Source organism: Xanthobacter oligotrophicus (assembly GCF_008364685.1).
Taxonomy (GTDB): domain Bacteria; phylum Pseudomonadota; class Alphaproteobacteria; order Rhizobiales; family Xanthobacteraceae; genus Xanthobacter; species Xanthobacter oligotrophicus.
The window spans coordinates 171,460-228,659 of sequence record NZ_VTTL01000003.1; the positions used below are offsets into that span (position 1 = coordinate 171,460).

At 67.8% G+C, this 57,200-nt stretch carries 46 protein-coding genes and 1 riboswitch (2 of these 47 only partly in view); of the genes, 18 read left to right on the forward strand and 28 right to left on the reverse strand.

The genetic code is table 11. The features are described 5' to 3' along the window. The 6 genes from oxc to FZ033_RS05830 form a co-directional block, all read right to left on the reverse strand. Window positions 1–1,574, reverse strand: partial view of an oxalyl-CoA decarboxylase gene (gene oxc / locus FZ033_RS05805; protein ID WP_149575203.1) — the 5' portion only. It extends 181 nt beyond the left edge of the window; only the first 1,574 of its 1,755 coding nucleotides appear in the window; its start codon is at window positions 1,572–1,574; its stop codon lies beyond the left edge, outside the window. 46 nt (window positions 1,575–1,620) lie between these two features. After that, a complete protein-coding gene (locus FZ033_RS05810; protein WP_149575426.1) occupies window positions 1,621–2,256 on the reverse strand; it encodes a GntR family transcriptional regulator in 636 nt (211 codons plus the stop codon). Between the two features lie 341 nt (window positions 2,257–2,597). Beyond that, on the reverse strand, window positions 2,598–4,064 hold the full coding sequence (locus FZ033_RS05815) for a tripartite tricarboxylate transporter permease (protein WP_269152295.1): 1,467 nt from the start codon (window positions 4,062–4,064) through the stop codon (window positions 2,598–2,600). 371 nt (window positions 4,065–4,435) lie between these two features. After that, window positions 4,436–4,951, reverse strand: coding sequence for a tripartite tricarboxylate transporter TctB family protein (locus FZ033_RS05820; RefSeq protein ID WP_149575205.1), 516 nt, complete (start codon window positions 4,949–4,951; stop codon window positions 4,436–4,438). Window positions 4,952–5,029: 78 nt separating this feature from the next. Further along, window positions 5,030–6,043: a Bug family tripartite tricarboxylate transporter substrate binding protein gene (locus FZ033_RS05825; protein WP_149575206.1), complete on the reverse strand. Its 1,014-nt coding sequence runs from the start codon at window positions 6,041–6,043 to the stop codon at window positions 5,030–5,032. Window positions 6,044–6,408: 365 nt separating this feature from the next. Continuing rightward, the gene (locus FZ033_RS05830; protein WP_149575207.1) at window positions 6,409–7,263 is read right to left on the reverse strand and encodes an IclR family transcriptional regulator; all 855 of its coding nucleotides are present in this window, start codon (window positions 7,261–7,263) and stop codon (window positions 6,409–6,411) included. Between the two features lie 206 nt (window positions 7,264–7,469). Here FZ033_RS05830 and FZ033_RS05835 point away from each other — a divergent pair, with 206 nt between their 5' ends. Then, entirely contained in the window at window positions 7,470–8,510 is a 1,041-nt protein-coding gene (locus tag FZ033_RS05835; protein WP_149575208.1) for a 2-dehydropantoate 2-reductase, read from the forward strand. Window positions 8,511–8,700: 190 nt separating this feature from the next. Here FZ033_RS05835 and FZ033_RS24505 read toward each other — a convergent pair whose 3' ends face one another. Beyond that, the gene (locus FZ033_RS24505; protein ID WP_269149852.1) at window positions 8,701–8,826 is read right to left on the reverse strand and encodes a hypothetical protein; all 126 of its coding nucleotides are present in this window, start codon (window positions 8,824–8,826) and stop codon (window positions 8,701–8,703) included. A 443-nt stretch (window positions 8,827–9,269) separates the two neighbouring features. Here FZ033_RS24505 and FZ033_RS05840 point away from each other — a divergent pair, with 443 nt between their 5' ends. Beyond that, complete coding sequence (locus FZ033_RS05840) at window positions 9,270–9,851, forward strand: YqaA family protein (protein WP_149575209.1); 582 nt, start codon at window positions 9,270–9,272, stop codon at window positions 9,849–9,851. Between the two features lie 97 nt (window positions 9,852–9,948). On the opposite strand, the gene FZ033_RS05845 is transcribed toward FZ033_RS05840, so the two are convergent. After that, on the reverse strand, window positions 9,949–10,719 hold the full coding sequence (locus FZ033_RS05845) for a hypothetical protein (RefSeq protein WP_149575210.1): 771 nt from the start codon (window positions 10,717–10,719) through the stop codon (window positions 9,949–9,951). Between the two features lie 652 nt (window positions 10,720–11,371). On the opposite strand from FZ033_RS05845, the gene gltB reads away from it, so the two are divergent. Together gltB and FZ033_RS05855 are read left to right on the forward strand one after the other, a co-directional pair. Beyond that, window positions 11,372–16,075, forward strand: coding sequence for a glutamate synthase large subunit (gene gltB, locus FZ033_RS05850; protein ID WP_149575211.1), 4,704 nt, complete (start codon window positions 11,372–11,374; stop codon window positions 16,073–16,075). 223 nt (window positions 16,076–16,298) lie between these two features. Next, window positions 16,299–17,720, forward strand: coding sequence for a glutamate synthase subunit beta (locus FZ033_RS05855; protein WP_149575212.1), 1,422 nt, complete (start codon window positions 16,299–16,301; stop codon window positions 17,718–17,720). A gap of 187 nt (window positions 17,721–17,907) precedes the next feature. Here FZ033_RS05855 and zapE read toward each other — a convergent pair whose 3' ends face one another. Continuing rightward, window positions 17,908–19,095, reverse strand: a complete 1,188-nt coding sequence (zapE, locus tag FZ033_RS05860; RefSeq protein ID WP_149575213.1) for a cell division protein ZapE — start codon at window positions 19,093–19,095, stop codon at window positions 17,908–17,910. A gap of 189 nt (window positions 19,096–19,284) precedes the next feature. Between zapE and FZ033_RS05865 the strand changes: the two genes are divergently transcribed. Then, window positions 19,285–21,543 carry an FUSC family protein gene (locus FZ033_RS05865; RefSeq protein WP_188079327.1) on the forward strand — a complete coding sequence of 753 codons (2,259 nt, stop codon included), beginning with the start codon at window positions 19,285–19,287 and terminating at the stop codon, window positions 21,541–21,543. Window positions 21,544–21,559: 16 nt separating this feature from the next. Here the strand turns inward: FZ033_RS05865 and FZ033_RS05870 are convergent, their stop codons facing one another. Continuing rightward, window positions 21,560–22,687 (reverse strand): 2'-deoxycytidine 5'-triphosphate deaminase, encoded by a 1,128-nt coding sequence (locus FZ033_RS05870; protein WP_138398248.1) that lies wholly within the window; start codon window positions 22,685–22,687, stop codon window positions 21,560–21,562. A 75-nt stretch (window positions 22,688–22,762) separates the two neighbouring features. Continuing rightward, a riboswitch (SAM riboswitch) is annotated at window positions 22,763–22,843 on the forward strand. 80 nt (window positions 22,844–22,923) lie between these two features. Between FZ033_RS05870 and FZ033_RS05875 the strand changes: the two genes are divergently transcribed. The 3 genes from FZ033_RS05875 to FZ033_RS05885 all read left to right on the forward strand — a co-directional run bounded on the left by FZ033_RS05875 (window position 22,924) and on the right by FZ033_RS05885 (window position 26,344). Further along, window positions 22,924–24,144 carry an O-succinylhomoserine sulfhydrylase gene (locus FZ033_RS05875; RefSeq protein ID WP_149575215.1) on the forward strand — a complete coding sequence of 407 codons (1,221 nt, stop codon included), beginning with the start codon at window positions 22,924–22,926 and terminating at the stop codon, window positions 24,142–24,144. 112 nt (window positions 24,145–24,256) lie between these two features. Beyond that, on the forward strand, window positions 24,257–24,649 hold the full coding sequence (gene apaG / locus FZ033_RS05880) for a Co2+/Mg2+ efflux protein ApaG (RefSeq protein ID WP_011996128.1): 393 nt from the start codon (window positions 24,257–24,259) through the stop codon (window positions 24,647–24,649). Between the two features lie 198 nt (window positions 24,650–24,847). After that, entirely contained in the window at window positions 24,848–26,344 is a 1,497-nt protein-coding gene (locus tag FZ033_RS05885; RefSeq protein ID WP_188079328.1) for a TrkH family potassium uptake protein, read from the forward strand. Between the two features lie 79 nt (window positions 26,345–26,423). Here the strand turns inward: FZ033_RS05885 and FZ033_RS05890 are convergent, their stop codons facing one another. From FZ033_RS05890 to FZ033_RS05955, 14 genes are all read right to left on the reverse strand, one after another. After that, on the reverse strand, window positions 26,424–27,179 hold the full coding sequence (locus FZ033_RS05890) for an SDR family oxidoreductase (protein ID WP_149575216.1): 756 nt from the start codon (window positions 27,177–27,179) through the stop codon (window positions 26,424–26,426). Window positions 27,180–27,245: 66 nt separating this feature from the next. Next, on the reverse strand, window positions 27,246–28,370 hold the full coding sequence (locus FZ033_RS05895; RefSeq protein WP_149575217.1) for a hypothetical protein: 1,125 nt from the start codon (window positions 28,368–28,370) through the stop codon (window positions 27,246–27,248). Continuing rightward, window positions 28,367–28,594, reverse strand: coding sequence for a cbb3-type cytochrome oxidase assembly protein CcoS (gene ccoS / locus FZ033_RS05900; protein ID WP_149575218.1), 228 nt, complete (start codon window positions 28,592–28,594; stop codon window positions 28,367–28,369). Before ccoS ends, FZ033_RS05895 begins: the two co-directional genes overlap by 4 nt. Further along, the gene (locus FZ033_RS05905; protein ID WP_149575219.1) at window positions 28,591–30,822 is read right to left on the reverse strand and encodes a heavy metal translocating P-type ATPase; all 2,232 of its coding nucleotides are present in this window, start codon (window positions 30,820–30,822) and stop codon (window positions 28,591–28,593) included. The genes ccoS and FZ033_RS05905 overlap by 4 nt, the downstream gene beginning before the upstream one ends. 211 nt (window positions 30,823–31,033) lie before the next feature. Next, window positions 31,034–31,537: a FixH family protein gene (locus tag FZ033_RS05910; protein WP_149575220.1), complete on the reverse strand. Its 504-nt coding sequence runs from the start codon at window positions 31,535–31,537 to the stop codon at window positions 31,034–31,036. 32 nt (window positions 31,538–31,569) lie between these two features. Further along, on the reverse strand, window positions 31,570–33,027 hold the full coding sequence (gene ccoG / locus FZ033_RS05915) for a cytochrome c oxidase accessory protein CcoG (protein ID WP_232847347.1): 1,458 nt from the start codon (window positions 33,025–33,027) through the stop codon (window positions 31,570–31,572). 425 nt (window positions 33,028–33,452) lie between these two features. After that, window positions 33,453–34,337 (reverse strand): cytochrome-c oxidase, cbb3-type subunit III, encoded by an 885-nt coding sequence (gene ccoP / locus FZ033_RS05920; protein WP_149575221.1) that lies wholly within the window; start codon window positions 34,335–34,337, stop codon window positions 33,453–33,455. 4 nt (window positions 34,338–34,341) lie between these two features. Next, window positions 34,342–34,503, reverse strand: a complete 162-nt coding sequence (locus FZ033_RS05925) for a cbb3-type cytochrome c oxidase subunit 3 (RefSeq protein WP_149575222.1) — start codon at window positions 34,501–34,503, stop codon at window positions 34,342–34,344. A 4-nt stretch (window positions 34,504–34,507) separates the two neighbouring features. Beyond that, on the reverse strand, window positions 34,508–35,254 hold the full coding sequence (gene ccoO, locus FZ033_RS05930; protein WP_149575223.1) for a cytochrome-c oxidase, cbb3-type subunit II: 747 nt from the start codon (window positions 35,252–35,254) through the stop codon (window positions 34,508–34,510). A gap of 10 nt (window positions 35,255–35,264) precedes the next feature. Beyond that, window positions 35,265–36,890, reverse strand: a complete 1,626-nt coding sequence (ccoN, locus tag FZ033_RS05935) for a cytochrome-c oxidase, cbb3-type subunit I (protein WP_210247865.1) — start codon at window positions 36,888–36,890, stop codon at window positions 35,265–35,267. Between the two features lie 356 nt (window positions 36,891–37,246). Continuing rightward, entirely contained in the window at window positions 37,247–38,383 is a 1,137-nt protein-coding gene (locus tag FZ033_RS05940; RefSeq protein WP_149575225.1) for an ABC transporter permease, read from the reverse strand. Continuing rightward, complete coding sequence (locus FZ033_RS05945; RefSeq protein WP_149575226.1) at window positions 38,380–39,375, reverse strand: ABC transporter ATP-binding protein; 996 nt, start codon at window positions 39,373–39,375, stop codon at window positions 38,380–38,382. Before FZ033_RS05945 ends, FZ033_RS05940 begins: the two co-directional genes overlap by 4 nt. After that, window positions 39,372–40,346, reverse strand: coding sequence for an HlyD family secretion protein (locus FZ033_RS05950; protein WP_232847348.1), 975 nt, complete (start codon window positions 40,344–40,346; stop codon window positions 39,372–39,374). The genes FZ033_RS05945 and FZ033_RS05950 overlap by 4 nt, the downstream gene beginning before the upstream one ends. Continuing rightward, window positions 40,343–40,942 (reverse strand): TetR/AcrR family transcriptional regulator, encoded by a 600-nt coding sequence (locus tag FZ033_RS05955; protein ID WP_232847349.1) that lies wholly within the window; start codon window positions 40,940–40,942, stop codon window positions 40,343–40,345. The genes FZ033_RS05950 and FZ033_RS05955 overlap by 4 nt, the downstream gene beginning before the upstream one ends. A gap of 459 nt (window positions 40,943–41,401) precedes the next feature. Between FZ033_RS05955 and FZ033_RS05960 the strand changes: the two genes are divergently transcribed. Beyond that, the gene (locus FZ033_RS05960) at window positions 41,402–42,070 is read left to right on the forward strand and encodes a transglutaminase-like cysteine peptidase (protein ID WP_149575228.1); all 669 of its coding nucleotides are present in this window, start codon (window positions 41,402–41,404) and stop codon (window positions 42,068–42,070) included. Between the two features lie 129 nt (window positions 42,071–42,199). Here the strand turns inward: FZ033_RS05960 and FZ033_RS05965 are convergent, their stop codons facing one another. Next, window positions 42,200–42,730 carry a gamma carbonic anhydrase family protein gene (locus FZ033_RS05965; RefSeq protein ID WP_149575229.1) on the reverse strand — a complete coding sequence of 177 codons (531 nt, stop codon included), beginning with the start codon at window positions 42,728–42,730 and terminating at the stop codon, window positions 42,200–42,202. Between the two features lie 135 nt (window positions 42,731–42,865). Between FZ033_RS05965 and FZ033_RS05970 the strand changes: the two genes are divergently transcribed. Both FZ033_RS05970 and FZ033_RS05975 read left to right on the forward strand, forming a co-directional pair. Then, window positions 42,866–44,575, forward strand: coding sequence for an O-linked N-acetylglucosamine transferase, SPINDLY family protein (locus FZ033_RS05970; RefSeq protein ID WP_149575230.1), 1,710 nt, complete (start codon window positions 42,866–42,868; stop codon window positions 44,573–44,575). Between the two features lie 142 nt (window positions 44,576–44,717). Beyond that, on the forward strand, window positions 44,718–46,442 hold the full coding sequence (locus tag FZ033_RS05975) for an O-linked N-acetylglucosamine transferase, SPINDLY family protein (protein WP_149575231.1): 1,725 nt from the start codon (window positions 44,718–44,720) through the stop codon (window positions 46,440–46,442). A gap of 13 nt (window positions 46,443–46,455) precedes the next feature. On the opposite strand, the gene FZ033_RS05980 is transcribed toward FZ033_RS05975, so the two are convergent. After that, window positions 46,456–46,944, reverse strand: coding sequence for a low affinity iron permease family protein (locus FZ033_RS05980; RefSeq protein WP_149575232.1), 489 nt, complete (start codon window positions 46,942–46,944; stop codon window positions 46,456–46,458). Between the two features lie 97 nt (window positions 46,945–47,041). Here FZ033_RS05980 and FZ033_RS05985 point away from each other — a divergent pair, with 97 nt between their 5' ends. The 6 genes from FZ033_RS05985 to FZ033_RS06010 all read left to right on the forward strand — a co-directional run bounded on the left by FZ033_RS05985 (window position 47,042) and on the right by FZ033_RS06010 (window position 53,540). Further along, a complete protein-coding gene (locus FZ033_RS05985; protein ID WP_149575233.1) occupies window positions 47,042–47,398 on the forward strand; it encodes a hypothetical protein in 357 nt (118 codons plus the stop codon). 80 nt (window positions 47,399–47,478) lie between these two features. Next, window positions 47,479–48,141 (forward strand): 5'-methylthioadenosine/S-adenosylhomocysteine nucleosidase, encoded by a 663-nt coding sequence (locus FZ033_RS05990; protein ID WP_149575234.1) that lies wholly within the window; start codon window positions 47,479–47,481, stop codon window positions 48,139–48,141. A gap of 10 nt (window positions 48,142–48,151) precedes the next feature. Beyond that, entirely contained in the window at window positions 48,152–49,453 is a 1,302-nt protein-coding gene (locus FZ033_RS05995) for an RsmB/NOP family class I SAM-dependent RNA methyltransferase (RefSeq protein WP_149575235.1), read from the forward strand. A 603-nt stretch (window positions 49,454–50,056) separates the two neighbouring features. Then, entirely contained in the window at window positions 50,057–50,281 is a 225-nt protein-coding gene (locus FZ033_RS06000) for a hypothetical protein (RefSeq protein ID WP_149575236.1), read from the forward strand. 113 nt (window positions 50,282–50,394) lie between these two features. Then, complete coding sequence (gene guaA / locus FZ033_RS06005) at window positions 50,395–51,969, forward strand: glutamine-hydrolyzing GMP synthase (RefSeq protein WP_149575237.1); 1,575 nt, start codon at window positions 50,395–50,397, stop codon at window positions 51,967–51,969. 221 nt (window positions 51,970–52,190) lie between these two features. Beyond that, window positions 52,191–53,540, forward strand: coding sequence for a tyrosine-type recombinase/integrase (locus FZ033_RS06010; protein WP_188079329.1), 1,350 nt, complete (start codon window positions 52,191–52,193; stop codon window positions 53,538–53,540). Window positions 53,541–53,563: 23 nt separating this feature from the next. Here FZ033_RS06010 and FZ033_RS06015 read toward each other — a convergent pair whose 3' ends face one another. Together FZ033_RS06015 and traA are read right to left on the reverse strand one after the other, a co-directional pair. Beyond that, window positions 53,564–53,764 carry a helix-turn-helix transcriptional regulator gene (locus FZ033_RS06015; RefSeq protein WP_149575238.1) on the reverse strand — a complete coding sequence of 67 codons (201 nt, stop codon included), beginning with the start codon at window positions 53,762–53,764 and terminating at the stop codon, window positions 53,564–53,566. Window positions 53,765–53,893: 129 nt separating this feature from the next. Next, entirely contained in the window at window positions 53,894–56,851 is a 2,958-nt protein-coding gene (traA, locus tag FZ033_RS06020) for a Ti-type conjugative transfer relaxase TraA (RefSeq protein WP_149575239.1), read from the reverse strand. 171 nt (window positions 56,852–57,022) lie between these two features. Here traA and FZ033_RS06025 point away from each other — a divergent pair, with 171 nt between their 5' ends. After that, window positions 57,023–57,200, forward strand: partial view of a conjugal transfer protein TraD gene (locus FZ033_RS06025; protein ID WP_188079330.1) — the 5' portion only. The gene runs 149 nt beyond the window's last position; the window shows 178 of its 327 coding nt (coding positions 1–178); the start codon lies at window positions 57,023–57,025; its stop codon lies off the right edge, out of view.

Consider the following 57,200-nt stretch of genomic DNA (forward strand, 5'->3'; position numbering starts at 1 on the left):
TCCATCATCTTGTCGTAACGGGCGCCGGGCACGAACACCGTGGTGCCGGGATCACGCCCGGTGGGATCGGTGTCGGTGCCGCGATAGATGCCGTTGTTGTTGAAGATCACGATGGTGACCGGCAGCTCGTAGCGGCAGATGGTCTCCACCTCCATGCCGGAGAAGCCGAAGGCGCTGTCACCTTCCACCGCGAGCACCGGCTTGCCGGTCTCCACGGCCGCGCCCACCGCGAAGCCCATGCCGATGCCCATCACGCCCCAGGTGCCCACGTCCAGGCGCTTGCGCGGCTGGTGCATGTCGATGATGCCGCGGGCGAGATCGAGCGTGTTGGCGCCCTCGTTGACGAGGATGGCGTCGGGCCGCTCCTTGATGACGTTCTTCAGCGCGCCGAGCGCCGAATGGAAGTCCATGGGCACCGAATTCTTGAGCAGCTTCGGCGCCATCTTGGCGATGTTGGCTTCCTTCTTGGAGCGGATGGCCTCCACCCACTCAGCGGGCGGGGCCTGCCAGCTGCCGTCGATGCGGGCGTTCAGCGCCGCGATGACGGAGCCGATATCGCCCACCAGAGGGGCCTTGATCTCCACGTTGGAGTCCATCTCGCGGGGCTCGATGTCCACCTGGATGAACTGCTTGGGCTTGTCGCCCCAGGTCTTGCCCTTGCCGTGGGACAACAGCCAGTTGAGGCGGGCGCCGACCAGCAGCACCACGTCGGCATCCTTCAGCGCGGTCGAGCGCGCGGCGCCGGCGGACTGGGGATGGGTGTCGGGCAGGAGGCCCTTGGCCATGCTCATGGGCAGGAAGGGGATGCCGCTGTTCTCGACGAACGCGCGGATCTCTTCATCCGCCTGGGCATAGGCGGCGCCCTTGCCGAGGATGATGAGGGGCTTCTTGGCGCCCTTCAACAGGTCGATGGCGCGGTCCACGGCGGCGGGCGAGGGAATCTGCGCCGGGGCCGCGTCGATCACCTTCACCAGCGATTTCGCGCCGGCTTCGGCGTCCATCGCCTGCGAGAACAGCTTGGCCGGCAGGTCGAGATAGACGCCGCCGGGACGACCCGACACCGCCGCGCGGATGGCCCGCGCCACACCGATGCCGATGTCGGCCGCGTGCAGCACGCGGAAGGCCGCCTTGCACAGGGGCTTGGCGATGGCGAGCTGGTCCATCTCCTCGTAGTCGCCCTGCTGGAGGTCGACGATCTCGCGCTCGGACGAGCCGGAGATGAGGATCATCGGGAAGCAGTTGGTGGTGGCGTTGGCCAGCGCGGTCAGGCCGTTGAGGAAGCCCGGCGCGGAGACGGTGAGGCACACGCCCGGCTTCTTGGTGAGGAAGCCGGCGATGGCCGCCGCGTTGCCGGCATTCTGCTCATGACGGAAGGAAATGACGCGGATCCCCTCCTCCTGGGCCATGCGGCCGAGGTCGGTGATCGGGATGCCGGGGACGCCGTAGATGGTCTCGATGCCGTTCAGCTTCAGGGCATCAATGACGAGGTGGAAGCCGTCGGTGAGCTCCTGCTCGGCCGCGGGGTCGAGATGCACCACGTTGTCTTCGATCTTGGTCTTTTCCGCCGTTGCCATGAGGCGTCTCCTTCAGCGCGTCGTCCCGGTTTGGCTTGTTCTCGGCCTATTCGGGAAAGACACCGTGCCGCTCCACATGGGCCGCAAGGCCCATGGTGTGTTCCCGCACCAGGCGCTCGGCGAGATCTGGGTCCCTGTGCTCGAGCGCGTCGATGATCGCCATGTGTTCCCGCATGGAGATTTCAAACCGGTTCTCCTGCCGCACCGACACCGCGCGGATGGCGCGCATGTGCAGGAACAGGTTCCCGGTCATGTCCACGATCAGGCGGCAGCCTCCCATGCGGATGACCGCCTGGTGGAAGGCGATGTTCGCCTGCGAATATTCGTGCATGGGGCTCGCCGGCGGCGAGGCCTCGAATTCGTTGAACAGCCGCCGCAGGCTGGCGATCTCGTCGTCGGAGGCCTGGGTCGCGGCAAGCCGCGCCGCCATGCCTTCCAGCGCCGCCCAGACCACGATGAGGTCGAGGATCTCGCGCTTGGTCTTGCGCACCACGAAGATGCCCCGGCGCGGCACCGAACGCACGAAACCTTCCTGCTCCAGGACCGTCATGGCCTCGCGGATCGGCGTGCGCGACACCCCGAGCGTCTCGGAGAGCTGGCGCTCGTCGAGCCGGAACTCGGCGGCACTGCCGTAGATATCCATTTGGGTGATGGCTCGCTTGAGCGCATCGTAAGCAAGCATGCGCAGGCTCGAGGCAGCCTCCAGCGGCTCGACGTTGAGCTTCGGAGGGTCCGTGACCGGCGCGGGGGTCTGATGCACTGGCAGTTGATGCACGACCTTGGCTTCCTCTCCCTGGAACGGCCACCTTCTGGCGAGGCGGTCCAACTCCGTGAAATACTGTATACGGTCTTCATAACGCCAACGCAATCCCGCCGCCCGGAGATTCGATTGCGCACCGCAGCATTGCTGGGCTTGCGCGGGGTCGGGAGGGGGCGTCGGGCGGCTTTGCGAGGGCTGCCCGGTCACGCCGCAGGCGGGGCGACGACCCATCGCCGCCCCGCCGTCTTTCGCTCAGGTCCGTGTCATTCGGCAGCGGCGGGCTTTGAGCCGTCCGCCTTGAACCGGGCAAGGAGCATGGAGATCAGTGGCCAGATCAGCATGACCAGGGCCAGCGTCACGATGGAGCCCACCAGCGGGTTGGACCAGAAGATGGAGAGATGGCCCTGGGACACCAGCATGGCCTGCCGGAACGACGATTCCGCCATGTCGCCCAGCACCAGGGCCAGCACCAGCGGCGCCAGCGGATATTGCAGCTTCTTGAACAGGTAGCCGATGACGCCGAACACCAGCATCACGGCGATGTCCAGCCCCGCGTTGTGCACCGTGTAGGCGCCCACCGCGCAGATCACGAGGATGATGGGCGCGATGACGCTGAACGGAATGCGCAGGATGGCCGCGAAGATCGGCACTGTGGTCAGCACCACGATCAGCCCGGCGATGTTGCCGAGATAGATGGAGGCGATGAGGCCCCACACGAAGTCCTTCTGCTCCACGAACAGCAGCGGTCCCGGCTGGAGACCCCAGATGAGCAGGCCGCCCAAAAGCACCGCCGCCGTGGGCGAGCCGGGGATGCCCAGCGTCAGCATGGGCAGCAGCGCCGAGGTGCCGGCGGCGTGGGCCGCCACTTCCGGCATCACCACGCCCTCCAGTTCGCCCTTGCCGAAGTTGCGTCCGTTCTTGGAGAACTTCTTGGCGAGGCCATAGCTCATGAAGGAGGCGGGCGTGGCGCCGCCGGGGGTGACGCCCATCCAGCAGCCGACGATGGCCGAGCGCAGGCAGCCCACCCAGTATTTCGGCAGCTTCTTCCAAGTCTCCCACACCACCTTGGCGTTGATGGCGGCGCTCTTGCCCTTGAAGGCGAGGCCCTCTTCCATGGTGAGCAGGATTTCACCCACGCCGAACAGGCCGATGACCGCCACCAGGAAGTCGAAGCCACGCAGCAGCTCCACCGAGCCGAAGGTCATGCGCAACTGGCCGGTCACCGTATCGATGCCCACCGCCGCGAGCGCAAAGCCCAGCATCATGGCCGCGATGACCTTCGCCGCCGGCTCCCGCCCCATGCCCACGAAGGCGCAGAAGGTGAGGAGATAGACCGCGAAGAATTCCGCCGGCCCGAACTGCAGCGCGAACTTCGCGATGACAGGCGCGAGGAAGGTGATGAGCAGCACCGCGAAGAAGGCGCCGATGAAGGAGCCGGTGAAGGCCCCGGTCAGGGCCTCGCCGGCTTTCCCCTTCTGGGCCATGGGATGCCCGTCGAAGGTGGTGGCGACGCTCCACGGCTCGCCGGGAATATTGAACAGGATCGAGGTGATGGCACCGCCGAACAAGGCCCCCCAATAGATGGAGGACAGCATGATGATGGCGGAGACCGGCGTCATGGAGAAGGTGAGCGGCAACAGGATGGCGACGCCGTTCGCGCCCCCCAGCCCCGGCAGCACGCCGATGAGCACGCCGAGCGTGATGCCGACGAACATGTAGACGATGTTCATGGGGTCGGCGAGGACACCGAACCCTCCGATGAGTGAGGTGAGCGCTTCCACGGGGGCCTCCGTTGCACCGCCTCACGCCGCGTCTGGCGGCGGCCTTGAGGGGCGGGCGCGTTGTCTTTTCAGGGTTGGGCCGTGTTCTGGCATGGCGGCTGAGCCGGCGCGCCGGGCTTGTCTCTCGCGGGGCGCCCGCCGGCCCGTCCAGCGGACGAGGGATGCGGATGCAGCGCACGGTGCGCGGGACCTGGCCTCGCGGGACCTGGCCTCGCGCTCCTCGATGCTTTTCACGTTTCGTCGAACGGTTAAGACGAACGTGTACTTGGTCGGCGTGTGACTTGACCAAGCGCGCCTTTTCCTGCGCGCCGGCGAGCGCCTCAGTAGCCGAGCGCGGTTTCGAGCGGCCCCTTGGGCAGGGGCACCAGGAACCAGATCTCGAACATCACGAACAGCGCGAGGGGCACGCCCACCGCGACCGGGATGATCTTCGCCGGCGAATACTTGCCCAGCCACCCCATGAAGAAGGCGATGAAGACGGCAGAGGCCAGATAGATCCCCAAAAGGAAGATCAGGCCCACATAGATCGTCGTCGGGATCAGCACCTGCATCACCGAAACGAGCTGGGTGCGATCGACGAAATTGGTGAGGTCGGGATGGCGCGTGACGATGTTCTGCACCAGCGTGACCGTGCTGGCGACGAACATGATCAGCCCCACATAGAACGGGAAATAGCCCGCCTGCGGCCCGTCCGCCGCCCAGCTCGCACCCACGCGCCAGCTGTCGCTCATCACCAGCGCCGAGACGCCCATGAAGATCAGGGCCACCACCATGTCCATGGTGCGGTTGGTGACGGTCTTCTCACTGCGGCCGGTATGGCCGGTTTCGCTGCTCATGACCCATTCTCCCGTTGCCGAAGACCTGCCTGCCGCGTCGGACAAGGCCCCGCCGGATATCCGGCGGAGCCTTGCCCCCTACTTCGCGACGAAGCCAGCCTTCTCCATCAGGTCCTTGTGGGTCCCGGCGGCCTTGTCGAGCCAGGCGGCATAGTCCGTGCCGGTGAGGGCGGTGGTGTTGAAGGCGCCCTTCTGCATGAAGTCCTGCCATTCGGGCGTGGCGCGCACCCGCTTGAACAGGTCGACGAAATAGTCGACCTGTTCCTTCGAGGCGCCCGGCGGCATGAAGATGCCGCGCAACATCAAATATTCGATGTCGAGCCCGGCTTCCTTGCAGGTGGGAATGTCGGCCCACGCCTTGCCGCTGGCGATGGGCTCCTTGTAGGGCAGGCGCTTGTCGTCGAACACGCAAAGCGGCTTCAGCTCGCCTGCGCGCCACTGGGACACCGCCTCGATGGGATTGTTCACCGACGAGGTGACATGGCCGCCCACAAGCTGCGCCGCCACGTCGCCGCCGCCCTTGTAGGGCACATAGATGAACTTGGCGCCGGTCTTCTGCTCGATGGCGGCGGTGATGATCTGGTCTTCCTGCTTGGAGCCGGTGCCGCCCATCTTGAAGATCTGGTCGCCCGACGCCGCCTTCAGCGCATCGAGATAACCTTTCACGTCGCTATAGGGTGCCTTCGCATTCACCCACAGGATGAATTCGTCGAGGGCGAGCATGGAAACCGGCGTCATGTCCTTCCAGGAGAAGGGCACGCCGGTGGCGAGCGGCGTGGTGAAGAGGTTGGACAGGGAAATGATGATCTTGTGCGGGTTCCGGTTGGAGCCCTTCACGTCGAGAAAGCCTTCGGCGCCGGCGCCGCCGGACTTGTTGATGACGACCAGGGGCTGGGTCATCAGGTTGTTCTTCTGAACAATGCCCTGAATCATGCGCGCCATCTGGTCGGCACCTCCGCCCGTACCCGCCGGCACGATGAATTCCACGGTCTTGGTCGGTTCCCAGGCGTGCGCCGCCAGGGGGGAAAAAGCTGCGGCCACGGCGAGCGCGGCTACACCTCGCCGGATGGTTCTGGCGATTGCCGAATGCATGATGGTCTTCCTCCCGGATCGTCCGCGTTTTTGTTTTGCGGATCGAGACGTGTGCCGAATCGAGACTTGTGCCGATCGAGATGGGAGCCGCATGCATACGGGCCGGCCGGCCCGCGCACAGGATCCGTCCCTCGATTTCAGGAGAGACACCGCTTTACCGGCCGGATGACGATGTGATCAGGCCGAAGCAGGCTCTCACGTCTTGTTCGAGCTGGCGCTCTATTTGGCGTTACCACCGCTTACGTTAGGGCGGCTCCGGAAGAGTATAATGAGCTTCCCTTGTGTCAATTGGAATTTTCAATTCCGAATTTGGTACTCCGTATCCCAATATTTGGAATACTGTATGCCAATTCAGTCAACAGACCTTACCGATACGCCGCATAATCCTGCGAAACGCTTTCATCGACGCCGGAATAAAGCCGCGTCATCTGCTCGGCGGCGGCGGCGACGCGGCGGCCGAGGCGCAGGATGCGGTCCTCGCTCATGCGCACGGCGGGCGCGGAGACCGAGACGGCGCCGATGGGATCGCGCCATTCGTTGAGAATAGCGGCCGCCACCGCCCGCATGCCCGGCGCATGCTCCTCCCGGTCCACGGCGAAGCCGCGCTCCAGGATCTCGCTCACGTCGTCCATCAGCGCCCGCTCCTCGCGGTGGGTGGCGGTGGTGAAGGGCTCGTAGCGGATCTGGCCGAGGCAGGCGCCGCGGAAGGCGGGCGTGGCGGCGGCCAGCACCGCCTTGCCGGCGGCGGTGGCATGCAGCGGCAGCCGCGCCCCGAGCCGGAAGAAGGCGCGCACCGGCGCATGGGCCTCCGCCTGGGCCACCACCACCAGCTCCATGGCATCGAACATGGCGAGGTTCACGGTCTCGTCGGTCTCATGCAGCAGCCGGCGGATCACCGGGCGGCCGATGTCCGGCAGCTTGCGGATGCGCAGGTAGGCCGAGCCGATGCGGAACAGGCCGAGCCCCACGGTCCACAGGCCGGTGGACAGATCGTGATTCACCAGCTGGCGCTTCTCCAGCGTCGTCAGCAGGCGGTGCACCGTGGACACCGGCAGCTCCGCCCGACGGGCGATCTCGGCCAGCGCCATGCCGTCCTGGTCCGCCACCACCCGCAGCAGGGCGATGGCGCGATCCAGCGACTGGACCTCGGCCCCACCCTCGGCGGCGGTGCCCGAGGCGGGGCGACCCCTGCGGCGTGGTGCGACCTCGGTCTCCGGCATCCCAATACTCCCTACCTGTTCGGCTGCGGCTCTGTGCGTCGGCCCCCAAAGTAGCTGGACGGCGGCCGACGTCCACCCTGTGACAAATTTTCCATCTTCCGGAATTAATTTCCACTGCTATCGTGGAGACCATGGTTGCCAAGGGCGGAGCGTGCGCTCTAGTCTGGCATACATAATACGTAATGAACCATCAGGAGGGATCTGCCATGAAGGTGTGCATCTACGGAGCCGGAGCCATCGGCGGATATCTGGGCGCCCAGCTCGCCAGCGCCGGAGCCGAGGTGAGCCTGGTGGCCCGCGGCGGCCATCTGGAAGCCATGCAGACCAACGGCCTGAAGCTGCTGATCAACGGCGAGGAGCGCGTGAGCCATGTCCGCGCCACCGACGATCCCCGCGAGCTGGGCCCGCAGGATTACGTCATCATCGCCCTCAAGGGCCATTCGGTGCCGGGCGTGGTGGAGCGGCTGCGCCCCCTCATGGGCAACGACACCGCCATCGTCACCGCCGTAAATGGCGTGCCCTACTGGTATTTCTACAAGCATGGCGGCGCGCTGGAGAACCGGACCCTGTCGACCATCGATCCCGGCGCCCGCCAGTGGGAGGTGCTGGGACCCGAGCGCGCGCTCGGCTGCATCGTCTATCCGGCCACCGAGGTGGTGGCGCCGGGCGTGATCCAGCACATCTACGGCGACAAGTTCCCCCTCGGCGAGCCCTCGGGCGAGATCACGCCGCGGGTGACCGCGCTCAGCCAGATGATGGAGAAGGGCGGCCTTCGCGCGCCGGTGCTGACCAACATCCGCGACGAGCTGTGGCTGAAGCTGTGGGGCAACCTCTGCTTCAATCCCATCAGCGCCCTCACCCACGCCACCCTCGACATCATCGCCGCCGATCCCGGCACCCGCGCCGTGGCCCGCTCCATGATGCTGGAAGCCAAGGCCGTCGCCGAGAAGCTGGGCATCAACTTCCGCGTGGACGTGGAGCGGCGCATCAATGGCGCAGGCGCGGTGGGCGCCCACAAGACATCCATGCTGCAGGACCTGGAGCGCGATCGCCCCATGGAGATCGACCCGCTGGTGAGCGTGGTCCAGGAAATGGCGCAGATGCTCGAACTGCCCACCCCCACCCTCGACGTGGTTCTGGCCCTGGTGCGCCAGCGCGCGGCCATGGCCGGCCTCGGCGACATCCTCGCCGTGCCGCCGGTCACCGCTGCCGATCTCGTGCCCGCTAAGAAGGCGGCCGCGCACTGAGCCGGGCGAGGCTCCGGCTGGCGGCAGCGCCCCGGAGCCCCCCTGCCCTTGGGTCATGATGCAAGCAAAAGAAAAGGCCGGGTCTCGCCCGGCCTTTTTCGTTTCAGTGGTAGAATGTCCGGATCAGGCCCGGCCTCGCACGCTGCGCCGGCACGGGGCCAGCGCGGCGGGTGCGATCACTCGCTCTCCGTCACTCGCTCTCCGTCATGGGGGCGGCGAGGGGCGTGCCCGGGTTCGGCTGGCTGGCGTTCAGCGCCATTCCCGTCAGGACATAGCCGAGCACGAGAGCGGCAAACACGGCGATTCGCTTGAACATCCTCATCCCTCAACTTGGTCGCGGCCAGACCGAGCCGAATTGTGCATCGCCCCGACGTCGCATGCTTTAGTCGCCATGCGCCGCACAAGAGCTGAACACGTACTTCAGCAGCGGTTCATAAAGCCTGAACAGGCTGGCCCCACCTGGGTTCCGGGATTTCTCCCGAACAGCGGCACCATGCCCATCGGCACCGAAACCGGGGCTCGCCCCGCGCGACTCAGGTTTCGGTGCCTGTGGTCTTACACCGCACGAAACGCCCTGTCTGTGTCCGGCCGGTCACAGCCCGCCGTCGCGTGGAGATCACGGTAAAGCAATGGTTTACGTGTCGTGAGGGGGGTCTGGCGGGATGTCGCGGGGGCCTTTCACAGCCTCCTGGCGCTTTACTCGACCGGTGGGACGCTCTAAGCCGAGGGACCTTTTATACCGCACCGCACAAGGCGCCCATGCTCCGCAAGCTCTACGACTGGATCATCGCCTATTCCGCGAAGCCGTCGGCGCCCTGGGCGCTCGCTTTGGTTGCATTTGCGGAAAGCTCCGTCTTCCCGGTGCCGCCGGACGTGCTGCAGGTGCCCATGACCCTGGCGCGCCCGGATCGCGCCTGGCGCTATGCGCTCATCGCCACCGTCGCGTCGGTGCTCGGGGGGCTGGTGGGCTACGCCATCGGCGCGCTGCTCTATGACAGCGTCGGCAAGTTCCTGATCGACCTTTACGGCTACGGCTCGAAGGTGGACCAGTTCCGCGCCGCCTACGCCCATTACGGCCATTGGGTGATCCTGCTGAAGGGGCTGACGCCCATCCCCTTCAAGCTCGTGACCATCACCTCGGGTTTCGCCGACTACAACCTGTTCTGGTTCGTGGTGCTGTCGATCATCACCCGCGGCGCGCGCTTCTTCATTCTCGCGGCGATCCTGCATTATTTCGGACCGTCGGCGCGGGAGTTCATCGAGAAGCGGCTCGGGCTCGTCACCCTCGGCTTCCTCGGCGTCCTGGTGGTCGGCCTGGTGGCGGCCGCCTATTTCGCCTGACGCGTTTCCGGCCGCCTGCGGCCGGGGCTGGATCGCGGGCGACGCCCGGACACATTCTAAACCCACGGCCGGTGAGCAAGCTCACCGGCCGTTTTCTTTATTGCGCCTTCGGTCGCGACAGCACTGAGGCTGATCCGGCGGTGGCCGTGTCCGTGGTCGCGGTGCCCGCCCCGGCCTTGCGCTTTTGCGGCGCGGCCGACGCCGATTGCGCCGCGGACCGTCCAGCCTCCGGGCTCGCGGGGGTTGCCCCCGGATTGGCCGGCGCGGCCTGCGGAGCGGCGGATTGCGCCGGCGGTGACGGCGGCGCGGCGGCCGGCTGAGGCGAAGCAGGAGTTTGCGGCGTGGCGGCCTTGGCCGCATCCGGCGCCGGAGCGACCTGGGGCACAGCTTGGGGCACGGCCGGGGCCGGCGTCACCGTAGCCACGGCCGGCTCAGGCGGACGCGACGGCGGCAGGGGCTTGGCGGGCGATGACGGAGCCGCAGCCACCGGCGGCTGGGACCGCGGTGGGGCCGGGGGCGGCGGGGGGCGGCGGGGTCCAGGCCCGGGCGGCGTCGGCACGGCGATGGTCGGACCGCCATAGACGCTGCGCGCGCTCACCACACGGCCGGTGAAGGCATCGAGCCGGAGCACGGCCGGCCCGTCCTCGTCCACCGCCGTCACCACATAGGTGCGGCCGGCCAGACGCGGCCGCGACACCTGCCGGTAGCCCATGCCGACCACGATGGCGCGCACCTCGCCCGGCGGCAGCATGCCATAGCCGCGCGGCGGCGCGGGCACATAGCCACGGGGCGGCGGCCCGTAGGGTCGCTCATAGCCATAGGGCCCCTCATAGATCAGCACCTGTGCCGCTATGGGGGCAGATGGCATAATCGCAGCGCTCAAAATTAAGGCACCGATCCCGAAGCGCAGGGGACCTGTGAGGGTTCGCGGCATGGCGCACCTCTCCATTCTTGAACCTCATTTGTCCCGACACGCCAGCCGGCGCGTCGAAGCCTGAACACCAGCCCCGCCGACGGACGGTCCGGGCACATGAATCCCATGGAACTTAAGGCGCCCAATGCGGCAGCCTTTGGACGCGCCCGCGGTGTCACGGCGACAGCCATTGAGGGGCCGCCCGAAACTCCGTTGCGTCGCGGCGCCGCGCGCCGTACCGTTCTTTCGTCCTGACGGTATTGAACGCAACTTTTCGCCGATCCGGCTGCTTTTGCGCCATTGAGGCGCTTGTAGGCGTGCCGCTTTTCTGGCATGTTCCACGAGATAGGGAAACCATGCTTCCCTATCTCCCGTGTCGATGGCTCAGATTGTCTCAAGCTCGCGTTCATACGAACGGGGGGCCTTCTGTGCGGCGCGGCAGTGGTGCAAAAGTTGCAGCGTAGCCGTAGGACATCATCGGGCAGGCCCGGACCGATGAGGGCTGCAGCCCGATCCGCGGGGAACCCGGATCGCGGCGCAAGGGCAAGAGATGGGGAAGGACGGCGGGGCGCATCTGCCCGGCCGCCAGCACAGAAGGAACGACGAGATGGCAGCGATGGATCGCACAGATGGCTTGAACGGAAGCGTGGCTCGGCCGGCCGCCGCCGTGAAAGACACGGCGATCGTCGGCCGTCCGGAACCCTTCGGCCTGTTCGACCCCGCCCATGAGAAGGATGCCTGCGGCGTCGGCTTCATCGCCGACATCAAGGGCCGCAAGTCCCACCGCATCATCCAGGACGGCATCAACATCCTGCTCAACCTGGAGCACCGCGGCGCCGTGGGCGCCGACCCGCGCGCCGGCGACGGCGCGGGCATGCTGGTGCAGATCCCCCACAAGTTCTTCCTGAAGGAAGCGGCGCGGCTCGGCTTCTCCCTGCCGGAGCCCGGCCTCTATGCGGTGGGCCACATCTTCCTGCCCCGCGATCCCGAGGGCGAGCAGATCGTGCGCGCCACCTATGAGCGGGCGGTGGCGGAGGAAGGCCTCGTCATCCTTGGCTGGCGCGACGTGCCCACCGACAATTCCTCCCTCGGCTGGAGCGTGCTGCCCACCGAGCCCAAGCACGCCCAGGTGTTCATCGGCCGCGGCGAGTTCGCCGGCGACGAGGACGGCTTCGAGCGCCGCCTGTTCGTGCTGCGCAAGGTGATCTCCAACACCGTCTATGGCTCCAAGGACCCGCGCACCGCCGGCTATTACCCGGTGTCGCTGTCGTGTCGCACGCTGGTCTACAAGGGCATGTTCCTGGCCGACCAGCTGGGCGCCTATTATGCCGACCTGCACGATCCGGACTTCGAGAGCGCGCTCGCCCTGGTGCACCAGCGCTTCTCCACCAACACCTTCCCGGCCTGGCCGCTGGCCCACCCCTACCGGATGGTGGCGCACAACGGCGAGATCAACACCCTGCGCGGCAACGTCAACTGGATGGCGGCGCGCCAGGCCTCCGTGGACACCGAGCTGTTCGGCGCCGACATCTCCAAGCTGTGGCCCATCTCCTATGAGGGCCAGTCGGACACCGCCTGCTTCGACAACGCGCTCGAATTCCTGACCCAGGGCGGCTATTCCCTGCCCCACGCGGCCATGATGCTGGTGCCCGAGGCCTGGGCGGGCAATCCGCTCATGGACGAGGAACGCCGCGCCTTCTACGAATACCACGCCGCCCTCATGGAGCCGTGGGACGGTCCGGCCGCCATTGTCGCCACCGACGGCCGCCAGATCGTCGCGACCCTCGACCGCAACGGCCTGCGCCCCGCCCGCTACATGGTGACGAGCGACGACACCATCGTGCTCGCCTCCGAAATGGGCGTGCTGACCCTGCCCGAGGAGAAGATCGTCACCAAGTGGCGCCTCCAGCCCGGCAAGATGCTGCTGGTGGACCTCGTGGAAGGCCGCCTCGTTCCCGACGAGGAGATCAAGACCCAGCTCGCCCGCGCCAATCCATACAAGGAGTGGCTGAAGCACACCCAGCTGGTGCTGGAGGACCTGCGCCCCGTGGAGGCGCGCGAGGTGCGCACCGACGTGGCCCTGCTCGATCGCCAGCAGGCGTTCGGCTACACCCAGGAGGATCTCAAGCTCCTCATGGCGCCCATGGCCATCACCGGCCAGGAAGCGGTGGGCTCCATGGGCACGGACACGCCCATCTCCGTGCTCTCCAACAAGTCGAAGCTGCTCTACACCTACTTCCAGCAGAACTTCGCCCAGGTGACGAACCCGCCCATCGACCCGATCCGCGAGGAGCTGGTGATGAGCCTTGTCTCCTTCATCGGGCCGCGGCCGAACATCTTCGACCTGGAAGGCACCGCCCGCCGCAAGCGGCTGGAAGTGCGCCAGCCCATCCTCACCAATGAGGACCTGGAGAAGATCCGTTCCATCGGCTTCATGGAAGAGCGGTTCGACACCCGCACCCTCGACATCACCTACCCGTCCGACAAGGGCGCGGCGGGCATGAGCGACGCGGTCGAGCGGCTGTGCGAGCGCGCCGAGGCGGCGGTTCACGGCGGCTACAACATCATCATCCTGTCCGACCGCCTGGTCGGCCCGGACCGCATCCCGATCCCGGCGCTGCTCGCCACCGCCGCCGTGCACCACCACCTGATCCGCAAGGGCCTGCGCACCTCCGTGGGCCTGGTGGTGGAGACGGGCGAGGCGCGCGAGGTGCACCATTTCGCCTGCCTCGCCGGCTACGGCGCCGAGGCCATCAACCCCTATCTCGCCTTCGAGACCCTGCTCTCCATGAAGGACGAGATCCCGGAGGAGGTGGACGACAAGGAGATCGTCAAGCGCTTCATCAAGTCCATCGACAAGGGGCTGCTGAAGGTGATGTCCAAGATGGGCATCTCCACCTACCAGTCCTATTGCGGCGCGCAGATCTTCGACGCGGTGGGCATCTCCTCCGAGCTGGTGAACAAGTATTTCTTCGGCACCGCCACCACCATCGAGGGCGTGGGCCTCGCCGAGATCGCCGAGGAAAGCGAGCGCCGCCACACCCTCGCCTTCTCCGACGCCCCGATCTTCCGCATGGCGCTGGATGTGGGCGGCGAATATGCCTACCGCATCCGCGGCGAGGACCATGCCTGGTCGCCGGAATCGGTGGCCGAGCTGCAGCACGCCGTGCGCGGCAATGCGCGGGACAAGTTCCGCGCCTTCTCCACCATGATCAACGACCATGACTCCCGCCTGCTCACGGTGCGCTCCCTGTTCCGCATCAAGAGCGCGGAAGAACTGGGCCAGGCGCCGGTGGACCTGTCGGAGGTGGAGCCCGCCGCCGACATCGTGAAGCGCTTCGTCACCGGGGCCATGTCGTTCGGCTCCATCTCCCGCGAGGCGCACACCACGCTCGCCATCGCCATGAACCGGATCGGCGGCAAGTCGAACACCGGCGAGGGCGGCGAGGAGCCCGAGCGCTTCAAGCCCCTGCCCAATGGCGACAGCATGCGCTCCGCCATCAAGCAGGTGGCCTCCGGCCGCTTCGGCGTGACGGCGGAATATCTCGTCAATTCTGACGTGATGCAGATCAAGGTGGCCCAAGGCGCCAAGCCTGGCGAGGGCGGCCAGCTCCCCGGCCACAAGGTGGACGCGGTGATCGCCAAGGTGCGCCACTCCACCCCCGGCGTCGGCCTCATCTCGCCGCCGCCGCACCACGACATCTATTCCATCGAGGACCTCGCCCAGCTCATCTATGACCTCAAGAACGTGAATCCCGACGCGGACGTGTCGGTGAAGCTCGTGTCCGAGGTGGGCGTGGGCACGGTGGCGGCCGGCGTCGCCAAGGCGCGCGCCGATCACATCACCATTTCCGGCTTCGAGGGTGGCACGGGTGCGTCGCCTCTCACCTCCATCAAGCATGCCGGCTCGCCGTGGGAGATGGGCCTCGCCGAGACCCAGCAGACCCTGGTGGCCAACCGCCTGCGCTCGCGCGTCGCGCTGCAGGTGGACGGCGGCCTGCGCACCGGCCGCGACGTGATCATCGGCGCCCTGCTCGGCGCCGACGAGTTCGCCTTCTCCACCGCCCCGCTCATCGCGGCGGGCTGCATCATGATGCGCAAGTGCCACCTGAACACCTGCCCGGTGGGCGTGGCCACCCAGGACCCCGTGCTGCGCAAGCGCTTCAAGGGCACGCCCGAGCACGTGATCAACTACTTCTTCTTCGTCGCCGAGGAAGTGCGGGAGATCATGGCCTCCCTCGGCTTCCGCAAGATCGACGAGATGGTGGGCCGCTCCGAGGTGCTCGACCAGAATGAGGCCATCAACCACTGGAAGGCGAAGGGCCTCGACTTCTCGCGCATCTTCGCCAAGCCCGACATGCCGCCCGAGGTGGGCATCCGCCACACCGAGCGCCAGCACCATCCCATCGAGAAGGTGCTGGACCGCACCCTCATCGCCAAGGCCGCTCCGGCGCTGGAAAAGGGCGAGCGCGTCGAGATCAAGACGCCGATCCGCTCGGTGGACCGCTCGGCCGGCGCCATGCTGTCCGGTGCCGTGGCCAAGGCCTACGGCGGCCAGGGCCTGCCGGACGACACCATCCATGTGGAGCTGAGCGGCACCGCGGGCCAGGCATTCGCAGCGTTTCTCGCCGCCGGCGTCACCTTCGACCTCATCGGCGAGGCCAACGACTATGTGGGCAAGGGCCTGTCGGGCGGGCGCATCATCGTCCGGCCTCCGGCCAATGCGGCCATCGTGGCGGAACACTCCATCATCGTCGGCAACACGGTGATGTACGGCGCCACCGAGGGCGAATGCTACTTCCGCGGCATCGCCGGCGAGCGCTTCGCGGTGCGCAATTCCGGTGCAATCGCCGTTGTTGAAGGCACTGGCGACCACGGCTGCGAGTATATGACCGGCGGCATCGTGGTGGTGATCGGCCAGACCGGGCGCAACTTCGCGGCCGGCATGTCCGGCGGCGTCGCCTATGTGCTGGACGAGGACAAGAGCTTCGCCAAGCGCTGCAACCTCTCCATGGTGGACCTCGAGCCGGTGGAGGAGGAGGAGGACCTGCTGGAACGCCTCCACCACCACGGCGGCGACCTGGAGTTCAAGGGCCGCATCGACGTGCAGGGCGACATGTCCCGCCACGACGAGGAACGCCTGCACCAGCTCATCGCCAAGCACCTGCATTACACCGGCTCGGCGCGAGCGCAGGCGATCCTCGACAACTGGGCCGATTACCGCTCCAAGTTCGTCAAGGTGATGCCGGTGGAATACCGACGCGCCCTGCGCGACATGGAAAAGCGCCGCGGCCTGGCGGCGGCGGAATAGCGCAAAGCCCGCGCTCTTCTCGTCCTCTCCCGCAAGCGGGAGAGGACGTTCGGCCGGTGTGCTGGACGCCGGTGTGCTGGACCTGGACGGGCGCGCGGATCAGGCGCGCGAATTCCGAGTCCTCAAGCTGGAACAATTCTTGTATTTGGACACGTGGTGCGGCACCCGGACTGATGCGGTGCGCGCGGCGGTTCCCTCAACGAGGTTCGCCTAAGGGGTTCTGATGGGCAAGGTCACGGGTTTTCTGGAGATCGACCGGCGGGAGCAGAAGTATCAGCCCGCCTCCGACCGCATCCGCCATTTCCGCGAGTTCACGCTGCCATTGCCCGACGCCGAGGTGACGAACCAGGCGGCGCGCTGCATGGATTGCGGCATCCCCTTCTGCCACGGGCCCAACGGCTGCCCGGTGCACAACCAGATTCCGGACTGGAACGACCTCGTCTATCGCGACGAGTGGGAGGAAGCCGCGCGCAACCTCCATACCACCAACAATTTCCCCGAGTTCACCGGCCGCGTCTGCCCCGCCCCGTGCGAGGAAGCCTGCACGCTGAACCTCGAGGACATGCCCGTCACCATCAAGACGGTGGAGCAGGCCATCGCCGACAAGGCGTGGAAGAAGGGCTGGATCAAGCCCGAGCCGGCTCTGGTCAAGACCGGCAAGACCGTCGCCATCGTCGGCTCCGGCCCGGCGGGCCTTGCCGCCGCCCAGCAGCTCGCCCGCGCCGGCCACGACGTGCATGTCTATGAGCGCGAGCCCAAGGCCGGAGGCCTGCTGCGCTACGGCATCCCCGACTTCAAGATGGAAAAGCACCACATCGACCGCCGCGTGAAGCAGATGGAAGCGGAAGGCGTGACGTTCCACTACAACGAGAACATCGGCATCGTCCGGCCGTTCCAGGAACTGCTCGACAGCCACGACGCCGTTCTGCTGGCCGGCGGCTCGGAAGCCCCGCGCGATCCCAAGCTGCCGGGCCAGGAGATGGAGGGCGTGCACTTCGCCATGCCCTATCTCGTGCAGTCGAACCGCCGCGAGGGCGACGAGCCGGTCAACGAGATCCCGATCCTCGCCGGAGGCAAGCACGTGGTGGTGGTGGGCGGCGGCGACACCGCTTCGGACTGCGTGGGCACCGCCTTCCGGCAGGGTGCGCTCTCGGTCACCCAGCTCGACATCCGCGCCGTGCCTCCCATGAAGGAGGACAAGCTGGCGGTGTGGCCCTATTGGCCCACCAAGTTCCGCACCTCCTCCTCCCAGGCCGAGGGCGCCGAGCGTGAGTTCGCCTGCGCCACCCTGGGCATCGAGGGACGCAACGGCCGCGTTACCGGCGTGAAGTGCGCCCGCGTGGACCAGAAGCGCCAGCCCATCCCCGGCACCGAGTTCGTGCTGCGCGCGGACCTCGTGTTCCTCGCCATCGGCTTCGCCCATGCGGCCCATCCCGGCCTCATCGAGCAGTCCGGCGCGGCGCTGGACAAGCGCGGCAACGTGGAGGCCGACGACCTCGCCTACGCCACGTCCGTGCCCAAGCTGTACGCGGCGGGCGACATGCGGCGCGGCCAGTCGCTGGTGGTGTGGGCCATCCGCGAGGGGCGCCAGGCCGCCCACGCCATCGACAAGGAACTCATGGGCGCGACCACACTGCCGCGCTGAGGCGGAATGCGTCGTTCATTGGAATGCCGTCATGGCCGGGCCTGTCCCGGCCATGATTGTTTTTGACCACCCATCGTCGCGCACGAGCACGGCATGAGCCCATGCCCCGGGCGGGAACGATCTGCCGATGTTTGAACCCTCCGGAGCGGACCATCGCGTCCGCCCCCTGGGTCGGGCCTTCGAGCTCTTACGTCTCCACCAGGCCCGTCGTATCCCCGGACGCTGCCGAATCCGGACGGCCGTGAGGCTTTGCCAGATATTCGCCCGAGCGCATCTCGTGGATGCGCGACACCGTGCGCGCGAACTCGAACGCCTCCGCCCCCTCGGTGCCGAGATAAAGCGCATCCGGCGCCGCCGCCGCGGAGGCGATGAGCTTCACGTTGGAATCGTAGAGCGTGTCGATCAGCGAGATGAAGCGCTTGGCCTCGTTGCGCTGGTCCGGCCCCAGGATCGGGATGTGCTCCAGCACGAGGGTGTGGAACATGCGCGCGAGCCGCAGGTAGTCGGGGTTGGGACCAAGCGCCGCCTCGCACAGGTCGGCGAAGGTGAAGCGCGCCGCGCCGTTGGCCATGGCCGGGATCGCGACGCGCCGGCCCTTCAGCAGCACCTCTCCGGGCACGCCGCCGCCGGGACCGGCGAGCCGGCGCCACGCCTGCGCCACCGCCGCATCCGCCTCGGGGCCGAGGGGCGTGTGCCAGGTGGACACCCCTTCCAGCTTCTCCATGCGGTAATCGGTGCGCGAATCCAGCGTCATCACCTGCATGCGCTCCTCGATCATGCCGATGAACGGCAGGAACAGCGCGCGGTTGAGGCCGCCGGAATACAGGTCCTTCGGCGCCACGTTGGAGGTGGCCACCACCACCACGCCGTCGGCGAACAGCTTCTCGAACAGCCGTCCGAGGATCATGGCGTCGGCGATGTCGGTGACGTGGAATTCGTCGAAGCACAGGATCTTCGCCTCGTCGGCCAACGCCGCCGCCACCGCGATGATGGGGTCTGAGGCCTTGCGGTCGCCCTGCTTCTGGGCCTGGCGTTCGCGGAAGATGCGCTCGTGCACGTCGCCCATGAATTCGTGGAAATGGGCCCGCCGCTTGGCCCGGGACGGCAGGGCGTCGAAGAAGAGGTCCATGAGCATGGTCTTGCCGCGGCCGACCTTGCCGTAGACATACATGCCCTTGGGGGTCACCGGGGCGCGGCGCTGGAACAGCCAGCCCAGCGCCGAGGACTTCTGCGCCATGGCCCGCTCGCGCAGCTCCAGCTCCAGGCGGGCGAACTCCTGCACCACCATGGCCTGCGCCGGATCGTCCGAAATATCGCCCGCGGCCAGCTTCGCCGCATACAATTCCCGTACCCGCGCCTTCGTTTCCGCTGTCATTGAGCCCATTCCCGTTCGCCGCAAGGAAGTCTCGGCGCCGTGCTTCGCCGAAGGCAGGGCTGGCTATAGAGCAGATGCGGGAAAAGTTGAATGCATGCCGGCGCAGCTCTTGCCGCACTGGACAGGCCCGGCGAAGCATGAATTCCTCCGCCCATGCCCGAGACGTCGCGCCGCCCCGGACCCGTCCCCATGTCGCCCCCACTGTCGTCGCCGATTCCTTCGCCATCGCCCCGCCCCCGCAAGCCGCTCCTCGACCGGCTGAAGGGGTGGCTTGCCGACCATGATCCCGGCGGGGTCGATCTTACGCGGGCGTTCCATCTCGGCGTTTCGTTCGTGATCGTCATCCTGGTGGGCTACGCGACCTCGAGCGCGTTCCGGCTGGGCATGAACGTGACCTTTCCCATGATGGCCGGCTGTGCCGCGCTGGTGATGATCAGCTTCAATCCGGCGGCGAGCGTCGCCGCCGAGGCGCGCACCATGGGGCGCCTGTTCGGCATCGGCTTCGCCTTCCTGCTGGCGCTGACGCTGGTGGGCCCCGGCGAGGGGCCGGGCAACGACATCGTCCAGAAGCTGCTGCTCATCCCCCTCGCCTTCTTGGCCCTGGCGCTGCGGCGCTATGGCATGGACGGGCAGAGGCTCGGCCTCGCGCTCATCGTCGTCGCCACGGTGGGCACCATCCTCCAGCCGACGCGGATCCAAGCAGCGCTGCTGCTCGCCGCCTTCTGCCAGGGCGCCCTGGTGGCGGCGGCGGTGCGCCTGTCCCCCTGGCGGCCCTCCGCCGTCAATGCCTTCGTCGAGACGACGCTCGACATGCAGGGCGCGGTGGCGAGCTATCTGCGCGAACTGTCGGAAGCCGTGCGCCACGGCCGGCATTTCCCGGAAGAGGCGAACGACGCGCTTGAGAACCTGCGCGGCCGGGTGTGGAACGCGCTCGCGTCGGCGATCGCCGAGGATCCCACCGCGCAGCCGGACTTCGAGCGCCTGAGGGTGCACTTCTATCGGCTGCGGGTGGCGGTTCAGCTGCTCGCCAGCTGCGTGCCGCAGAAGGCGCCGAACACGCCGGACTGGCGCCACCCCTTCGCCGCCGCCGCCGATCACATCGCCCGAAGGCTCGAGGCGGTGGACATCTCCGACGTGCACGCGGAGGAGCGTTACGAGCGTGCGGTGGCGTCCCTGCGCCGCCTCGCCTTCGCGTCGGAGCTGCCGCCGGACGCCCGCTTCGCGCTGCTGCGGGCGCTGACCGCGTTCGACCGGCTCTCCCTTGTGGTCACCGGCATCGCCGCCGCCGAGACCGCGCCGTTTCCGCCGCCCCACGATGAAACAGCGCCCACCCCGCCGGTGTTGCGCGTCATCCCCACACTGGTGAAGGGGCCGGACGGCCGGCGCACCCTGTCCGCGCCCATGCGCGTCGCCTGCCAGGGGGCCATCGCCACCGCCGTCACCACCGCCCTCGACCTCGGGGTGCACCTCGACCACGCCTATTGGGCGACCATGACGGTCATGTTCGTCATCGGCAACAGCGTGGGCGAGACCTACATGCGGGTGCGCTACCGCACCATCGGTACGCTCATCGGCGTGGTGCTTGGCATGGCCCTGTTCCTCGGCCTTGGCCCGCACATCTGGATTCTCGCCGCCTTGTGCATGGCGGCCCAGATGATCGCCCTCGTCACCCAGAAGGACCGCTACGACGTGGCCTCCGCCGCCGTGGGCCTGTCGGTGGTGCTGGGATTGCACATCATTTCCGGGCTCGGCACCGAGGGCATGCTGGCGCGCATCTACGAGACCGCCATCGGCGCCGCCATCGCCTTGGTGGTGTCCTACCTGGTGTTGCCGGTGTATCTCGCCGAGCAGTTGCGACCCGAGGTGAAGACGCTGGTGCGCCGCTCCCGCGTCGCCTTCGCCTCCTGGTGGCCCCACCAGGGGGAGAAGGCGAGCGTTTCCGCCCTCGCCCAGGACGTGCGGGCCATGGGCACGCGCCTGCCCAATCTCGGCGCCGAGCAGGTGTTCGGCCATTCGGCGGGGGACGCGGCCAACATCGTCTCCACCCTCGACGTGCTCATCACCTATCTCGCCCTGATGGAGGACGTGGCCCTGCGCCTGTCCGCCATGGGCGCCGATGCGCGCGAGGAGGTGGTGGCCGTGGTGGAGGCGGCACGCTCGCGCATCCTCACCGGCTTCGAGGTGGTGCTGGGCGAGGCCGGCAGCGGCAGCGCCGATGCGGCGACGCCGGCGGTGGACGCCGCGGTCTCCACCGTGCTGGGCATGGCGGACGACCCTGCCGTGATGGAGGTGCTGCCCCTGGTGGCGGATTATCTCGCCTATTCCGATGCGGTGCTGCGCCCGCTGCGCGAACTCAACGCCGCGCTGAACGACGCCGTGCCCTGGCGCAAGGAGGAGATGATCGCCGCCGGGCGCGCGGCCGCAACCGCGACCGTCGGCAAGGGGTGAGGGGCCGCGTTGGCTCTCACGTCCCCACGGGCTTGAAATGCTTGGAGAGCTTCAGGCCCTGACCCTGGTAATGGGAGCGCATGTCGGCGCCGTAGAGGGTGCCGGGGCGGCCCGCCATGCGCTCGTAGACGAGGCGGCCCACCGTCTGGCCGTGTTCCAGGATGAAGGGCACCTCCCGCGAGCGCACCTCCAGCACCGCGCGGGCGCCGCGCCCACCCGCCGCCGGATTGCCGAAGCCGGGATCGAAGAAGCCGGCATAATGCACCCGGAACTCGCCCACCAGGGGATCGAACGGCACCATCTCCGCCGCGTAGTCCGGCGGCACGTGCACCGCCTCCCGCGAGGCGAGGATGTAGAAGGCGTCGGGGTCGAGCACCAGCCCCGCCGTGCGGCCGGGCCGCACCCGGATGGGCTCCCAGAAATCCTCCACGTCGAGCACGCCGGCCTCGTCCACGTCGATGACGCCCGTGTGCTTCTTGGCGCGGAAGCCCTGCAGGCCGGGGATCACTTCGCCGGCGAGATCGACCCCCAGCGCGATGCCACCCGCCGCCACGTCCGGCTGGGCGGCGTCCACCAGGCATTCGGCGGACTGGAGGCTCAGCAGTTCGAGGTCCGACAGCCGCGACACCCCGCGGCGGAACCGCACCTGCGACAGGCGCGATCCGGTGCGCACCAGGATGGGAAAGGTGCGCGGGGAGATTTCCAGATAGAGCGGGCCGTTGTAGCCGGCCGGAATGGTATCGAAGGCGCGCGCGCCATCGGTGATGACGCGCACGAACACGTCGAGCCGGCCGGTGGAGCTCTTGGGGTTCGCCGCCGCCGCCAGATCAAACGGCAGCTTCAGGCGCTCGAACAGCTCCACCAGATAGACGCAGCCGGTCTCCAGCACCGCGCCCTTGGCCAGGTCGAAATCATGCAGGGCGAGATCGGCCAGGCGCTCCTTCACCGAGACGCCCGCCCCCGGCAGGAAGCTCGCGCGCACCCGCCACGCCGTGCGGCCGAGCCGCAGGTCCAGGCTCGCCGGCTGGATCTGGTCCACATCGAGCGGCCGGCGGCAGGAGATGGCACCCGTCGCCTTCAGCGCCGAAATGGCCTCGGCGGGCAGGATGCCGGGCTTCTGATGCTCCGTCGCTCGCACGGTCATATCCGCTTTCCCGTCCTTTTTGTTCGCTTTACCGGACGAAACCCTTGACGCCAAGGGGAGGCCGGGCGTTTACTGCCGCTCACTCGTGGTGAATTTGAGCCGGCCCGCTTGCAGCCACGTTAAACAACCTTGCTAAAAGGCCGGGGACGAACAGACGGGCAAGCCGCGCGCGCCGCACACCGGCCACCGCGGCGGCGAACCGCGCCTGATCCCCTCGGCCTCCCCCGGAGACCGTCATGTCCGTGGCGCAAAAGCCAACCCCCAAATTCATCCCCAAAGATCCCCTTACACTCCACCCGGAGACGCGCCTAGTCCATGGCGGTACCACCCGCTCGCCTTATGGGGAGACCTCAGAGGCGCTGTTCCTGACCCAGGGCTTCGTCTACGACAACGCCGAGTCCTGCGAGGCCCGCTTCAAGGGCGAGGATCCGGGCTTCGTCTATTCCCGCTACGGCAATCCCACCACCGCCATGTTCGAGGAGCGCATGGCGCTGCTGGAAGGCGCGGAGGCGGCGCGGGCCACGGCTTCCGGCATGGCGGCGGTGAACGCGGCGCTGCTGTGCCAGCTCTCCGCCGGCGACCATGTGGTGGCGGCGCGCGCCCTGTTCGGCTCCTGTCGCTGGATCCTGGAGGATTTCCTGCCGCGCTTCGGCGTGGAAACCACGCTGGTGGACGGCACGGACCTCGCCGCCTGGCGGGCGGCGGTGCGGCCGAGCACCAAGGTGTTCTTCCTGGAGAGCCCCACCAATCCCACCCTGGAGCTGATCGACATCGCGGCGGTGGCTGAGATCGCCCACGCCGCCGGCGCCCGCCTGGTGGTGGACAATGTGTTCGCCACCCCCCTGCTCCAGCATCCGTTCGAGCTGGGCGCGGACATCGTGGTCTATTCCACCACCAAGCATGTGGACGGCCAGGGTCGCTGCCTGGGCGGGGTCATCCTCTCCTCCCAGCAGTTCGTGACCGACCACCTCCAGACCTTCCTGCGCCAGACCGGCCCCTCCATCTCGCCCTTCAACGCCTGGATCATGCTGAAGGGCCTGGAGACGCTGGCGCTGCGGGTGGAGCGCATGCAGGCGAGTGCGGGCCGCATCGCCGATGCGCTGGCCGGCCTGCCCAAGATCGAGACGGTGCTCTATCCCGGCCGCGCCGACCATCCGCAGGCGGAGCTGGCCCGCCGGCAGATGAAGGGTGGCGGCACCCTCGTGACCTTCGTGGTGGAGGGCGGCAAGGAGGGCGCCTTCCGCTTCGCCAACGCCCTCGGGCTGATCCGCATCTCCAACAACCTCGGCGATGCCAAGAGCCTCATCACCCATCCAGCCACCACCACCCACCAGCGCTTCACGCCGGAGGCCCGCGCCGAGATGGGGATTTCCGACGGCCTGCTTCGCCTGTCCGTGGGGCTTGAGCATCCCGACGACCTGATCGCCGATCTCACCACCGCCGCCGGAGCCTTGTAACGGCTCCATTCCGGCCACGGGGCGGAGCAGACTGTTGCGCCCGGACGGCAACGCGGGTTCACTGTGGCCCGCGGGGGCATTTTCTCCCGCGGTGAGGGGAGCTCGAGCGGGTATGTACCGCGCCATCACTCGAAATATTCAGGTGACCGCGACGCCGCGTTATGTGGCGGAGCGATCGGAGCCCGACCAGGGCCGTCATTTTTGGGCTTATACCGTCGAGGTGGCCAATTTGGGCCAGGAGACCGTGCAACTGAAGGGCCGCCACTGGGTCATCACCGACGCCAACGGGCACACCGAGGAGGTCCATGGAGCCGGCGTCGTGGGCGAGGAGCCCACCCTGCCGCCCGGTGGCCGATTCGAATATACCAGCGGCGTGCCGCTCAACACCTCCACCGGGATCATGAGCGGGCACTATGAGATGCTGGCCGACAACGGCGAGACCTTCTCCATCGAGATCCCGGCCTTCTCGCTCGACGTGCCGGACGTGCGCCGGGTCCTGAACTGAGAAACGCCGCGGGCGAGAGCATTTTCCGTGCACGCCCGTTCGCGGGAAATGCTCTATCTCGTTTGCGTATCGCATTTTCTTAAACTAACCCGGCATCCACTCCGCTCGAGGGCGCTTTAGAATCTCGCGTTGGCGCGTTTTCTTCACGCGAACCGGTAGCCACTTCGCTTGAAAACGCTTTAGGGGAAGGGGGACGTCATGCACGCCGCGCGCATCCCAACGGTGGAGGCCGAGGCCGTTTCGGTGCTCAGCCTGCGTCCGGTGGCGGCGACGCTCGGCGTCCTCCTCGCCATCCTCGGCGTCGCCATGCTGGTGCCGGCGATGGTGGATTTTGCCACGCGGTCCGGCGGACAGGGCGCCTTCGTCGGCGCCTCGGCCATCACCATCTTCGTCGGCGTGCTGCTGTGGATGAGCGGTCGCAGCCAGAAGGTCAGCAAGCTCGACCTCAGGCAGGCCTTCCTCCTGACCACCTCGGTCTGGGTGGTGCTGTCGCTGTTCGCGGCCCTGCCGCTCATGTGGGGCCACTCGCGGCTGTCCTTCACGGCCGCCATGTTCGAGAGCATGTCCGGGCTCACCACCACCGGCGCCAGCGTGATGTCGGGTCTGGACGCCATGTCGCCCGGCATCCTGTTGTGGCGGGCGCTGCTGCACTGGTTCGGCGGCATCGGCATCGTCGCCATCGCCATCGCGGTGCTGCCCATGCTCTCCATCGGCGGCATGCAGCTGTTCCGCACGGAATCCTCCGACAAGTCGGAGAAGTTCCTGCCCCGCGCCGGCGCCATCGCCAAGCGCCTGCTCATCGCCTATGTGTTGCTCACCGCCATCTGCGCCGGATTTTACCTGATGGCGGGGCTGAAGCCCTTCGATGCCGTCACCATCGCCATGTCCACTCTGTCGAGCGGCGGCTTCGCCAATTCGGACACCTCGATCACCGTGTTCGCCAAGCCGGCGGTGGATTATGTGGCCGTGGTCTTCATGATCGTGGCCGCCCTGCCCTTCCCGCTCTATGTACGCGCCCTGTCCGGGGACCCGTGGCGCATCTTCTCCAATCCGGAGGTGCGGCTGTTCTTCGCCATCGTGGCGCTGTTCACCACCCTCTCCTTCCTGCAGCTCACCTTCAGCGGCGTCGCCTCCGGCGAGACGGCGCTGCGCTGGGCGCTGTTCACGGTCGCTTCGCTCATTTCCACCACCGGCTTCATGGCGGCGGACTACACCAATTGGGGTACGACCTCGGACGCCATCTTCTTCGTGCTGATGTTCATCGGCGGCTGCACCGGCTCCACCTCCGGCGGCCTGAAGGCCCTGCGCCTCGCCATCACCGCCAAGGCCATCCGCCAGCACCTGAAGCGCATCTCGTTCCGCGCCGGCGTGTTTCCCCTGCGCTACGGCGGCGCGCCGGTGGCGGACGACGTGGTCGCCTCGGTACTGTCCTTCGTCTTCCTCTATCTGCTTGCCTTCTTCCTGTTCGGCGTCGCCCTCAACATGCTGGGCCTCGACCTGAAGACCGCCTTCTCCGCCGCCATCGCCTGCCTTGCCAATGTGGGGCCGGGGCTGGGGCCGCTGGTGGGGCCGGCCTCCAATTACGGCGTCCTGCCCGATTCCGCCCTGTGGCTGCTCACGGCGGCCATGCTGCTGGGGCGGCTGGAGATCCTGACCGTGCTGGTGCTGTTCCTGCCGCGCTTCTGGGTGCGCTGAGCCGCCCTCACAGCACTGCAGCCGCGCGCACAAGCCCGCGCGGCGTTTGAGCGAAAGAACGCGGCAAGAGCGAAGGCGCTCAAAAATGCGCCATGTAGCCGCCATCCACCGCCAGCACATGGCCGGTAACGTAGGAGGCCGCCGGTGACGCGAGAAACACCGCCGCCCCCGCCACCTCGGCCGGCTGCCCCCAGCGAGCCAGCGACGTGCGGCGCGACAGCCATTCCCCCACCGCCTGGTCGCGCGCCAGCTCGGCATTGGGCTCGGTGAGGAAATAGCCGGGCGCGACGGCGTTCACCGTGATGGCATGCGGCCCCAGATCGGCCGCGAGCGCCCGCGTCAACGCCTCCAGCCCGCCCTTCGCGGTGGTGTAGGCGGCATCCCCAGCCCGCGAGAGCGGCCCGGCGATGGAGGTGATGTTGATGATGCGCCCGCCCTTGCCGCGCGCCACCATGCCTTTCGCCACCTCCCGCGTGAGATGGGCGGGGGCGAACAGGTCCAGCTCCACCAGCCGGCGGAACGCAGCGTCCTCCATGTCGAGGAAGCCGCGCCGGTCGCGGGCGCCGGCATTGTTGACCAGGATGTGGATGGGCGGCGCCGCAGCGATCGCCTTGGTGACCGCATCGGCATCGCACACGTCGAGCACGAACGGCTCGGCCTTGCCGCCCTTGCGGATGATGGTGGTCACCGCCGGGCCGAGGCGTGCGGCGTCCCGGCCGTTCACCAGTACATGGGCCCCCGCCAGCGCGAGGGCGGTGGCGATCTCGAAGCCGAGGCCGGCCACCGAGCCGGTGACGAGGGCGGTCTGGCCGTCCAGCGAGAAGGGATGGGTCAAGGCGGGCTCCCGGCCATTGGGCGTGCCCTCCTTTCCTAGCGTCTGGCGCACGCTTCGGCCAAGCCGTCAGGCCAGAACATAGCCCAGCAGCGCGCCGCAGATGGCGCCGAAGAACAGGCCGCCGTCATGCAGCGCCAAAGCGAGGCGGCTGGGCTGGCCGGCGCGATAGATCCACGCTGTCGCGCCCACAGTGGCCACCGACCAGCCGGCACCCACGCAGATGAGGGCGGCAGTGATGGTCTCCGGCGTCCCCAGGCTCTGGAGCGGGATGCCGATGGCCACCAGCAGCGCACCTGCCACCGCGATCACGAGGGGCGGCACGCGATCCCCCACGAAGGCGAGTGGCACGGCGGGTGCGTACATGGCGGCCACATGCAAGGCGATGAAGCCGAACACCGCCGCCCCGCCGATGCCGCAGCCCACCAGCGCCAGCGGCGCGCCGGACATGACGGTATTCATGCCGAACCAAGCCGCGCCGCCCACCAGGGTCGGCCACAGGATGGCGGACAAGGGCGCCCGGGCCTTGGGGTGGAACACGGAGGTCGGGTCCGAGGCGAGCATGACCGCGACGCCGAGGGAGCAGGTGTGCGCGAGAGCCGCCAGCGCGGCGGCGCCGACCAGGAAGTAAGGCGCGGCGAGCTGTTCGGCGAAGCCCGCGAGCGTCGGCCCGGCAAAGGCGGCAGCGACACCGCCGGCCAACACGCCGGCTGTGGCGGCGGCGGGCCGCCCGCTCGCGGCGGCGGCCTCGTGCCGGTAGAAGAAGGAGAAGCCCTGCGCCATGCCGAGCCACAGGGCACCAAGGCACGCCCAGGCGAACTGGCGCTGTATCAGCGCCGCCACCAGCAGCGCCCCGCCGGCGATGCCCAGCGACGCGCCGAGCGCGAACCCGGTGCGCCGGCCGAACGCATCGCGCAGGAAGGACGCCGGGAAGGAGGCGAGCGCCGCCCCCAGCAGCATGGCCGCGAACGGCCAGGTGACCAACTCCGGCCGTGGCGCCAGTTGTGCACCGGCGAGCGGCAGGGCGGCGGAGGCCACCGTCTGCGCCAGCACCGCGAAGGCGAAGCCGAGGGCCAGGCCGAAGGTGGAGACGGGGCGCGGCCCGTTGTCGTTGGCGGGGGCGTCGAGCTGCGGGTCGCAGACGCACACCAGCATGCCCGCGCGGGGTTCGGGGGCGGAGGCGGTGCGTCTCATGGCTTCGGGGCACCACGGCCGGACAGCCCACCCGCAGACTTGCCCCCCGGAGATTTGCCGGCCGGCGGCTGGGCCGAACTGGGAAGGTCATCGTCCGACAGGACGCGCACTGCGGCCCCGTCGAGGTCGTCATACTGGCCGCTCTTGAGGCTCCACAGGAAGGCGAAGAGGCCGGTGAGGCCCAGCAGCAACGCGAGCGGCAGGAGATAGACGAGGACGTTCACGCGGCCGCCTCCTCCAGTGTGCGGACATCGCCGCCGGCAGGGGCCGCGGCGTCGGTCGCCTCATCCTTGCGCCCCGGCCGCGCCGCGCGCAAGGCGTTGACGGTCACGAGTATGGAAGAGCCGGACATGGCAAGCGCCGCCACCAGCGGCGTCACAAAGCCGGCGATGGCGAGGGGCACCGCAATCACATTGTAGAGCACGGCGATGGCGAGGTTCTGCCGCATCAGCCGCGCCGCCACCCGCGCCCCGTCCACCGCCGCCAGCACCGGCGCGAGGCGCCGGCCCAGGAACACCGCATCCGCATGGGCCTGCGTCACCGCCGCGCCGGTGGCGGGGGAGAGGGAAACGGTGGCGGCGGCCAGCGCCGGGGCGTCGTTGAGGCCGTCGCCCACCATCAGCACCCGCCGGCCGTCCGCCTTCAGGCGATCGAGCGCGGCAATCTTGTCCGCGGGCTTCAGGCCCGCGTCCCAATGGGTAATGCCCAGCGCCTGCGCCACGGGAACCACCGCCGCCTCCCGGTCGCCGGAGAGGATGCGCACCTCAAGGCCACGGGCCTTCAGCGCGGCCACCACCTCCAGCGCGTCCGGCCGCAGGGCCTGTTCCACACCCATGACCAGGGTCTGGGCGCCACGGCGCAGCGCGATCAGCGATGCGCCGGCCGGCAGGTCGCCGGGCAGGGCCGCGCCGCAGAAGGCGAGGCTGCCGAGGCGCACGACCGCGCCATCCACCACCGCCTCCACGCCCTGCCCGCTCACTTCGGTCACACCCTCGATGGCCGGCCCGTCGGCACGCGGAGCGAGCGCCCGGGCCAGCGGGTGGCGGCTCGACAAGGCCAGCCGCCCGGCAAGGCCCACCAGCCCCCGGTCCGCGCCGCGCGGCAAGGCAAGGGCAGGCTCCGGCAGGGTCAGGGTGCCGGTCTTGTCGAACACCACCGTGTCCACGGCGGCGAGGCGCTCCAGCATGTCGCCGGCATTGATGAGAAGGCCGGCGCGAAACAGGCGGCCGGTGGCCGTCACCTGCACCGCCGGCACGGCGAGCGCCAGCGCACAGGGGCAGGTGATGATGAGCACGGCGACCGCGATCATCACCGAATGGTGGAGGCCCGCCCCGGCAAGGAGCCAGCCGATGGCGGAGACCAGCGCCGTGAGATGCACCATAGGGGCGTAGAGCCGCGCCACCCGGTCGGCGAGGCGCACATAGGCGCCCTTCTCGGCCAGCGCGCCATCCAGCAGGCGCTGCACGTCGTCCACCAGGGTGTTCTCGCCGCCGGCGGTGACCTTGAGGTGCAGCGCGCCCTCGCCGTTGAGGCTGCCGGCATAAACCGCATCGCCCGCCTTCAGGGCGCGCGGCAGGGTCTCGCCGGTGACGAGGCTTTCATCGACGCTGGACTGGCCGGAGGCGATGACGCCGTCCGCTGCCACCCGCTCGCCGGGGGCGACGAGGATGGTGTCGCCCGGCTGCAATGCCTGCACCGGCACCAGCACCGGCACCCCGTCCGCACCGAGACGGTGGGCCATCTCGCCGCGCAGGGCGGCGATGTTGCCGGCCGTGGCGCGGGTGCGCCGGCGCGCCTCATGGTCGAGATAGCGCCCGGCCAGGAGGAAGAACAGCAGCATGATGGCGCTGTCGAAATAGGCGTGGGGCTGGCTCAGCGCCGTCTCCAGCACGCTCATGCCCAGCGCCAGGGTGACGCCGATGGTGATGGGCACGTCCATGTTGAGCCGGCCCGAGCGCACCGCCCGGAACGCGCTCTGGAAGAATGGCTGGCCGGCATAGGCCGCCGCAGGAAGCGCAATGAGCGCCGACACCCAGTGGAAGAAATCCCGCGTCTCCGGCGTGATGTCGGTGACATTGCCCGACCACACCGAAACCGACAGCAGCATGATATTCATGGCCGCAAAACCCGCGACACCCAGGCAGCGCAGCAGCCAGCGGGCGTGGCGCGCCTCGCTCTCCTCGGCGCGGCCGGCGAAGGGGTGGGCGCGGTAGCCCAAAGCTTCCAGCTGGCTCACCACCCGGTCCGGCGAGGTCTCCTCGCGCCAGGCGACGGTGAGGCGGTGGGTGGAATAATTGAGGCGTGCGCGCACCACGCCCGGCAGCGCCTTCACCCCGTCCTCGATCTCGGCGATGCAGGCGGCGCAGTCGATGCCGTCCACGGCGAGGCTCATCTGGGCGAGGCCGTCTTCGGACCGCGCGACGAAAATGGAATAGTCGATCGCCTCAGCCATGGCTCCATCCCCGGGGGCTGCGGGGCCCCGCTGCACCGCGCAGCGGGAAGATGCGGACCCGAATGAGAGAAAAGTACGACAGGCCGGCCGGCGCGACGAACCAACCGGCCTGGTCGTACTCAAGGTGCAGGCGACCCTGGACGGATGCCGCCCGGCAGTCTCGATGCCGCCTCGGGAGGCCGGAGGAAGCCGGTTGCCCGTTCACAGCGGCTTACGGAAGCTGCACACGATTTTTGGACCGGAACTGGCGCTCTCCGCCTTGCGCAAAATCAATCACCAGATCCCACTGGCCCGGTCCCGCCGCCGCGGTGGCGCGGTAGCGGCCGTCGCCGATGGGCTTGAGGTCCAGGTCCACGTCGCGCCGGGCGTCGGTGGGGTGCGCGAGGCGTCCGTCCGGGGTGAGCTGCGACAGGGGCGCCCCCGAGGGATCGAGCACGCGGATGGTGACCACGCGAGCCTCGTTGCCCGGGGAAGCCAGTTCCACGTTCACGCTCCAGTGCCGCGCGACCTGCTCCTCGGCGGCGCGGTGCTCGGCGGAGAAGGCGAGCCCGGCCTTGTAGGAACTCTCCGTCTCCACGCCTGCGAACGTGGACACGGCGAAGCGCGCCATGATGACATTGACCACGATCACCACGCCGAAGAAGGCGAGGAGGATCAAGAGCACCGCCCGGCCGGTCAGCTCACGCGGCTGGCGGGGGACATCAGCATGGGCCATGTTTTGCCTCCCGTGTTGGTGCGGTCCGTTGCTCACGGGCCGATGAAGTGATCGTTGACCGCCGCCGTCAAGCCCGAAGCCTTGTCGCGGATGCGGAAGGTGATGGGCAGGGACGCCTGCGAGGCGAGCTTGTCGCGCGTGGTCACCAGCACGCGGATCTCGCGGGTCTGGTCGGGGCCGATGGTGAGGCCATCGGCATTGTCGCCGATCACCTCCATGGTCGCGCCGGGCACGCCTTCGGCCGAGAGGGTGAAGGTGCGCTCCTCCAGCTTCTTGTTGATCAGCCGCACCGTATAGGCGTTGCGGATCGAGCCGTCCGACAGCCGCACGAACAGCGGGTTGCGATCGTGGATGGCGGCGACGCCCTCGGTCGAGCGGCCGATGAGGGAGGTGAGCATCAGCCCGGCGGCCACGCAGATCAGCACCGCGTAAAGGATGGTGCGCGGGCGGATAATGCGCTGGGTGAAGGACTTGTGGGCAAGCCGCGCCTCAAGGTTCGCCTCGCTGTCGTAGGAGATCAGGTCGCGCGGGCGGCCGACCTTGTCCATCACCGTGTTGCAGGCATCGATGCACAGGCCGCACTGGATGCAGGGCAACTGCATGCCAAGGCGGATATCCACGCCCGTGGGGCAGACGGCGACGCACTGGCCGCAGTCGACGCAATCGCCCGCCGGCTGGCCCTTCTCGCGCGCGGCCTCGGCCTTCTTCAGCGAGCCACGGGGCTCGCCGCGGTCGTAGGCGTAGGTGACATTGAGGGCATATTCGTCCGTGAGCGCGGCCTGGATGCGCGGCCACGGGCACATGTAGGTGCACACCTGTTCGCGCATGTGGCCGGCGAGCGAATAGGTGGTGAAAGTGAGGATGCCGATGGAGATGTAGGCCACGGCCGGCGCCTGAAAGGTGGCGAGTTGCACCACAAGGGTCGGCGCATCGGCGAAGTAGAGCACCCAGGCGCCGCCGGTCCACCAGGCGATGAGCAGCCAGATGGAGTGCTTCAGCGTCTTGTGGGCGAACTTGTCGATGGTCCAGGGCGCCGCATCCGCGCGCATGCGCTCACGCCTGTCGCCCTCGATAAGGCGCTCCACCGCCATGAACAGGTCGGTCCACACCGTCTGCGGGCACAGGTAGCCGCACCACACGCGCCCGGCCACCGCGTTTATGAGGAACAGGATCAGCGCCGCCAGGATGAGCAGGCCGGCGACGTAATAGAATTCCTGCGGCCAGATCTCGAGGAAGAAGAAGTAGAAGCGGCTCGATGGGAAGTCGAACAGAACCGCCTGGCTCGGCGCATCGGGACCGCGGTCCCAGCGCACGAAAGGCAGGAAGTAATAGATGCCGAGCGTGACCGCGAGCACGATCCACTTGATGGTGCGGAACCGGCCGTGCACGCTCTGCGGATAGATCTGGCGCCGGGCCTCATAGAGCGGGATGTCGTCCGGGTCGGCCACGGCTGCGGCCTTCTGCTCGGATTTCGTGGACAGGGCGGTCATGGGTTGCTTGCCGAAGGTTGGCCAGCCGCCTCGGGCCGGCGATACGGGTTGAGGGCAGACCCTCGTTGGGTCGGCTCTGGTCTCGGGACATTCGCCCGGCGCCGACACGGCAACATTCATAGCTTAGAATGTTCGATCGGCCCTGCGGGCGAAAGGTCGCGCCGTCGATTGGTCGCGCGACCTTTTGGCTCCCCTTGCGCCCCGCGTCGGCCCCCCTCGATGCCGGCGCCTGCTCCCCTTTTGCTCCCGCCAGCTGAACAGCGACGGCTCGACCTGATCGGGTTGCCCCGCCCGCATCGACCGATCCGCCTCCACCCCGGAAAGAGCACGCGCCGGACCGGGCAACAGCCCTGATCCGGCGCGCTTCACATTTCAGTCTGCGCGCCCGGCCGGCGCGGAGCAAGCCGGACCGCAGGGCTCACCCGTCAGCGACCGCCGCCGAGGGAGTGCACGTAGACAGTGAGCGCCTTGACGGTGGTCGGCTCAAGGCGCGCATGCCAGGCCGGCATCACGTTGCCGCGGCCGTTGACGATGCCGTACTCGATGGTGGCCTTGTCCGAGCCATAGAGCCAGATGCCATCCGTGAGGTTGGGGGCGCCCAGTTCCTGGTTGCCCTTGCCGTCGTCGCCATGGCAGGCGGCGCAGTTGGCGGCGTACACTTCCTTGCCCTTGGCGAAATCCGCGCCAGGCTGGGCGATGCCGGACAGGGTGCGCACAAAGTCCGCCACCGCCGCGATTTCCGGCTTCTGCAGGATGCCGTCACGGCCGAAGGCGGGCATGGAGCCGGTGCGCGCCTCGGCGTCGCCGGAGCGGATGCCGTACTGGATGGTCTGCTGGATCTGCTCCAGCGAACCGCCCCACAGCCAGTCGTCATCGTTGAGGTTGGGGAAGCCCGTGGCCCCGCCACCGCCGGCGCCGTGACACGGCGCGCAATTGTCGGCGAAGGCGACGCGTCCCTGGGCCCGGGCGAGGGTCAGCAGCGCCGGCGTCTGCTCGATCTGCTCGAGCGAGGCGGTGGCGAGCTTGGCCGCGCTCTCGGCGCGCAGCGCCTGGAGATCGGCAAGCTGGACCTGGATCGCCGAGCGCGAGTGCCAGCCGAGCAGGCCCGGCGTCGCCGAGTTGATCAGCGGCCATGCGGGATACAGGATCCAGTAGCCGATGGCCCAGACGATGCAGGCGTACCACACCCACAGCCACCACCGCGGAAGCGGGTTGTTCAGCTCCGAGATGCCATCCCATTCGTGACCGGTGGTCGAGACGCCGGTTGCGGCATCCACCTTGCCATGGTGGGTATCTTGAGTCGTGCTCACGGGATCAATCCTCTTTGAGCGGAATGTTGGCGGCGTCGTCGAATTCCTTCTTCCTCGTTTTCGAGGGCCAGAAGACGTAGGCGATCACCAGCAGGAAACCGAGGACGAAGAGCACGAGGCCCCAGGTCTGGGCGAAGGACGCGAGCCAGAGGTAGGTCTCGTGCATCAGCTCACCTCACGTTGGCTTGGTTGTCGTAGAGCTTGAAGTCCACGAGCGTGCCCAGCATCTGGAGGTAAGCGATGAGCGCATCCGCCTCGGTGAGCTCGCCGGGATTGCCGTCGAAGTCACGGGACTGGGCCTTGGGATAGCGCTTGTCGAGACCGGCGGTATCGCCGTCGGTCGTGGACTGGGCCTTCAGATCTTCCTGGACGTTCGCAATCATCTCGTCCGTGTACGGGACGCCGAGCAGCTTGAGGTCCTTCAGGTCGTCGGCGAGGTGCTTGGTGTCGAGCTTGGTCTGCGCCAGCCAGGGATAGCTCGGCATGATGGAGGCCGGCACCACGGAGCGCGGGTTGTGGAGATGCTCGCGCTGCCACAGGTCCGAATACTTGCCGCCCACGCGGGCAAGGTCCGGGCCGGTGCGCTTGGAGCCCCACTGGAACGGGTGGTCGTACATGCTCTCGGCCGCCAGCGAATAGTGGCCGTAGCGCTCCACCTCGTCGCGCAGGGGCCGGATCTGCTGCGAGTGGCAGTTGTAGCAGCCCTCGCGGATATAGATGTTGCGTCCCGCCAGCTCGAGGGGGGTGTAGGGGCGCATCCCCTCCACCTTCTCGATGGTGCTCTTCAGGTAGAAGAGCGGCGCGATTTCCACCAGGCCGCCGATCGAGATCACGATCAGGATGCCGAGCATCAGCCAGTAGGAGTGCTTTTCGAAGATCTGGTGCTTGGACCAGATGGAGGTGCCTTGCGTTGCCATGAGTGCCTCCTCATTCCGCAGGCGCAAGGGCGAGCGACTGCTCGGCCGCCGCTTCGGGCATGGTGATGGTCTTCCACACGTTCCAGGCCATGATCAGCGCACCCGAAAGGAACAGGATGCCGCCCAGGGCGCGGATGACGTAGAGCGGGTGCATGGCCTCGACGCTCTCGATGAACGAGTATTCGAGGAAGCCGAGCTGGGTGTAGGCGCGCCACATCAGGCCCTGCAGGATGCCCGCCACCCACATGGAGGAGATGTAGAGCACGATGCCGAGGGTCGAGACCCAGAAGTGCCAGGACACAGCCTTGAGCGAGTACATTTCGCGCTTGTTCCACAGCCAGGGCACCATGCAGTAGATGGCGCCGAAGGAGATGTAGGCGACCCAGCCGAGCGCGCCGGAATGCACGTGGCCGATGGTCCATTCGGTGTAGTGGCTCAGCGAGTTCACCGCCTTCACCGACATCATCGGGCCTTCGAAGGTGGACATGCCGTAGAAGGCCACGGCCACCACCATCATGCGGATGATCGGGTCGGTGCGCAGCTTGTCCCAGGCCCCCGAGAGGGTCATGAGGCCGTTGATCATGCCGCCCCAGGAGGGCATCCACAGGATGATCGAGAAGGTCATGCCCAGCGTCTGCGCCCAGTCCGGCAGCGACGTGTAGTGCAGATGATGCGGGCCGGCCCAGATATAGATGAAGATCAACGCCCAGAAGTGGACGATGGACAGACGGTAGGAATAGACCGGCCGCTCCGCCCGCTTCGGGATGAAGTAGTACATCAGGGCCAGGAAGCCGGCGGTCAGGAAGAAGCCCACCGCGTTATGGCCGTACCACCACTGGAACATGGCATCCTGGACGCCCGACCAGAGGATATAGGACTTGGGCGAGAACACCGACACCGGCACCGAGGCATTGTTGCCGAGGTGCAGCACGGCAATGGTGATGATGAAGGCGAGGTAGAACCAGTTCGCCACATAGATATGGGGTTCCTTGCGCTTCAGGATCGTCCCCAGGAACACCAGCAGGTAGGTGACCCAGACAACCGTGAGGAACAGGTCCGCATACCATTCCGGCTCGGCGTATTCCTTGCCCTGGGTGATGCCCAGCAGGTAGCCCGTGCCGGCGATGACGATGAAGAAATTGTAGCCCAGCACCACGAACCAGGGCGCGAGGTCGCCCACGAGGCGTGCATGGGAGGTGCGCTGGACCACGTAGAAGGAGGTGCCGATCAGCACGTTGCCGCCGAAGGCGAAGATCACCGCCGACGTGTGCAGCGGGCGCAGGCGGCCGAAGGAGATCCAGGGCAGGTCGAAATTGACCACCGGAAACGCCAGCTGGAGCGCGGCGATCACCCCCACGAGGAAGCCCGCGATGCCCCAGACGACGGCGGCGATGGTGCAGAATTTCACCACGTCGAAACTGTAGTTGGGCTTGCCGTCGGCATTGACCTGCGGCACGGGGCCGGCCGGCCGGGCCATGTAGCGGTTGCCGATGGCGAACACCGCCGCGATGCTGGCAGCGGCGAACAGATAGGCATGGAAGGCGTAGGCGGACGTGTAGGCCTTGGCGGCTACAATGATCGCGAAGAAGGCGAAGGCGGCGAACACCACCAGCAGTCCGGCTTCGCCGAACCGCATGGCCTTCGCCGGCGTCCGGATCGGATCTTGGATTGTTGACATTTCAGAACCCCTCGCGCCGAGGCGTGAACACTGCACCTTCGGAGCCGCGCCGCACCATGCGCCGCAAGCCCATTTTCTCCTTGATACAGGTCAAAGCTGCGTGAAGTGACGCGGTCGATGAGCGCTGCGACGGCCGGTCGCAACCGTCAAGGGTTAGGCTCGGGTCTTTTACGCAGGTGACGTCGCGTTCGTCATTCCCCGATGGCGCGACACCTTGACCGAAGTCCGTTTGAACGCTGCGGGCGCAGAGATTTGTCCACAGGTCCGCTCAATCATGGCGCGGCTCACCTTAGCGGCAACGTGCCGCGCGGCATTCAGTCAAGGGTTTGACGAAATCTCGCCACGGCGATGCCCATGGCCAGCAACATGAGCGCCACAAGCGCCACCGCATCCACCTTCAGGTCGCCAAACCCTGACCCCTTCAGCAGAATACCCCGCACCATGCGCAGATAATGGGTGAGCGGCAGGCCCTCGCCGATCCATTGCGCCCACGCCGGCATGCCCGAAAACGGGAACATGAAGCCCGACAGAAGAATCGAGGGCAGGAAGAACATGAAAGACATCTGCACCGCCTGGAGCTGGTTCTGCGCCAGGGTGGAGAAGGTATAGCCGATGGACAGGTTGGCGGTGATGAACAGCAGCGTCGCCGCCGCGAGGAAGATGGCGCTGCCTTCCAGCGGTACCCCGAACAGCACCATGCCGGAGCCGAGAATCAGGATCGCCTGCACGATGCCCACCAGCACATAGGGGATGATCTTGCCCAGCATGATCTCCACCGGGTGGATCGGCATGGACAGGAGGCTCTCCATGGTGCCGCGCTCGGTCTCCCGGGTCACGGACAGGGCGGTGTAGATCAGCATGGTCATGGTGAGGATGGTGCCGAGCAGGCCTGGCACGATGTTCAGCTGGCTGGTGCCGGCGGGGTTGTAGCGCCGGTGCTGGACGATCTCGAACGGCATGGCGCCGGCGGCGTCAACGAACCGTTCGCGCACCAGCGCCGAGCCCACCACCCCCGCCAGCGCCGCCAGCGCATTGGCCGAGCCCACCGGGTCGGTGGCGTCCGCCGCCACCAGCAGCTGCGGCTGCTCGCCGCGCCGCAGCGCGCGCTCGAAGCCCGCCGGGATTTCCACGAAGAACAGCACCTCGCCGGCGCGGATCATATGCTCCGCCTCCTCCGCGCTCCCGGCCTCCTTCACGAAGGCGAAGAAGGCGGTGTTGCGCAAGGCGGCGAGGATGGCGCGGCTCGCGTCCGTGTTCTCGTGGGCGAACACCGCCGTGGGCAGATGGCGCGGCGTGGTGTTGATGGCGTAGCCGAACAGGATCAGCTGCAGCAGCGGGATCATGATCATGGTGGCGAACGTCACCCGGTCACGCCGCAGCTGGATGAACTCCTTCACGATCATGGCGCCGACGCGCCTGAGGAAGCCGGCCGTGGCTTTGAATGCCCTCATCGCAGTTCATCCTTCGACCGGCTCATGAGGTCGATGAACACGTCCTCCAGTGTCGGGGCGTCGGCGCGGATGACAAGGCGCGCATCGCTGCGGTAGGGCGCGATGGCCGCCTCCAGCGCCGCCGGGTCGCGGCCGGAGACGTGCAGCGCGGTGCCGAAGGGTGCCACCATCTCCACGCCGTCGAGGGCGGACAATTCGCGGGCGAGGCGGGTGACGAGAAGCCCGGCCTCATGGCCCGCCGCGCCGGTGATCTCGACGGTGACGGTGGCAAGGCCCGCGGCGGCGATCACGCTCTGCACCGTGCCCTGGGCCAGCAACTGGCCGTAGGCGATGTACGCGATCTCGTGGCAGCGCTCCGCCTCGTCCATGTAATGGGTGGAAACGAGCACGGTGAGCCCTTCCGCCGCGAGGTCGTGGATCTGTGCCCAGAACTCGCGGCGGGCCTTGGGATCGACGCCGGCGGTGGGCTCGTCCAGCAGCAGCAGGTCGGGCCCGGGCAGGATGCAGGCGCCAAGCGCCAGGCGCTGCTTCCAGCCGCCGGAGAGCGCGCCGGCCAGCTGCTTGCCGCGCCCCTCCAGCCCCAGCCGCTTCAGCGCGTCGCCCGCCGCCTTCTCCGGTTCGGGAACTCCATAAACGCGCGCCACGAACTCCAGGTTCTCCCGCACCGACAGGTCCTGGTAGAGGGAGAAGCGCTGCGTCATGTAGCCCACATGCTCGCGGATGCGCCGGGCCTGGGTGAGGATATCCATGCCCAGGCAGGTGCCGCGGCCGGAATCCGGCGTCAGCAGCCCGCACAGCATGCGGATGGTGGTGGTCTTGCCCGAGCCGTTCGGCCCGAGGAAGCCGTAGATCTGCCCGCGCATGACGCGCATGGAGAGATTGTCCACCACCCGCCGGCCGCCGAAACTCTTGCAGAGATTCTCCACCTCGATGGCGACCTCCGGGGCGGCGCGGGTGGGCGCGGGCGGTGCTGCCTCCTGGGCCACGGTCACGGCGTCGCTCCCAGCGCGACGTTCACCGGCTGGCCCGGCCGGGCCTTGGCGGGGTCGTCGGGCCGCGCCTCCACCAGATAGACGAGCTTGGAGCGCTCCTCCCGGCTGTAGATGACGGGCGGGGTATATTCCGCCTGGGTCGAGATGAAGAAGACCTTCGCCGTGGTGGTCGGGCAACCGTCGCAGGTGACGGTGACGCGGCCCCCCAGCGCGACCTTCGGCAGCACCGCTTCCGGCACGAAGAACCGCACCTTCACCAAGCCCGGCGGCAGGATGGACACCACCGGCCGGCCTTCCGGCACCAGTTCGCCGACGCGATAATAGACGGTCTGGACCGGACCGTCCGCGGGCGCCTTCAGGGTGCGCCGGTCGAGCCGCACCTGCGCGGCGGCAAGGTTGGCGCGGGCGGCGGAAACCGCCTGCTCGGCCGCGTCGATGTCCTGGGTGCGGGCGGCGATGCCGGCTGCGGCGATGCGCTTGCGCGCCTCGTCGAGGGCCGCCTGGTTCTGGTCGTACTGGTGCTGGGCCGCATCGAGGTTGGCCTGGGAGGAGGCGCCCTTGGGCACCAGCGCCTTCTGGCGTTCGAGATCGAGGCGGGACTGGTCGAGGGCAGCGGTGGCGCGGTGCTCGGAGGCCTGGAGCACGGCGATCTCCTCCGGCCGCTGGAGCGGGGAGCGCGCATTGGCCAGCCGTGCCTCGGCTTCCTTCAGCTGGGCGGCCGCCGCATCTCGATCGGCGGTCTGCAGGTCATCCTCCACCCGGGCGACCACGTCGCCGGGCTTCACCACACTGCCCTCCTCCACCGCGAGCGCGCTCACCCGGCCGGCCTCGGTGGGGCCGATGAAGACGAGGTCGCCCTCCACATAGCCGGAGAAGCTGTCTGCGGGCGCGGGAGAACAGGCGGCGAGGCCGAGGGTCGCGACGACGGCGAGCAGCATCGGGGAGAGGCGGGGAGATCGATGGGGTGTCACGTGTCTCTCCATCCGAGCCCGCGCAGCAGCAGGTCGCGGTGGGCCATGAGGAACGCCCTCACGTCGAGCGGGTCGAAGGCGCCGAACATGCCGTTCCAGACCACGGCCACGACGGCGGGCGATATGACGAGTTGGGGAAAGCGCACCGCGAGGTCGGACGTGATCTCACCGCGATCCAACCCGCGCTGGGCGATCCTGCGCACGATGGCAAGGCCTCGGGACACCACCTCGCGGTGGTAGTAGGCGGCAAGCTCTGGAAACCGCGGCCCCTCGGCGATCATGAGCCGGACCAGGCCCTCGGCCGGGGTGCCGATGACCCGCTCGATCAGGATCGCGATGAGCAGGTCGATGAGGTCGCGGGTGGTGCCGGGAAACACGGCGATGGCCGCATCCGCGTTGGCGAGGATCGGCGCGATGTTCTGCTCCACCAGGCCATGGAACAGCGCTTCCTTGTCGGCAAAGTGCAGATAGAGCGTACCCTTGGCCACGCCGGCCTGTCGGGCCACGTCGTCGAGGCGGGCGCCGGCAAAGCCGTGGCGGGCGAAAACTGTGAGCGCCGCTGCAAGGATGGCGCGGCGGCGTTCAGCCTTGTCCATGGGTGCAGCCCGGCGCCGACGCGCCTCGGGCGTTGGGGCCAATGGCGCCGGAGGTTGCGGATCCTGGTTGGGCGGGCGCGCCACAATCGTTAACTTTCACTGACTGACCCGTCAGTCATTAGCATGATTGCGTGCGGGCTCCAACACTCTCCGCTGACGGCCGTTCGCCCGGAGCCCCCGAGGGGGAGCAAGACCCACCATCCCCGCCCGAACGGGCACTTCTCGCTTCAGTGTATTGAAAACAAGCGGATTTGCGATTTCGGCGGCACCACCAAGCCATCCAGCGAAAGGCATCCGGCCGGTGCCCGCGCACCCGCTTGCCCGCGCGGCACCGACAAAAGGCCGCACCGATCAGAGGTATCTAAAAACCTAGCCCATTAAGGTTAATAGAAGGTTGACGGCGCAAATGCGGCGCGCATCGGGCATTATCATTTCATTAACCCGGTCGGATTTCCCGCCATGTCGAAGCGCATCTCGCCTCCCTGCCTCCTGTTGGCCCTCGCCGCAGCGCTGCTGTGCGCCGGGGTGAGCGCCGCCAGTGCTCAAGAGCAGCGGGCACAAAACACGCGCTTCGCCAATCTTGCCTCCGCCTTCGCGCCCCGCCATCTCGCCGACGGCCGCGTCACTACCGCCCCCACCGGCTATGTGCGCTTCTGCGCCGAGCATGCCCACGATTGCGAGGCGGCGGGCGCCGGCATCGCGGTGATGAAGCTCGACACCCAGCGCACCGCCGAGCTGGAGCGCATCAACCGCACGGTGAACGAGGCGGTCCAGCCCGAGACCGATCTTGACCATTACGGCGAGACCGAGCGCTGGGCCTATCCCGACGACGGCCGGGGCGATTGCGAGGACTATGTGCTGGAGAAGCGCCGGCGCCTCATCAATATCGGCTGGCCCAGCTCGGTGCTGCTGATCACCGTGGTCCGCGACCGCGAGGGCGACGGCCATGCGGTGCTCACGGTCATGACCGACAAGGGCGACCTCATCCTCGACAACCAGGAAACCGATATCCGCCCCTGGAAGGATACCGGATACCGCTACGTCAAGCGCCAGTCCCAGGTCGATCCCTCCACCTGGGTGTCCCTGGGCGAGACCCGCGTGCCCCCGGTGGTGGGCACCGGGCGTTGATCCCGGCGCGCCGCAGGGCGCGCTTCAGCCTTCCGCCTACGGGGCTTCGGCCTCGCCACGGCGGCAAGACGGGCCGGAACCGACGCTGCGGTTCCGGCCCGTTTTCCTTTTGGGGCGCGGACCGCCCGCTCAGTCGATGCGCTTCAAGCCCTTGGCATAGCGCTGCCAGTTGCGCTGGTAGTGCTCCGCGGTGCCGACGAGGCGTGCCGCCGTCGCCTCGTCGATCTGCCGCGCCACCTTGGCCGGCGCCCCGACGATGAGGGAGAAGGGCTCGAACACCTTGCCCTCGGTGACCAGCGCCTTGGAGCCGACCAGGCACTTGCTCGCGATATTCGCCCCGTTCAGCACCGTGGAGCCCATGCCGATGAGGCTGCCGTCGCCCACGATGCAGCCGTGCAGGGTCGCCATGTGGCCCACGGTCACGTTGGTGCCGATGGTGAGCGGAAAGCCGGGGTCGGTGTGGAGGACACAGTTTTCCTGGATGTTGGACCCCTCCCCCACCACGATGGGCTCGTTGTCGCCGCGCAGCACGCTGCCGAACCACACGCTGGCGCCTTCCTTCAGGGTCACGTTGCCGATGATCACCGCGTCCGGCGCGATCCAGTAGTGTCCCGAGGCGGGCAGGGTGGGCGCGACACCGTCGAGGGCGTAGATGGGCATGGCGGTCTCCGGTCCGTAACTGGCTCTGGCTGCGTCACTATACCGGCCCCGGCCTGCGTGCTAGCGTCGAAACGCATCAGGCTGGCCCTTGCCAGTACGAACCGCATGTCTGGTCAGAACCTTCCGAAGCCCTTCGTGTCGATCCCCCCGCTTTCCCCCGACCAGACCCGCCTGCTGCACGACGGCTACCAGGCCCAGGTGCGCGGCCTCCTGGACGACGCCGCCCGCCAGTATCGCAAGATCCTGAAGAAGGTGCCGGACCATCCGGACGTCATGCACCTTCTGGCCATGGTGCGGTCGCGCCAGCATCGCGCCGACGAGGCCATCGGGCTCTACCGCGCCGCCGCCGCGCTGAAGCCGCAGGATGCCAAGCTCTGGTACAATCTCGGCCTCGCCTACACATCCGTGGAGCGCAATACCGAGGGCGCCGAGGCCTTCGCCCGTGCCCTCGCGCTGGATCCCTCCCTTCCCGAGGGGGTCGGCATGCTGTTTTCGGCGCGCCGCTCGGTCTGCGACTGGCGGGACGACGCCCCGCTTCTGGCGGCCATCGCCCGCGCCGGGGACCCGGCGAGGGCGGAGATCCCGCCCTTCTTCACCCTGTGGCTCGACGACCCGGCGCTGCAGCTCGCGGCCGCACGCCGCGCCGTGCGCCGGCGCTGCGCCGGCATCGCTCCCAAGCCCCTGCCCGTCCGCGCGCGAACGGAAGGGCGCGTACGCGTCGGCTACCTGTCGGCCGATTTCCGCAACCACCCGACCACCCATCTGCTGGTCCGGCTGCTGGAGGTCCACGACCGCTCAAAGTTCGAGATCACCGCCTTCTCCATCGGCCCGAACGACGCTTCGCCTGCCCGCAAGCGCGTGGAGACCAGCGTCGACCGCTTCATCGACTGCGAACGCGACCAGCCGGCTGAGACCGCCGAGCGCGCCCGCAGCCTCGGCATCGACATCCTGGTGGATGTGATGGGCCACACCAACGGCAACCGCATGGAGATCTTCGCCGGCCGCGCCGCGCCGATCCAGGTGAGCTATCTCGGCTATCCAGGTACCAGCGGCGCCGATTTCATGGATTATGTGATCGCCGACCCGTTCGTGCTGCCGCTGGAAGACGCCCGCTTCTTCAGCGAGAAGGTGGTCCAGCTTCCCGATACCTACCAGCCCAACGACCCGTCCCTCGCCCCCGCCGCCCGCCCCGGCCGGGCCGAATGCGGCCTGCCGGACACCGGCTTCGTGTTCTGCGGCTTCAACAACACGCGCAAGCTCGATCCGGCGACCTTCGCCCTCTGGCTGCGTCTCCTCATGGAGGTGCCGGGCAGCGTGCTGTGGCTGCTCGCGGGGGAGGACGCCCGCGCCAACCTCCGGCGCGAGGCCCAGGCTGCCGGCGTGGCGCCCGACCGGCTCATCTTCGCCCCGCACCGGCCGCTGCCGGAGCACCTCGCCCGCATGGCGCTGGCGGACCTTTTCCTCGACACCTTCCCCTATACCGCCCACACCACCGCCTTGGACGCGCTCCGGGTGGGGCTGCCGCTGGTGACGCGAACCGGCCGCTCCTTCGCCTCAAAGGTGGCCGGCCGCCTGCTGCAAGTGTCCGGAGTGGGAGACCTCGTCACCGATCATCCTGGCGCCTACGAGGCGCTGGCCCTGGACCTTGCTCGCGACCCGGCGCGGCTCGCCGTCCTCCGGGCACGCCTCGAGGGTAGCGCGGCGCGGGCGCGCCTGTTCGACATCCAGCGCTACCGCGCGCAGATCGAGGCGGCCTATCTCGCCATGATGGAACGCGCCATGGCCGGCGCCGCGCCGGACCATATCGTCGTCGCGCCATCCCCCGCCGAGGGGGCCGGCGCCTGAGTCCCCAAGGCCCGGAACCGTGCGGCGCCCTCGGCTATCGTCTCGATCCGGCCCATGCTAGAGCACGCGCCGATCCGCTTGCGGCACGGGCTGGTCCGATCCGGCTCCAGAGGCGGTTTTCAGGGAACGACCACGCGACGCCATGCCTCCTTCACCACCGCCCGGCCCCCCGCCCCTCGCGCCCGCGCTCCAGAAGCTGCTCTACGACGGCTACCAGCACCAGCTGCGCGGCCAGTATGAGGAAGCGGCCCGGCACTATCGCAAGATCCTGCGGGCGGCGCCGGACCATGTGGATGTGATGCACCTGCTCGGCATCGTCCGCGCGCGGCAAAGCCGGGAAATCGAGGCCATCGAGCTGTACAAGAAGGTGCTGGCGCGCAAGCCCGACGACGCCAAGGCCTGGCACAACCTCTCCCTCGCCTACGGGGCGCTGAACCAACCGGACGACTCGCTCGCCGCCATCGCGCGGGCGTTTGACCTCGACCCCAGCCTGCCGCTGTCCGCCAATCTATTGCTGCCGCACCGGCGCGCGATCTGGGACTGGCGAGGCCACGACCGCCTGTTCGAGAACCTGAAGCGGGGCGTTTCCGATTCGAATGTTCCGGCCCTGCCCTTCGCCACCCTCTATGTGGACGATCCGTCGCTGCATCTGGCCTCTGCCCGGCGCAAGGTGGCCGAGGAACAGACCCCGCCCCGCCCGCGCACGTTCGACCATTCGGCCCGGCACACCGCCTCGGGACCGATCCGCGTCGCCTATCTGTCCGCGGACTTCCGCACCCATGCCACCACCTTCCTGATCTCCAAGCTGCTGGCGCGGCATGATCGCAGCCGCTTCGAGGTGACCGCCATATCGGTGAGCTACAACGACGCGTCCGAGCATCGCCAAAGCATCATCGACGCGGTCGACCACTTTCTCGACCGGGAGAAGGCGACCCCGGCGGCCATCGCCGAGGAGGTGGCAGCCCTCGGCTTCGACGTGTTCGTGGATCTCATGGGCCACACCAGCGGCGAGCGGCTGGCCGCGTTCGCAGAACGCCCGGCGCCGGTACAGGTGAGTTATCTCGGCTATCCGGGCACCAGCGGCGCGCCCTTCATGGACTATGTGATCGCGGACCCGGTGGTGCTGCCGTCCTCCGACGCCGCCTTCTACACCGAGAAGATCGTCCATCTGCCGGACTGCTACCAGCCCAACGACCCCGAGCTGCCGGTGGGCGAGCGCACGACCCGGGCCGATTGCGGCCTGCCGGACGAGGCGTTCGTGTTTTGCGCCTTCAATTCGGCCTGGAAGCTCGATCCGGAGGTCTTTTCCGCCTACACGCGCATCCTCAAGGCCGTGCCCGGCTCGGTCCTGTGGGTGCTGGAGAGCCGGGAGAACAGCGCCGACAACCTGCGCCGGGAGGCCACGGCGCGGGGCCTCGACCCGGCCCGCCTCGTGTTCGCGCCCATGGTTCCGCTCAAGGACCATTTCGCCCGGCTGCCGCTGGCGGACCTCTTCCTCGACACCTTCCCCTACACCGCCCACACCACGGCCAGCGACATGCTGCGCATGGGCCTGCCCATGGTGACGCGCACCGGCCGCTCGTTCGCGTCGCGGGTTGCAGCCAGCATCATGACGCAGATGAACCTGGCCGACTTCATCACCACCGACGTGGAGGGGTTCGTGGCCAAGGCCGTGGCCATCGCCAACGATCCGGCCGCCCTCGCGGAGGCCCGCGCGCGGCTTGCCGCCGTCCGCGCCACCTCGCCCCTGTTCGACATCGACCGCCATGCCCGCCACATGGAACGGGCGTTCGAGACCATGGTGGCACGCTCCCGCGCCGGCCTGCCGCCCGAAGCTTTCGCGGTGGAGCCGCTGCCGCGCGGCTGAAAGCGCAGCGCGCTCAGGCCTTGGCACCCGCCGGATCGGCGGGTGAAGGGCCTGCGGCTTCCCGCCCCGCGCCGGAATCCTGGCTCTCGCGCGCCTTGTCGGCCAGCAGGGCATATTCCAGGCGCAGGCGCTCCAGCGTCTCCTCGTCCAGGTCCTCCAGGTCCAGCAGCACCTCGCGCGGCCCTTCCAATCGCGCGATCAACTCGTCCAGCTTGATCTGGAGCGCTGCCGTATCCCGGTTCTGGCTGTTCTGGATCAGGAACACCATGAGGAAGGTGACGATGGAGGTGGAGGTGTTGATGACCAGCTGCCAGGTGTCGTTGAAGCCGAACAGCGGCCCCGTCATCCCCCACACCACGATGATGGCCATGGCACCGATGAAGGTGGCGGGCTTGCCGGTATAGCGGGCCGCCGTCTGGGAGAAGCGGGTGAACAGCGGGCGCGGCGCGCGGCCCCGCTCCACGGTGCGCCGCAGTTCCTCGATCGATGCCTGCGCGGCCATGATGTCTCCTCCTACCCTCGGAGGGAACGAACGGCCGCGGCTGCGGTTCCCCCTTTGGCGACGCTTGAGCTTGCGCGTCCCGCGACGGAGGCCCCCCATGTCAGTGCAGATGATCCTTCTTCCCCTGTTCGTGCACGTGGCACTGGTGCTCGCGGTGCTGCTGCGCGCCGTCAAGTCCACCGAGGTGACCGCCGACGGCCTGCGCGCCGGGATGGCGGCGGTGCTGTTCTACACGCTGACCATCCTCGCCCTGTACACCCGCAAGGCGGACATCATCTTCGTGGTGCTGGCCTGGGTGTTCGTGCTGCTGCGCCTCATCTCCGCCTTCCCGCATCTGCTGTCCGCCGAGGCGCGGGGGCGCATCAATTTCGGGGTCAGCTTCGACCTAGCGAGCCTTGCGGTGCTGGCGCTCATGTGGGGCCTGTTCGCCTTCGCCATCCTGCTCAACATCTGAAGGCGGCTGGTTGACAGGCGAAGCGGGGCGGTCGAGGAGTTGGACTTTGCGCTCCAGCCTTGCGTCTCGGGTGACCTTTGATGACCGACCCTGCCCGCCACCTGTCTTCCATCGGCGGCCATTCCATCCTGTTCGTGATGGCCACCAGCCAGGAATACGGCCCCCATCTGAAGTCCCGCATCGATCCCCTCATCACCGGGGTCGGGCCGGTGGAGGCGGCGGTGGAGACGGCGCGGGCCCTCGCCATCCTCGCCCACCAGGACCGCCTGCCGGACCTCGTCTTCACCCTCGGCTCGGCCGGCTCACGCCGCCTCGACCATGCGGAGGTCTACCAAGTGGCCCGGGTGGCCTATCGCGACATGGATGCCTCCGCCCTGGGCTTCGAGAAGGGGCGCACCCCCTTCCTCGACGAGCCGGCGGTGATCGAGCTTGCCCACCGCATCGCCGGGGTGCCCGAAGCCTCGCTCTCCACCGGCGGTGCCATCATCTCGGGCGCGGCCTATGATGCCATCGCCGAGGACATGGTGGACATGGAGAGCTTCGCTGTGCTGCGCGCCGCGCGGCGCCACGGCCTGCCCCTGATCGGCCTGCGCGGCATCAGCGACGGCAAGGCCGAGCTGACCGGCTACGGCGACTGGACCGAATATCTCCACGTGATCGACGAGAAGCTGGGCTCAGCCCTCGACCTCTTCGCCCGGCAGCTGGAGGCGGAAGGCCTTCAGCCCGCCCCCGCGCGCCCCTGACGGATAGACCATGATCCCCGCCGCCCGTATCTCCGCTGCCATCGAGGTCCTCGCCGACCTCACCACCCGCCGCCGGCCCGCCGCCGATGCCCTGAAGGACTGGGGCCTCTCCCACCGCTTCGCCGGCTCCGGCGACCGCGCCGCCATCGCCGGCATCGTCTACGACACCCTGCGCCGGCGTGCCTCCGCCGCCCATGTGATGGGCTCGGAGGAGCCGCGCGCGCTGGTGCTGGGCATGCTCGTGCTCATGCGGGCGCTGGATGGCGAGGCCATCGCGGCGCTGGCGGACGGCTCCCGCTTCGCCCCGGCGCCGTTGACCGAGGACGAGCGCGCCCGCCTCGCCGACCCGAGCATCAAGGGCGCGCCGCCCTTCGTCCGCGGCGACTATCCCCAATGGCTGCACGCCTCCCTGCGCCATGTCTTCGGCGAGGACGTGGTGGCGGAAGGTGCGGCGCTCGCCACCCGCGCGCCCCTGGACCTGCGCGTCAACACCCTGAAGGGCGAGCCGGAGGCGGTGCGCGCCGAACTCTCCCATCTCAGCCCGGCACCCGGCCGCTTCTCGCCTTTGGCCCTGCGCATCCTGCTGGATTCCGAGGGCAAGGCCCCGCCGGTCTCCGCCGAGCCCGCCTTTCTGCGCGGCGAGGTGGAGGTGCAGGACGAGGGCTCGCAGCTCGCCGCCATCCTCGCCCGCCCGGTGCCCGGATCCCAGGTGCTGGACCTGTGCGCGGGGGCCGGCGGCAAGACGCTGGAATTCGCCGCCCTCATGGACAACAAGGGCCAGCTCTACGCCCACGACAGCGACATTCGTCGCCTGAAGCCCATGCATGAGCGCCTCGCCCGCGCCGGCGTGCGCAACGTGCAGGTGCGCAGCCCGCGCGGCGCCGAGGACGTGCTCCACGACCTCGAAGGCCGCATGGACCTGGTGCTGGTGGACGCCCCCTGCACCGGCACCGGCACCTGGCGCCGCAACCCCGACGCCAAATGGCGGGTGCGCCCCGGCGCTCTCGCCCAGCGTACCTCCGAGCAGGCCAAGATCCTGGAGGAAGCCGCCCACTATGTGCGCCCCGGCGGGCGGCTCGCCTATGTCACCTGCTCCCTGCTGGACGAGGAGAACGGCGCCCAGGTGCGCGCACTGCTCTCCAAGCGCGAGGATTTCCACGTGGTGCCGCCCAACGAGACTGTTCTGTCCCTCGGCGCGCACGGGCAGGCCCTTGCGGACGCCGCCCTCACCAGCCGCGAGGGCATCCTGATGACCCCCCGCCGCACCGGCACGGACGGCTTCTTCGTCAGCGTGATGAAGCGGGCGGGGTGAGGCGGGTTCAGATGTCCGGCGGAGGCGCGACATGCCGAGCTACAGCGAAGACTGGAACCCGTTTCCCGGCCTGACGCCGAAATTCCAGCTGAAGGTAACGCGGCTGGCGGCGGTGGGGTGTCTCCTCGTTTTGGCGACGATTGTCGGCATACTGGCTTGGGTCGACTCCTCGCGAACCTATTGTCCCGGCTGGGTCTTCGATCAAAAGACCGGCACAAGGATCTGGGGATTCGCGTTGATCTGGAGCCTTCCAGTAACAACCTTCTGGTGCTGGCGCGCGATATTCATGACGGAACGCAAGTTCCTGACAGAACAAAAAACCGAATATGAAAAGGGTCCGCCTTACAACCTCGGGGAGGACATCACTTACGCGACGCCGGAAGAGTTCCGGAAAATCGATTTCGATGGGGGTATTTGCGCGGGCGCAGTCTTTTGCGGCCTCATCACCGCCGTCCCGCTCTTCCTCATGCTCGCCCTGTGCTCCCCCCTCGCCCCCCTATGGCGCTCCCCGCCCGCACAGCACCCCGGCATGAACCTTCACCGCCGCTCCGACGTTCCCGCCTTGCCCGTCACGCGCACGGGCGAGAAAGAAAGCATCGCGCCATGGGTCTCATCCGACTGCTGCTCCTCGTGGTCGTCCTCGTCGGCGGCTACTGGGCCTTCTACGTCTATGTCTCCGGCGAGCCTTATGACGAGATCGGCACCGCCATCAATTCCAAGCTTCCCGCCGAAGCCCGCGCCTTCGCCTGCGCCGAGCTGAAGCGCCGCCACGGGGCCACCGCCGCGAAGCCGCCGGCCGGCTGCGAGGCCTATTGGTCGACCCTCTGAGCAGGCGTCGCCAGGCGCAAGGCCGACCTGCGCCGGCCTTGACTTTTTAAATGGCCGCTTTGCCGCTAAAGGAGGGCGCAACATTTCCTCCTTCGCGCGCAAGGTGCCCCTTCATGTCCTCCCCCGCTTTGGATACTGCCGCCCAGGAAACCGTCCTCATCATCGATTTCGGCAGCCAGGTGACCCAGCTCATCGCCCGGCGAGTGCGTGAGGAGGGCGTCTATTCCGAGGTGGTGCCATTCCAGAAGGGCGCGGAGGCCATCGCGCGGCTGAAGCCCAAGGCCATCATCCTCTCCGGCGGCCCGGCCTCCGTGATCGAGGGCCAGAGCCCCAAGGCGCCCGATGAGGCGTTCGCCGCCGGCGTGCCGGTGCTCGGCATCTGCTATGGCGAGCAGTGCATGGCGGCCCAGCTGGGCGGCGCGGTGGAGGCGGGACACCATCGCGAGTTCGGCCGCGCCGAGCTGACCGTGCAGAAGGTGGTTCCCCTCTTCGAGGGCGTCTGGCGCGAAGGCGAGCGGCACACGGTGTGGATGAGCCACGGCGACCGCGTCACCGCCCTGCCCGAGGGCTTCGAGGTGGTGGCCACCTCCGACAACGCCCCCTTCGCCGCCATTGCTAACCTGTCGCGAAATTATTACGGCGTGCAATTCCACCCCGAGGTGGTGCACACGCCGGACGGCGCGCGCCTGCTCTCCAACTTCGTGCGCAAGGTGGCCAAGCTCGAGGGCGCCTGGACCATGGGCGCCTTCCGCGAGCGGGCCATCGCCCGCATCCGCGAGCAGGTGGGTACGGGCCGCGTCATCTGCGGCCTGTCCGGCGGCGTGGATTCCTCCGTGGCGGCGGTGCTCATCCACGAGGCCATCGGCGACCAGCTCACCTGCGTGTTCGTGGACCACGGCCTGATGCGCCAGGCGGAAGCCGACGAGGTGGTCTCCCTGTTCCGCGGCCACTACAATATCCCGCTGGTGCATGTGGACGCGTCCGAGCTGTTCCTGAAGGAACTGGAAGGCGTCGAGGACCCCGAGGCGAAGCGCAAGACCATCGGCCGGCTCTTCATCGACGTGTTCGACGCCGAGGCCAAGAAGGTGGGCGGCGCCGACTTCCTCGCCCAGGGCACGCTCTATCCGGATGTGATCGAGAGCGTGTCGTTTGCCGGCGGCCCCTCGGTGACCATCAAGAGCCACCACAATGTGGGCGGGCTTCCCGAGCGCATGAACATGAAGCTGGTGGAGCCCCTGCGCGACCTGTTCAAGGACGAGGTGCGCGCGCTCGGCCGCGAACTCGGCCTGCCCGAGAGCTTCGTCGGACGCCACCCCTTCCCCGGCCCCGGCCTCGCCATCCGCTGTCCGGGCGCAATCACGCAAGAGAAGCTGGACATCCTGCGCAAGGCCGACGCCATCTATCTGGAAGAGATCCGCTATGCCGGGCTCTACGACGTGATCTGGCAGGCCTTCGCCGTGCTGCTGCCAGTGCGCACCGTGGGCGTGATGGGCGACGGCCGCACCTACGACCACGTCCTCGCCCTGCGCGCTGTAACCTCCGTCGATGGCATGACCGCCGACTTCTACCCCTTCGACATGGGCTTCCTCGGCCGCACCGCGACACGCATCATCAACGAGGTGAAGGGCGTTAACCGCGTGGTCTACGACGTCACCAGCAAGCCGCCGGGGACGATCGAGTGGGAGTGAACTAGGGTGGTTTCAGACCATCCCGCGCCGCTCCGAAAATCGCACCAACCCTCTGGCTGACAACGATTTTTCTTCCTACCCCGTATCACTGCGTTTCAGCCCAGCCGGACCACTTTGTTGGTACCGATGTTGGTATAGCGCAGGATGGTCGAGAAACGGGCTTCCGGTACCAACAGCGCCTGTTGATGGTATCCGTTCGCCCCTCGACCGGATGCGGATTTATGAGCGAACTCACTGATAAAGAACTGAAAAATCTCAAGCCGAGGGCCAAGCTCTACAAGGTGACGGACCGCGATGGGATGTATGCGGCCGTCACCCCGACCGGGGTTGTCTCGTTCCGGTATCAGTACCGGGTGAACGGGCGGCAGGAGGTGTTGACCATCGGCCGATATAGCGCCGAGGCGGCGCGCAAGCTGACACGGGCACCCGACGCGCTGGAATACGGGATGGAGGTGTCCCTTGCCGAGGCAAGGTCGCTTCTGGCGCGCGCTCGTCGTCAGGTCGAGAGGGGCGAGTCGCCGTCGAAAGCCAAAGTGGAGAAGCGCACCGCGTCAGCCGAGGCATTGACGTTCGGCGGGTGGGCGGAAGCCTATTTCAAGCACAAGGCCGATCCCAAGTCGGGAGCTGAGAGACTGGCCGACAGCACCCTGGCCATGCGCCGGTCCGTCTATGATCGCGCCATCGCGGGAGAGTTGTCGAAGCTCAAGCTCGGGGAAGTGACGCCGCAGCGCCTCAAACATCTGTGCGACGAGGTCAAGGAGAAGCGCGGGCCGGCCGTCGCCGTGCATGTCCGCGAGGTCGTGTTGCTGGTGTTCCGTCATGCTCAGGGAAGCGGGCTGGACGTGAGCAATCCGGCGGAGTCGATCCGCACCAGCGCCATCGCCACCTTTGAGCCGCGCGAGCGCGCCCTTTCGCCCTCCGAGGTCCGCGCGGTCCTGGTGGCCTTGGATCATGTGTCGGCCGCGCCCACGCTACGCTTGGCGGTGAAGTTTGTCTTGCTGACCGGCGTCCGCAAGTCGGAGTTCATCGACGCCACCTGGAAGGAAATCGACTTCGCCGCCGCACGCTGGACGATCCCGGCAGAGCGCATGAAGGCCGGCAAGGCGCATGTGGTCCCGCTGAGCGATCAGGCGCTCGACATTCTGACGGTGTTCCGCACAATGTTCGGCACCAGCCGATATCTGCACCCCGGCCGATACGACAGCGATACGCCGATCAGCAATGCCACCCTCAACCGCGTGATCGACACCGTTGTGGAGCGCATCCGCGAGACTGATCCTGATTTTCAGAGTTTCGGGGTTCACGATCTCCGTCGCACATTCTCGACCGGCCTGAACCGCGCCAAGTTCGATGATCGCTGGATCGAGATGAGCCTGGCCCATGCGCCCCGGAACCGGATCGCCGCCGTCTACAACGTGAACCGCTACCTCGCCGAGCGGAAGATCATGCTTCAGTGCTGGGCTGACATGCTCGACGCCTGGGTAGACGGGCGATCCGCAAGGGATCTGATCGCCACCGCAAAACAGCGCGCCGCCGAGGTTCACGATGACGAATTGGATGATGATCTCTGAGTGATGCTTCCCCGTCCATTCTGTCAGTCATTGGTGGCCCGCCATCGGGGCGGATCCGCGATCCATCGGTTGATGTCGGATTCCCGCCAGCCGGCACCGTTAGTGCTGATCTTCAGTTGGGCGGGAAAGGTGCCCTCGGCGATCTTGCGGTAGATGGTGGAACGGGACAGGCCGGTGCGGGTAAGGACGGTCTTGAAGCGGATAATACGCTCTGGTGTCTGCATGGCGGTGCTGCCTCCTGCTGGGCGCGCCTGATGGCGCCTGACCAAGACAAGGCATGGAGCCGCCGACGGGCAAGAGGATGAACCGCGCCGGTGTTTTCTGGCGGATCGGCGGCGGCACATCGGATGGGTCTAGAGTCCAAGACCACGGCTGCGGTCGAAGTCGATGCCGTGGCTATGGGCGAGTTCTCGGCCCAGACTGCGGCCTGTGTTGAGGCTGATGCCGAGTTCCTTCCCGCGAGCGGCAAGCAAGGATTCGAGTTGCGGGTCGCGCTCCAGGCTCCGCGCCATGTCGCCCATCTGGACGCGGGTGGCCTTGTAGCCGGAGTAATCGCCGTCGCTGTACTGGCGTTGACGCTGCTGGTCGAGCTTCTTCCAGTGTTCGACAAATTGACCGGCGCGGCGCTCCGGATCGGTGCGGATTTCCGTTTCAAGCTGGAGGGCGCGAATGGTGCGATTGAGCTTGCCGCCGGCCGCCTCGTGCACCAGCTCCGGGTTCTTCTTATAGGCCGCTTCCGCGTCCCGCCAGCCATGAGGGCGTACCTTCTCGAAGGCCTTGCGGGCGTCAGAGAGTTCGCGAAGCTGCTCGGGCGTCCCCTGGCCGGTCGCGTCGGCCGTAGAGAGGATCGCGTCCCACGCACGGGCATGCCGGACGAGCGCGCGGGTTCGCGCCTGCCGCAGCACCGCCTCCGGATCCTCGGGAGGCTCCTGGGCGATCGGCCTGACTTTGTTTCCTAGCTCCTCGCGCAGGGCTGGTGCGTCCTGTGCAAAGTCTACGGACGGTCTGAGCGTGTCGACGAGGTCGCGCAGCTTTTCCGGGACCTTGCGCACGATCTCGACGACACGCTGGCGGAAGGTGATGCCGCGGCGCTCGGCATAGTCCTGCGCCGGATCGGAGCGCGCATAGTCCGACGCCATGTCCTTGGCCCGGTCACGCGACAGGGTGCGCACCAGCCGGTCCCTATCCGCGAAGTCGTCGCGGCCAAAGTGCAGCTCCATGCCGTCGCGGTGGCGCGAGAGGGCGACATAGCTGGAATGGGCATCCAAGCCGGGCGTGGCCAGCACATGGGTGCGGTCCACCGTCATGCCCTGCGCCTTGTGGATGGTGGCGGCATAGCCATGGTCGATGCGGTCGTAGTCCTTCAAGTCGAAGGCGACGGATCGGCCATCATCAATACGCACGGACATGGACTGCGCGCTGACCTCTTCGATGGTGCCGAGCGTGCCGTTCTTTACCCCGAGCCCGCGCTCGTTCTGCAGGAACATGACACGGTCGCCACTGGCGAAGGAACGCTCTCCGCGCTCCACAGTGACACGGACCTCCTCGCCGAGATCTCCGGCCTCCCGCATACGTTCGCGGGCGGCCTGGTTGAGGGCGCGCACCTCGTCATTGGTGTGGGTGAGAATGATGCGGCTACGGTCTGGTGCGGCCTGCCGGTCGCGGTCCCAACGCTCGATCAGCTCGCCCCGCGCCTGCTCCCGCGATTGAGCGGCATGGACCATGCCGTTCCGCTCATAGGCTTCAACCGCATCGCCGATCCGGCCGGTCGCCAGATCGCGCGTGGCGTCGCGCTGCCAGTCCGCGCGTTGGCGGCGTACCTCGCCTATCTCCGCACTGCCATGACGCTCAACAAGCGAACGGAAGGCCGCGCCCGCCTCGATCGATTGCAGCTGCTGCGGATCGCCGACCAGCACGACCTTGGCGCCAACATCCGCAGCATGGGAGAGCACGCGCTCCAGTTGGCGCGTGCCGACCATGCCGGCCTCGTCGATCACCAGCACATCGCGTGAGGTGAGCCTATCCCGGCCTTGGCTCCAGCCATGTTCCAGGCTGGCAATGGTGCGGGACGTGATGCCCGATCCGCTCTCCAGATTCTCCGCCGCGATGCCGGACAGCGCGACGCCGCGGACCTCCAGGCCCGCCGCCTCCCAGACCTCGCGCGCGACACCCAGCATGGCGCTCTTCCCCGTCCCGGCATAACCGACGACAATGCCGAGATCGCGCGTACCTGTTATGTGCGCCAGCGCGTCAGACTGCTCGCCGGAGAGAACGAGCCCGCGCTCAACTGCGCGGGCCAGAGCAGCTTCGCGATCTCTCTCGTTCACCGCATGGCGCTCGCGTTCCGCCATCATCTCGGCGACCCTATGCAGGCGCTGCTCAGCCTCGATCATCTGCCGCGTGGTGAAGCGCTGCTCGCTGCGTCCATCCTTGCCGAGCTCGACGAGATCGGGTGCGCGGCTCATCGCGCCCATCGCCTCGTTGAACTGCTCGATGCCGTCACTGTGACGGTGCGCGAAGCGCGCCATGTCGCGCCGGGTGAAGGTCGATTGCTGATGGGTGATGGCATCCAGTGCCAGCGACGGATCAGCGATGATGCGCGCGCCATTGCCGCGCGCGATCTCGCGATGAACCTCCGCCCGATCGGCCGCCTCGATCCCTTCCGCTTCGATGCGTTGCGCGGGCGCGCCGATCTGGCTCTGCGGCTCGAGCGCGATGCCCTGCGCTTCCAGGCTACGGTGATCGATGCGCGCGTCGATGTCGAGCTCGGCCAGCCGCTCATTGGCGAGCGCGGCCCAGCGCTCGCGCCAGCGCTCGACCATCTGGGTCGCGTTCCACTCGCGCACCTTCGGGCCGAAGCCGTCCTCATCCACGGAGCGCATGGTGAGCATGACATGGGCATGGGGTTTCGCCATGCCGTCCTCGCCAATATCCCAATGCACATTGAGATCGGCGACCATTCCGAGATCGACGAACTCCGTCTCGACGAAGTCACGAGCGAGCGCGATCCCCTGCGCCTGACTCATCTCGCGCGGCAGGGCAAACTCGACCTCGCGGGCGAGTTGGGCGTCCTTCCTCACCTCGAAGGCTTCGACATCGTTCCACAGCCGCTCGCGGTCGCGCCACATCTCGGGCGCCCCGTCGGGCAGCAACACCTCTGAGTGCACGACACCGCGCTTCGACGAGAAGTCCTGAACGCGATCAATCCGCGCGTCGCGCAGCCGCGAGGCCGAGCGGTAAGCTGCGGACGCCACCGCGCTGGAGCCGGCCTTGCGGCCGATGACCTTGACGTGAAGATGATAGATCGCCATCGCGATCCGAACATCACCATGGCGAAGCGCGCGTCGGAACGACGTATAAGCGCGCCCTCGAAACTAATTTCTCTGGACTGATCGCGCCGTTCCATGCCGTCCCGTCACCCTTAAAGCATTTCGGCATGCGCTCAACTATCATCGCTCCATCGACAGCTTATGGAGGCGATGATGCGCAAACCACGGGACTTCGATGCAGAACTGAAATCGCTGGAAGACAGGGCACGAGACCTGAAAGCACGCAAGATGCAGCAGCTTGGCGAACTGGTCATCTCGACCGGAGCCGACGCGCTGACCACCGACGAACTGGCGGGCGCGCTGATCGTGCTGGCCGAAACCAAGGACGCCG

What these genes read in the sequence shown, in the direction of transcription:
- apaG (WP_011996128.1), top strand. Translation starts at nt 24,257, where the DNA reads ATGTACCGCGCCATCACTCGAAATATTCAGGTGACCGCGACGCCGCGT.
- FZ033_RS05855 (WP_149575212.1), top strand. Translation starts at nt 16,299, where the DNA reads ATGGGCAAGGTCACGGGTTTTCTGGAGATCGACCGGCGGGAGCAGAAG.
- FZ033_RS05820 (WP_149575205.1), bottom strand. Translation starts at nt 4,951, where the DNA reads ATGAGCAGCGAAACCGGCCATACCGGCCGCAGTGAGAAGACCGTCACC.
- FZ033_RS05810 (WP_149575426.1), bottom strand. Translation starts at nt 2,256, where the DNA reads ATGCTTGCTTACGATGCGCTCAAGCGAGCCATCACCCAAATGGATATC.
- FZ033_RS06010 (WP_188079329.1), top strand. Translation starts at nt 52,191, where the DNA reads ATGAGCGAACTCACTGATAAAGAACTGAAAAATCTCAAGCCGAGGGCC.
- traA (WP_149575239.1), bottom strand. Translation starts at nt 56,851, where the DNA reads ATGGCGATCTATCATCTTCACGTCAAGGTCATCGGCCGCAAGGCCGGC.
- zapE (WP_149575213.1), bottom strand. Translation starts at nt 19,095, where the DNA reads ATGACAGCGGAAACGAAGGCGCGGGTACGGGAATTGTATGCGGCGAAG.
- ccoG (WP_232847347.1), bottom strand. Translation starts at nt 33,027, where the DNA reads ATGACCGCCCTGTCCACGAAATCCGAGCAGAAGGCCGCAGCCGTGGCC.
- gltB (WP_149575211.1), top strand. Translation starts at nt 11,372, where the DNA reads ATGGCAGCGATGGATCGCACAGATGGCTTGAACGGAAGCGTGGCTCGG.
- FZ033_RS05925 (WP_149575222.1), bottom strand. Translation starts at nt 34,503, where the DNA reads ATGCACGAGACCTACCTCTGGCTCGCGTCCTTCGCCCAGACCTGGGGC.
- FZ033_RS05825 (WP_149575206.1), bottom strand. Translation starts at nt 6,043, where the DNA reads ATGCATTCGGCAATCGCCAGAACCATCCGGCGAGGTGTAGCCGCGCTC.
- FZ033_RS06015 (WP_149575238.1), bottom strand. Translation starts at nt 53,764, where the DNA reads ATGCAGACACCAGAGCGTATTATCCGCTTCAAGACCGTCCTTACCCGC.
- FZ033_RS05980 (WP_149575232.1), bottom strand. Translation starts at nt 46,944, where the DNA reads ATGGCCGCGCAGGCATCGATCGAGGAACTGCGGCGCACCGTGGAGCGG.
- FZ033_RS05840 (WP_149575209.1), top strand. Translation starts at nt 9,270, where the DNA reads ATGCTCCGCAAGCTCTACGACTGGATCATCGCCTATTCCGCGAAGCCG.
- FZ033_RS24505 (WP_269149852.1), bottom strand. Translation starts at nt 8,826, where the DNA reads ATGTTCAAGCGAATCGCCGTGTTTGCCGCTCTCGTGCTCGGCTATGTC.
- FZ033_RS05955 (WP_232847349.1), bottom strand. Translation starts at nt 40,942, where the DNA reads ATGGACAAGGCTGAACGCCGCCGCGCCATCCTTGCAGCGGCGCTCACA.
- FZ033_RS05870 (WP_138398248.1), bottom strand. Translation starts at nt 22,687, where the DNA reads ATGACCGTGCGAGCGACGGAGCATCAGAAGCCCGGCATCCTGCCCGCC.
- FZ033_RS05995 (WP_149575235.1), top strand. Translation starts at nt 48,152, where the DNA reads ATGATCCCCGCCGCCCGTATCTCCGCTGCCATCGAGGTCCTCGCCGAC.
- FZ033_RS05895 (WP_149575217.1), bottom strand. Translation starts at nt 28,370, where the DNA reads ATGAGACGCACCGCCTCCGCCCCCGAACCCCGCGCGGGCATGCTGGTG.
- ccoO (WP_149575223.1), bottom strand. Translation starts at nt 35,254, where the DNA reads ATGGCAACGCAAGGCACCTCCATCTGGTCCAAGCACCAGATCTTCGAA.
- FZ033_RS05875 (WP_149575215.1), top strand. Translation starts at nt 22,924, where the DNA reads ATGTCCGTGGCGCAAAAGCCAACCCCCAAATTCATCCCCAAAGATCCC.
- FZ033_RS05845 (WP_149575210.1), bottom strand. Translation starts at nt 10,719, where the DNA reads ATGCCATCTGCCCCCATAGCGGCACAGGTGCTGATCTATGAGGGGCCC.
- guaA (WP_149575237.1), top strand. Translation starts at nt 50,395, where the DNA reads ATGTCCTCCCCCGCTTTGGATACTGCCGCCCAGGAAACCGTCCTCATC.
- FZ033_RS05965 (WP_149575229.1), bottom strand. Translation starts at nt 42,730, where the DNA reads ATGCCCATCTACGCCCTCGACGGTGTCGCGCCCACCCTGCCCGCCTCG.
- FZ033_RS05960 (WP_149575228.1), top strand. Translation starts at nt 41,402, where the DNA reads ATGTCGAAGCGCATCTCGCCTCCCTGCCTCCTGTTGGCCCTCGCCGCA.
- FZ033_RS05865 (WP_188079327.1), top strand. Translation starts at nt 19,285, where the DNA reads ATGTCGCCCCCACTGTCGTCGCCGATTCCTTCGCCATCGCCCCGCCCC.
- FZ033_RS05905 (WP_149575219.1), bottom strand. Translation starts at nt 30,822, where the DNA reads ATGGCTGAGGCGATCGACTATTCCATTTTCGTCGCGCGGTCCGAAGAC.
- FZ033_RS05975 (WP_149575231.1), top strand. Translation starts at nt 44,718, where the DNA reads ATGCCTCCTTCACCACCGCCCGGCCCCCCGCCCCTCGCGCCCGCGCTC.
- FZ033_RS05835 (WP_149575208.1), top strand. Translation starts at nt 7,470, where the DNA reads ATGAAGGTGTGCATCTACGGAGCCGGAGCCATCGGCGGATATCTGGGC.
- ccoN (WP_210247865.1), bottom strand. Translation starts at nt 36,890, where the DNA reads ATGCGGTTCGGCGAAGCCGGACTGCTGGTGGTGTTCGCCGCCTTCGCC.
- FZ033_RS05940 (WP_149575225.1), bottom strand. Translation starts at nt 38,383, where the DNA reads ATGAGGGCATTCAAAGCCACGGCCGGCTTCCTCAGGCGCGTCGGCGCC.
- FZ033_RS05830 (WP_149575207.1), bottom strand. Translation starts at nt 7,263, where the DNA reads ATGCCGGAGACCGAGGTCGCACCACGCCGCAGGGGTCGCCCCGCCTCG.
- FZ033_RS05885 (WP_188079328.1), top strand. Translation starts at nt 24,848, where the DNA reads ATGCACGCCGCGCGCATCCCAACGGTGGAGGCCGAGGCCGTTTCGGTG.
- FZ033_RS06000 (WP_149575236.1), top strand. Translation starts at nt 50,057, where the DNA reads ATGGGTCTCATCCGACTGCTGCTCCTCGTGGTCGTCCTCGTCGGCGGC.
- FZ033_RS05815 (WP_269152295.1), bottom strand. Translation starts at nt 4,064, where the DNA reads ATGAACATCGTCTACATGTTCGTCGGCATCACGCTCGGCGTGCTCATC.
- FZ033_RS05990 (WP_149575234.1), top strand. Translation starts at nt 47,479, where the DNA reads ATGACCGACCCTGCCCGCCACCTGTCTTCCATCGGCGGCCATTCCATC.
- FZ033_RS05985 (WP_149575233.1), top strand. Translation starts at nt 47,042, where the DNA reads ATGTCAGTGCAGATGATCCTTCTTCCCCTGTTCGTGCACGTGGCACTG.
- FZ033_RS05910 (WP_149575220.1), bottom strand. Translation starts at nt 31,537, where the DNA reads ATGGCCCATGCTGATGTCCCCCGCCAGCCGCGTGAGCTGACCGGCCGG.